We start from the raw sequence: 57671 nt of genomic DNA, 5'->3' as shown, positions 1-57671 counted from the left end.
AATTATGTCATCACATCGCGAACAATTTATTTGGCAAAGAACAGCCAAGTTAGCTGTGAAGTGTTACGAGATTACCAAAAAATTTCCCAAGGAGGAACTGTATGGTCTTACTAATCAGCTTCGTCGAGCTGCGGTTTCTGTACCTGCCAACATTGCTGAAGGCTATGGACGCAATACAACAACTGATTATGTCCGATTTTTACACATAGCTGAAGGCTCATTGCGAGAAGTTGATACCCATGTATGGATAGCCACTGAGCTTGGCTATATCAATCAACAAGATAGTGATGCCCTCTGCCAAGAAATTGACGAGTGCCTTCGCCTTCTTTTGTCTGCTGCTAGAAAATTAGCATCTCGTACTTAAGAAGGGGAGGGGGAAGGGGAAGGGGAAGGAAAGATAAATAAACTGAATACTGATAGCTAATAATCTCCTCTGTTTTTCCTTCCCCTTTCTCAACTCCGAAACTAGCACTAATTAGTAGCAAGTAAAGCTAATAATAACCTGGTTTTTCCTTCCTCCTCCCCTGTTTTCCCTCCCCTCTCTCCCTCTCCTTCCCCTTTCCCTTCCCCCTCCCCTTCTCTTAACCTTCCCCTTCCCCTTCCCCTTCCCCTTCCAAGAAAACTATGAAATTTCCACAATCACAACCCTTACTCCCTGAATCTAAAAACACCTTAGCCTTGTGCTTTGTTCTACTAACAAGCTTTGTTTTCCTCCTGACAATTGCTGTTTTAGTGAATACAGTCAGTTTGAGAGCCTTATCTCAAAGAAAAGTTACCTTTGTCCAGTTAAAAGACGGAACCGCAGCACGAATTGCAGAACAAGATGAACTGTACAGAGAGCCGAAAATTATCCAAAATTTTGTATCCAGTTGGGTAAATTTAACCTGGGCTTGGTCAGGCAAAATTCCCGGCACAAATGACCCAGACCCCGGCATTAAAGTTAAAGGCAGTGCCAAAGTTCCTACAACTGCTTGGATGGGCTCATTGATGATGGAATCAGAGTTTGGTAAAGCTTCTCTTGTTGAACTTGCCAAACTCGTTCCCAACACCATCTATTCAGGAAAAACCCGCTCAGGAGTTTATATCTCTCACATCTCAGAACCTAGAGAAATAAAAAGAGGAGTTTGGGAAATAGATGTAATTGCTACTCGCGTCGTGCTGGAACAAGGCATTGGAGAAAGCCGAGAACAGTTTAATCGAACCTTCACCGTCAAAGCCGTAGAAATTCCCAAATCCCCTCTCAAAGAAAACGCTAATGAATTAGAGAAGACTATTCACTCTTTGAGAGCAGCCGGATTAGAAATTTCCCGAATTGTCGAATTCAAACCTTAGAGGGGGAGGGGGAAGGGGAAGGGGAAGGAAAAACAGGGAAGGGGAAAGGAGTACCGCCCCTACAGAAACCGATTTGTTTGTACTTCACTTACCTGAAAAGTGCTGTATATGAACTTCAAGCGGTTGTATTTTAACAACAAAGAGGTCCTAATTTTATGCTCTGTCCCACTCACATACAAGCCAATCATTTGTTAATTAACCATCGTAATAAGCAACAAGAGAGTAGCCATGAGTAACAGACAAGAATCTTCAAACAATTCTCATCAAACAAAGTTGACAACCGCAGAAAGTGAGCCAAATAATTCACTCCCTCTTGATAGCGAAAGTATCCTTAATAACGATAGTAGCAAGATGTCAGAAGACAACTTTTTCCCTTCCCCTCCCCCTTCCCCTTCCCCTTCCCCCTCCCCCTCGAAAGATGATGATATTGATGAAAACTTCATTGCTAATTTCGACCCCAATGCACCCCTAACACTTGAAACTCAATATCAACTCGCTCAAGATGAGGAAAGACCACTGCCCCCACCTGTTTCCGAAAGAGGCGTTCCTAGAGCAGTGACAATACTGCTGTTGACTGGTGGAATACTATTGCTAGGACTGCTGATTTGGCAATTTATCAAACCTAAATCACCTCGCGAACCTATCGCACAATCAACACCAAAAGAAAGCTCTTCTGGCACCATTAAAGATGAAAAACCGGAGTTACTGGCTAAATTAGCTTACCAAGACCAACAAAAACTGTTAGCCGAAAAACCGCAAAAAACCGCAAAACCCAAAACAGAACCGTCGCCCAAACCGTCAAGAACCCCACGAACTCCGCGAACTCCGCGTCTAGTCGCTACCCGGAGCGCTGCACCGCCACCTACTCCTCTACGCGAACCCCTACCCGCACCCCGAACAGTAGTGCGGACGGTAACAGTACCCGCACCCATACCTCAAAGAGTACCCTCAAGAACACCCGCACCGGCCCCCATACTCAAACCGTTAGTACCCCCACCTTTAATTCCAACTCCAACCGAAGAAAAAATCGACCCGTTTGAGCGGTGGAACCAACTCGCCCAACTCGGACAAATTAGGGGAAATTTTGACCCTAACCGAATAGCGAATGCCGTGAGTGCAACACCAAGCACTCCAGCGGCAACAAGCGCTACCGCCGCCGCTCTGACAAAGCCAGCTCCAACAACTGAATTCCTAACAGTCAATATCGGCAACCAAAAGTCGCAACCCTCATACGTTTCTTTCGAGCAAATCCCAGAAAAACTATATAGCCACCCAAATAACGCCAGCGGGGAAAGGCTACACCCGGAGTTTCCTTATGGAGAGGACAGCCTCGAAACCACCGACAACTCCCAAAACCCGACTAACCAATTAACTCCGACTGCCCTTTCCCCCCAAACAAGTTCCGATTCTACCGATAACCCAATCGAGACGGAGGCTCGACTCAGTGCTAGCCGAACGTCCTTGCCCGATACAGAATTTCAAACCCTTTCCCCAGAAACTGCTCCAGAGGCTTCTGCCTTAACAAATTCTCCAACCCTGGAACAAGTAAACTCCCCAGGGGCAAAAGGCATTCTCAACCGCACGCCCCAAACAGCTCAAGTTCCCCTTGGAACCACCGCCAACGGCGTAGTTTCGGTTCCCCTGCTGTGGGATGAAGGCTCAGGCAAACAGCTTTACGACAAATTTGCCGTCACCCTCACAGCCGACTTCACGGCAACTGACGGCTCTATTGCTTTTCCTGCGGGTACGGTTGTCATTGCCAAAGCCAGCACCGTCAGCAAAACCAATCGCATGGTACAAGCTACTGCTGTGGCGCTCGTCTACTCAGATAGAAACGGTCAGATTAAACAGCAGCCCATTCCAGAAGGCGCAATTTTGATTGCAGGAGAGGGCGGACAGCCACTGATTGCTTCAGGCTACTTCGACCCAGGGAACGATATTGCCGGACAGGATATCCTCACCGCAGTGCTGTCGGGAGTTGGACGAGTCGGTCAAGTGTTCGCAGAGCCTAAAGTCAGAAGCTCTAGCAGTATTAGCGGTAGGTTTGGGAGTAGTACAACCACCGTTGAAAGTCGAGACCCGCAAATTTGGTCAGCCGTCCTCGATGGCTTCTTCAGCCCCCTAGCAAAACGGATGGAAAGCCGCTCAGATAGAGCCACTGAAGAACTTTTAAACCGCCCTAATGTAGCTGTGGTTAATAAAGGAACCCCGGTTTCTATTACTGTCAACAGCTTTCTCAACATTTACCGATAACCGAGCCGTCGGTAAACTGTTCAGTCGCCCCAACGCGACTGCGATTAGTAAAGAAAATCCCCGTTTCTACTGTCAACAATTTTCTCAACATCAACCGATAACTACCATGACGAATCGCATCCAATCTCCCAGAATGCTTTCCCTCGGAGGGCTTTTATTCACAGCAGTGTTCGCCGCTGCAAGCTACCCCGACTGTGCTTTTGCTCAATCCCCAGTCACAGGCTATCAAACTGTGGGTCGAGACATTGCTGTCAATAGTGCGATCGATATTTTAGTCTATCCCGGTCGCGCGAGTGCGATCGACTTCAGCTCAACCGATGAAGCTGTCGCCTACGTTTTAATTGCCGACCCCTCAAAAGTAGTTTTCAGCACCGACGCACAGTTGGCAAGCGGCCAAGCCAAAACTGTTTTCTTGCGTCCCATTCAAGCGCTCAATTTTCCGGGAGCTACCACAACTACCATCACTAACCTTTCAATCAAAACTGTAGATTCAAAAGGGAAACAGCGACTTTACAACTTCAACATCGTTCCTACCAACAAAGAACCAGAACACTTAGGAATTCGCATCGCCCCCCTCACCCCAAGAATGTCGCCGACAGAAAACGTTGATAGAAATCGCACCCCCTCCGCATCAGATGTTGAAAAAGGATTGCTAATTGCCATTCAAAAAGGCTATACAGCAGCCAACGACCCGGTAGTCTACAGCGTGCGGCAATTTTTAGCTCTAGTAAGAAACCACAATCTATCGGCGACTGATGCTGCTGCACGAGCCGGAGTAAACTTGTCTGTGATTGTCGAGCTGAGCCTCATTGCACGAGAAGAATTGGGCGTTGCTGAATACAGGTAGGAATTCAGATTTCCCAATTGCTATAAGACCCGGGAGGGTGAGTTTTGTAACATCAAGCGAAAAGTTGATTCATACCGTAAATCAGCAACACCAATAATTGAACTACCCTGGAACAAGATTGCAACAGCGACAACCGCCAACAGCCCGAACTACTCGGCTTCTTAAAAGTCGCTCTGCTTTTTGATTCGAGCCGGAGCTGCGGGAATAGGTAACGGGAATGGGGAATAGGGAATGGGGAAGAATTTGACTAAGTGTCTCTTAACTCCAAATTCCGCCTAATAAAAATTGTTGGGGAAAAGGTAATTGGGAAAAAGGTAGTTAACTCATAACTCATAACCGAAGAGTGCGCGCTTGGGGCGAGGCTCTCAGCAATCTCATAACTCCCTATTACCCCTTACCCATCCGATTATCGAAAAGTTGAGTGCAAATCATCTCCTTAATACTGCCCGCGCTGAGTCAGGCGGGAGCCTGTGTCGCTAACGGCTCGCTCTGAGAACTTATGGCTTTTGGCTGATTCAGATTGGTTTGAAGCTGCGCTAATAATAGCAATTAGTCAAACAGCATAACGAGACCGAGCGGGGATGGTAAGGAGGAATAGCAGAATTCTTCTACTTCTTGCTCAACGCGAAGCTGAGTTATGAGCTGTGAATTGACCTTTCAAATATTTGTTTGTGGAACAATTCAGCAGTAATACTTTCTCGGAAGAACGTTTTTTTCCTCATTCTCCACTCCCTTGTTCAATCAATGTTCAGCCCAAAAAGCTCTCTTCAAAAAAAGTCTGCCCTCCCGCTGCGCGTTGTGCTTACAGTCCCCAACGCTCTCCTAATTTCAACGTTACTATGTCTGACGGGATGGCTTTCTTTTCAAACAGGGCGGCAGACAATGAATGACTTAGTTGCACACCTATTGGGAGAAGCAACGAGCCGCATCTGGGAACGCCTTGATAACTACTTAAAAGAAGGGGTTGGGAAAGGAGAAGGGACTTACAATCAAATTCCAACTGGTTCGGTAAACCAACTTTCCCCAAGTCAAACAGCCGGAGTCACAATCAAACCAAATGGGAAAAGAAATGGGTCAGACTCTCCAAAAACAATATTTCGTCAACAAAAAACAAATTCTGCTTTTTCTACCCCAACCTCAAAATTCAACTTGCACGATTTCCTCATTAGCCCTAACTGTCAAGCCTTTATCTTAGACCGTTCGGGACGTTTAGTGGCTTGGAACGAGGTACCTGAACCAAAACCGTCTATTTCTGTTGACGGACGGCAGCGAGAAAGCGCCCAAGCTCTGCAACAAAAAGTAATCCAGCTTTCAATAGAGTATCTGCTTAAACATTATGGCAGCCTCGCTGCTATTAACAGCAGCCAAAATCTTAACTTTACTGCCAGCAACTCACTATACTTGCTGCAAGTCAGACCTTTTAAAAACTCGAAAGGCTTAAATTGGCTGATTGTGGCAGTTGTACCCTCCACCGACTTCACGAGCAAAGTTCAGGCCAACACCCGCAACACTATTTTGCTCGTGCTGCTGGCTTTGGTTCTTTCTATCTGCCTTTTGCTGTCCATTTCCCTAAGAATAGAACAGCGGCTGCAGCGGTTAATTTCGGCAACAGAGGCGATAGCTGGTGGCGACTTCGACTCAACATTTTTAGGTAGCGGTATTGCCGAACTCGAAGCCCTAGCCTGTGCTTTCGAGCGCATGAATTCCCAGTTAAAAGCATCTCGCAAGCGGTTAGAAGAATATTCTGGCGATTTAAAACGGCAAGTTGCACAGAAAACAAAGGAACTAAAACAAGCTAAAATTGCAGCCGAAAGTGCCAATCGCGCTAAAAGTACCTTTCTGGCCAATATGAGCCACGAATTGAGAACGCCTCTGAATGCGATTATCGGCTTTGCCCATCTCCTTGTGAACTCTAAAAAAACTGCACCGGAACAGCAGTCGAGTTTAGATATTATCAATCGCAGTGGTGAGCATTTGTTGAAACTAATCAACGATATTTTGTCGCTGTCTAAGATTGAAGCTGGTCAAATTACCCTCGAATCAAATGCTTTTGACCTTTACAGTTTGCTCTCGGACATAGAACGGATGTTCCAACTCAAAACTCAGTCTAAAGGAGTGCAGCTTGTTTTTGAACTCCGGAAAGATGTACCGCAATACGTCCGAACTGATGAAAGCAAGCTGCGCCAAGTTTTGATTAATCTGTTGGGCAATGCTGTTAAATTTACTGAGACGGGTAGGGTGAAGCTGACTGTAAAATGCCTTCAGTCTATGACCAAAAAACCGCTATCCAAATTCTTTCTCCAGTTCTCAGTGAAGGATACAGGCCCTGGTATTGCCCCTGAAGAGATTAGCCGTTTGTTCAAGCCGTTCGTGCAAACTGAAACTGGTAGGAAATCGCAAACGGGAACGGGCTTGGGATTGCCAATCAGTAGCTCTTTCGTGAAGCTGATGGGTGGCGAGATTAAGGTCAAAAGTTCTGTGGGGAAAGGAACGGTTTTTAGTTTTTACATTAAAGTCAGTCATGCAACACAGAGCGAAATTTATGACAGACTGCCACAAAAACGAGTGAAGGGGTTGGCATCCAACCAACAAATATATCGCATTCTGGTAGCGGACGATGAGTCGGCAAATCGGTTGCTGCTAACTCAGATATTGAAGTCGGCTGGCTTTCTTGTGTGGTTCGCGGATAACGGAACCCTGGCTGTTAAATTGTGGCGAAAGTACAAGCCGCATTTAATTTGGATGGATTTGAGGATGCCTGTTCTAGACGGCTTTCAAGCTGCTCAAAAAATTCGAGCACGGCCTAACGGTTCTAACACTAAGATTATTGCTTTGAGCGCTAATGCTTTTGTTAAAACCCAGGAACTCGCCATGTCGAACGGCTTCGATGACTTTGTTGCCAAACCGTTCCGAGAGGCAGTAATTTTTGAGAAGATGGCGCTTCATTTGGGTGTTCGCTATATCTATGAAGAGGAGTCGCCGAGAAAGTCCGAACAGGATGAGCCTGTTATGCAACTGACTCCTGAGTCGCTATCTGTGTTGCCGAGGGAGTCGATTGAGAAGCTTTATAAAGCAGCCGCTTGTGGAGACGAGCAAGCGGTTAGGCTGTTGATTGAGCGAATGGATCTGTCGCAGAAGCCTCTTGCTGTGGCTCTGACTAAATTAGTTGATAATATGAGCTTAGATATTATCAGCGATTTGACTCAGAAGTGCATTTCGACCGATTGTACGATCGCCAAATCACAAGACAGTTCTCAAAGTTAACTCCCTGTTTAGAACCCGTACCTCAGATATCGATATATGAAGTTCGTTAGTCCATGATCGCGCGTATCAGAGTAGCGCGCTACTAAGCTAAGATACTACTGTCACTAACCCACATCTACAGAATTAAGCCATCCACTGAGCAAATCGCCATTATGGAAACTTGGTTAGAGATGCTGCGCCGACATTTTAACTACGCACTTGGTCAAAGGCTTGACTGGTTGGGTAGAACCGACTGTCAAATTGATAGATGTGGGTTAGTTTCAGAACTGATCGATCGAACGTTTGAATAGTGCTGCACTGACCAGCACGTTAGAGTCAATCACGAATCCGAGCTCACTCATTGAGAATAGACTGTAAAATTTCTGGAGTTTATAGACACGGAAGGGTGGGGCGAGTCAACTGAACAATTTGCATTAAAATACCTAGAATGAGTTGAATATTTTCAATAAAATGCTCTGTTGTTTCAATATAAACCGTACTTTTTTCGAGTTTCATAAACTTCCAAATACTGCCGGTTGTAACGCCACCATAAACACAAGAAATACTGTTGTTTTTTTGAACATTAAACATCTGGGCTGCCAACATTTCAGCAATGCACTGGCCAATTCCCGATTTGATATTGTCATTCTTGGCTTCGACAAGTGTAAACACAGGGGCGTTTAAAGATAATTGTTCTGGTGAATGGCTAATCATAAAGTCACAGACACCGTTGAGTCCTTTGACTCGATCGATATTGAATTCCGTACCGGAAAAGAGGCTGATTTGACGATCGCAGCGCCTGCGGAGTTCAATCAATACCGGAGCGACAATCATCTCAGAGCGCGCTTTTTCCGTGTCGATTCCCAAGGCTAAGGGAATATTTTCTGCTAAAGTTTCCTTTAAAAGCTGACTGGGTTCTATCGGTTCTACAGCCGTAATAACTTCAGAGACTTCTCGAATTGTCAACCCGAGTTTATTTTTAATATCATCTAGGGAAAATTCGCTATAAGACATAGTTGCACCCTTTCACTCCGTCGTTCTAACTTTATACTTAGATTTAGATAAACACATTGACATTTACCTGAATTTTCTCAGTCAGTGCTTTAACCTAAGAGCGTTTTTTAGGAGTGCAAGCATCCTGCTCGCTTGCCTTTCTATCTCGCGAAAGAGAACTCCGGCTCGCACTCCTGTTTTTACTAAATTGGGATAATCCTAACAGATACAACAATAATAACCTTTGTTCCCCCTCCCAGTTCGCTCGGAATCTCCAACTGAGCGCCAATCTACTCTGCCCGCTGCCACATTCCACCCAAACTAAATCCCCTACGGAAGCTGCTGCGGATCGAAGCAGCTTCCGTAGCGCACAGAGAGTCGTAAAGATGCAGACTTGAAAAATCCAGCTTTAGCTGTTGGATGATATCGAAGAAGTTTTCTAGAATATTAATCAGATCGCAACCCGCTCCTTCCCCAAGAATTTGCAAAGTGGTATTGACCGCTTCATCGAAGTTTTCCAAAGTTAGTGAGGCGTTGACAGCTTTTGCCGTAGCTTCTTGTTCGGCGATCGCGATTCTCCAATAAACGGTTTTGCGCTTCTTGTTCGGCGACTCGTTCTTTTTAGACACTCCCGGATTGCTGCTTGGGTACGATCGCGTTCAATAACACTACCAATACAAACAGTCGCCGTTTTCACGCATCGCCAGTTCAGCCAAACCTTGATGCTTTGCTTTCCGGCAGTCGTCAAAAGCCACCATCCCCCAAAATTGACCTTCGACAAAAATAGGAACAGCGTGTAAAGCTTTCAAACCAATTGCTGCTTGCCCACTGCGAAACGGTTCTGGCATCTGCTAGCATCTCTTCCCAGAAAGTTGGATCGCGCTCGCTTAGCTCAGATATTGATATATGAAGTTTGATTGCATTTCGGTAGATTGTACGATAATCATCCCAAGATGGTTTTCAAAGTTAACTCGGCGGTTATAACGTAGCTCAGATATTGATATATGAAGTTCGGTTTCAATCGAGCGAGCGAACAAACATCCTTTTAAACTGTTTTGTCTCGTACTAAACTTGACGAGATTCTGCTCGACCGACTAAATATTAACTTGCTGTTTCAACGTGGGACCCAACAGTGGTTTACCGTGATCCTCTCATATATCGATATCTGATGCCGACTCTCGATATATCATACTTAAATCATCTACTTAATTCAAAACCATGCAAATTCGACTAGCAGTCATCAGCAATGCTGGCGGCACTGGCAAAACCACACTTTCAGTTCACCTCGCCTACGAACTGGGGTTAAGGGGTTTGAAAGTAGCCATTATGGATCTCGACCCCCAAGGCTCCCTGACCCTTTTTTGCGGTCTAAATCCGCCAGAGCCAGAACACACACTATCCGCCATAATGCGAGAAAGCTTCAATGGCTCTTGGCCTCTTACTCCTAGCTGGAGTCCCCACACCAATAATGTAACCGTTTGTCAAGGCGGAATGACGCTGACGCAAACAGCAGACGAGTTAGTTCTGCACAAGCGTGGCGCTTATCTTTTAGGCGATTGCCTGAGCGACTATCCTTTGGAACACGACCTAATTATCTTCGACTGCCCCGCTACCCTCGGCCCCTTGCCCTTGATGGCACTAACTGCTTGCACTCATATAATAGTGCCCGTACAGCTCGAACCAAAATCAATTCAAGGAGCAGCTCACCTGCTGGAGTGGTACTACCACCATTGCAAACAATTACGCCTCAAGCCGCAACCAGAAATCTTAGGGTTTGTACCCAACCAATACGATACTAAACGAGCCGTCCACCGACAACTTTTAGAGTCCTTGCCAGCCCAGCTAGAGCAGATGAATATCCGCGTTTTTCCACCTATTCGGGACAGTGCAGAATTTGTCAATGCCAGCGGTCAAGGGTTGCCATTACACCTTTATCGCCCGCTTCACCCAGCTTTAGGCGACTTCAAAGAAATTGTTAAGCACCTGGCTACTTTAATGGGAAATGGAGTTGCTCCGGCTATTGCCAAAAAAGGAAAAAAAAAGAAATAGTGTTTGATTCACAGTCACAACTTGCGCCGGCGAAAACGAATCCTTCGTTTTTGGCTTATAGCCATGAACTGACTTCTTCCAATCCCCAATTTAAAATCTAAAATCGCTATGGCCACCCGTAAAGCTCCCGACTTGGGAAATTATTTTTCATCCGCCAAGCAGTCAATGCACCTCTCTGAAGCTGAATCCGAGATTCAGGAACTCAAAGCAGAAATTGAAGAACTGCGAAAATCGGGTTCAACGGAATTGGAATCTCAATTGACTGCCCTGCGAGAACAACTAGAATCCGCCAGCGGTATCCTCTCCATTTCACTAGACCAAATTCAGCCTAATCCTGAACAACCCAGACAGACATTTTTGCCGGAAAGTATCGAGTCCATGTCCCGCTCCCTCGCTAGTGACGGACAACTGCAACCCATTATCTTGATTCAACGGGGAGAACTCGTGATATTCGACGGAGAGCGACGCTGGCGCAGCGCTAAAACTATGGGCTGGCAAACTTTGCAAGCTGTCATCATTCCAGAGCCTGCATCTTTGCACCGCAAAGCGCTGTTGACCTCCCTGCACCGTGAAGACCTCAATCCTCTCGACAAGGCGGAGGCTATTGTGCGGGAGTTGTCCAGCAATACGGGTTTGGAAGCTGTAACTATCCCTCGCACTCTCTCTACAGCCGTGCGACGGTTGAACGCGCAAAAGCGCATGAACTCAGTTTCTGAGTTGGTGATGGCGATGCCTGACAAGCAGCAGCAGGGTTTAACCGTTTTAGGTTTAGATGAAAAAGAGCTGGCGGTGTTCGAGAGATTGTTGGATTTGCAGCTCAATCCGGCTTCCATTGATGCCAACATTTTCCCGATGCTGTCTTTAGCTGCTGACCTTAAGACTGCTATTAGGAAATTAGGACTTAAAGGGGTTCATGCAACGGCTCTTTCTAAACTCTCTGCTAAAAATTTGGGATTGTCTGAGGAAGAGGCGCAGTCCATTAGAGTTAACGCAACTACCCAAGTTATCGCCGAGAAATTGTCGGTGGCTCAAACTCGTAAATTGGTGCAGGAAATTATCAGTTCTACTCTCGCTAATTCCCCAGGGGCAGTCCGCCAATTCAAGCAGGTCAAGCTAGCAACTGGGAACTTGAAAAAGCTGTCGCCAGAAATGTTGGAGCAAGCTGAAGTTGACCAACTGGTGGAATTGCAGGACGTTTTGCGCCAAAAGCTAGCGTTCATTGAGGCGGTATTGAAACAAAATGCTCACGGATGATCGGAAACTATCACGTTCGGTTCAGAAGCGTAGTCGGGTGGGCGACCACCCGGCTTAGGTTAACGGAGTATCAAAGAGAAAGTGTAGCGCTGCTTGTAAAAATCTACGCACATAAGGGCAATAGTCAGTAAATATGGGTAGATGAAACGATTCGGTTTATGTTTTGCTTAGAGAATCGATTTGAGCTCTTAGCAGTCGATCGACTGCTAAGAGCGATCGCTAAAATATCTCAAATGGGTTCTCTACTGGACTTTTTTCTTTTTGGTGCAAAGATTCGGCTTCTTCACGAAGTTGGGCAAGCGCTTCTTCGGATAAGTTTTCTACCAAAGAATTTAGCTGCTTTTTATTACCATTTTGGGGGCGGCTGGTGGCGAGAGATTGTGTCGGCATCAAGCGAGGATTCGCGCTGTAAACGGAACTTCCCCGCTTTGGGGGCGTTCGGGAGGCTGTATTTCTTTTGGGATATAGGTTTGGGCGATTTGAGCGTTAGACGCCTGCTGTCATGTATTTAAGATTTTCTTAATCTTTGCCTACTACCTCTTGTGAGATAGTGGAATGGAGAAAAAACCCCGCTACTTAAGGGTTTCCAAAACTTGTAGTCATGTAAAAGATTTTCCCAAACCGGGAAAGTCTGACCCCGTATTAGTTTGAACCGGAACGATAGCGAGCAGGCGGGGGAAGTTCCGTGTAAAAAATCTTCAAATGGCTCAAAAAATGTATCAAGCGCTTGGGATTCATCTTCTGAATAAAAAAGGATAATTCGCGCCCAAGACTGGGTAGATGGCTGGTTAAATTGTTTTTCAATCCAGTCTTGAAATTCTGCAAATTCTTGTTCCTGTTCAGTAACAGGAATTCCGAGTTGGCGACAGGCTAAAGTGTAACCATCTAAAAAAGCTTGCAAACTAAAGATAGAACGCTTGCCGAGATAAAGGGCGGTTCTAGTTTTGATTTTATCTAAAAGCAGATCGTAAGGATTCAGGTCATGTGAAAAGCAGTAAAACCTATACGGTGTAACCATTTGATTGAATAATCATCAAATATCCATTCTTATTAAGAAACCATGAAAGCTTTTATTTTCGTACCTATTGAGAATGAAGCTGTTGATTTAGCGAAGGCTTAAATTCTACAAGTCCTTCTGTGACTACGTTTCAGATACCTGAATCCTTACAGCCGATCAAAATTGTTGTCTGCTGTAATTGGGGGTGTAGCTTGAGGATTTTTCCAGGCATATTCTTTGAGGGATGGCAGAGTGGATTAATTGTCGAAAAAATAAACTAAGCTGATTGGGCTATTTGTTGATGCTACGTGAAGGATTTAACTGGTTGATCTCGGTTAGAAAAACCGAAAAGCAACTCAATGATATTTTCAAGTTGGTTAGCCATCAATCTTAAAGCTTGACGAAGAGTATTCGTACCACTCATCCGAGCTCTCTTATACTAAAAGTGGAATAATAGTGAGGAAGGCGTTAAGAGATATGGAATATTGAGCGAATCACAATCCGCCTCCATTAGTTTGACAAGCTCGAAGGCGGTCATGCAATCAAACGAGTATAATAAACTTAACAGATCGCTACTCCCTACCCCACAAAACTTCTAATTAAGCTACCTCCATTAAAAAATAACCTATGACATACACCCCATCCAAACTACTTAGCTTTGAGGAGTTTATCGCCCAATATGGAGATAATACACGATATGAACTCATTGATGGAGAACTCAGAGACATGGAACCTACTGGTCCTCACGAAGCGGTTGCAGGTAGTATTGCTGGTAGAATTTACGTAGAAATTTTTCGTGGTAATTTCAATTGGTTGGTTCCAAAAACTTGTTTAATAAAACCCCTATACGCTGAGGCCACAGCGCTGCGTCCTGATGTAGTTGTTTTAGATAAAGCAGAACTTAGTAGTGAACCCCTTTGGCAAAAAGAACCAGTGATTTGTAAAGATAGTACAATTAAGCTTGTTGCCGAAGTTGTCAGCACTAATTGGCAAGATGATTATGCAAGAAAAGTGGAAGAATACGCTTTTTTGAAGATTGCAGAATATTGGATTGTGGACTTTCGAGGCTTGGGGGGTTTACAATTTATCGGCAATCCCAAGCAACCTACTTTCACGGTCTGCCAGTTGGTTGATGGAGTTTACCAGCAGCAACAATATCGCTTGGGAGAGCCGATTTATTCTTACCTATTTCCCAATTTACAATTGCAACTTGACGACATTATGCCGACTTAAAATTCTCGAATTTATTAAAAATTAAGTGATTAAAATACTAGGTTCTAACTATTGACTAAAACTATGAGTGACAGCACCAGCTCAGAAAGTCTGGCTGAAGTTAGAGATACCCCACACAAACCCATTACAGAACCTCGTCTTTACCATAATAGACCGATCGCCCCTGTCGCGACACCCCCTCCTATGGTATCCAGTCTCCACGCACAACTGAGAACAGACTTGTGGCAGCAATACCCTTCAGGTGTCGGCTACTTCCAACACCGAGCCAAGGGCAACCCCAACAACATCATCGAGCACTACATCGCCAACCCCGGCGACATCACGCTGCTGCCCTTAGACGAGGCCATGCAAATTATTGACAAGTTTGGGCTGACCGCTGCCAAGTTACACCTGATTTTTGCCGCTCATATTATGAGACAAGAAGAGCCGTGGGAAAGCTTATTCACTCTCGAAGGCAGTGACTTAATCAAGGAAATGGGCTGGGACAAACGCACAGACTTGCCCGCGTCTAAAAAACTGAATGAACTAGCTAAAACAGCGTATGCTCTAGGTTGCCTAGCAATCAAAGCCACATGGGTTGAAGGCAAACACAAAAAAGGTGGAATTAGAGCCAGCGTTGACACCTCGCGAATGTGGAATATTCAAATTCAGTTAACAGGTCAGCAGAATCTAGAGGGCAAAATAGAGCAGCCTGATGAAGTCTACATCACAGTCCAACCGGGACTCTGGACTCATGCCTTCTTGAACAAAGCAGGTTACTTCGCCAAACAAGCCTTGTATCAGTTTGGCTATTTAGCTCAGGAGATTCTCAAAATCGATGCCTACCATGATGAACTGGCTTTGCGCTTAGCACTTCATCTGACGATGGAAAGCCGATTTCACACCAGTGGCAGTTACAAAGTGGAAACCCTTCTAAAAGCGCTCCTATCCCAAACGGTAATCGATATAGCCCGGTCTGACCGTAGAAAAGCTTACACGCTGATGAATAGCTGGAATCACACCCTGGAAGTGCTGTTAAAACTCCAGCGAGCGTTTCAAATCGAGTTTGACCAAGAGACCTACCCAGAATGGCTGAGACCCGGTAGCAAGTATCGAAAAAAACGAGGATACTTTGACACGCTATTGGCAGCCAAAATTACCATCCATCCGCCAGCACCTATCCCCCAACTCCTGGCAAGCAAAGCTGAACTCAAACAGGTTCAACCCCGCCTGAAAGAAGCTCCCAAACCTAAACTGACAAGCAATGAGATAAAAGAAGCAAGAACAGCCAAAGGTTGGACTCAAGCACAATTGGCTGGTTGGCTAGGGGTGTCGCAGCGTTATGTATCCATGTTGGAACGTGGGGAGCGAATCCCAGCACCAGAACTGGAATCCCAAATCTGGCATCTGTTAAGCATTCCAGATTGACAGGACTTACGCACAGCCTCAATATACGGTGTGAAAGTAGAGGCAACCCCCCCCGTGGTTGCCCCTATCTGTAGCCGAGTTAGGGATGCCACTCTCTAACTTAGGCATCCACCTATCCATAGGATGCTTGGTCTTAGTCCTAATACTGTAACCTTCGTCCTATTGCGACCTTTAAGATAGTTCTGGACGCATCAAAACCTTTCGCCTTAGTTTTTTGCCCGGTTCAAGGGCTGTAACGAAGTATTCTCGTCCATCAAACTAAGGTGATGACCACCCGTGTGTCCAGGACATAACTCTCACCAAAGCGACGCTAAAAACCAACCTTTCCCGGCTGGTTTTTTTTTCAACAAAGGATGCTCCGACTGTTCTGAAACTTGTTCTAAGAAAAATAGGTATTTAAAATCGCTCTCAAATCCATACCCCATATAAGTTTGACCGTTAGAACAAAACCTCTAGAATGCCGCGACAAAACCTCTAGAATGCCGCGACAAAACCTCTAGAATGCCGCGACAAGTCATTTTTGAAACTCTTACCACGTAAAGTTTTCAGCCTTTAGAACAACTCTGATCAGTCTTATTAGACTGATTCGCCACCAAATCCCGTATCGGCTGGTCTGGCAGGATTGAAAAAATAGTCGCGCACCCTTTCTCATCTTTTAGCGGGGCGGTCAGTCTCAACACTGCTGGACTTAGGACAACTGCATCGCTACAAAAAAGCGATCGCAAAAGTACAAGACCTTAAAACCGCTTCGCTAAAGTTTGCCGAGAGTTCAAGCGACGGCGCTATGAATCGGGTTCCGGCGCAACTACCACACCTGGTTGTTGAAGCCAACCCGAAATCCTGTTGAGTGCAGCGAGCGCTGCATTCGCGCTCAATAGCCCGCGGTCAAATTCACAACAACCGCTCTGGCAAACCTTGCGGCTGTCACAGTCGCATGAAGGGACATTTACGCTCATTTTTACCTCGGAACAAAAAATGGTTGCAGATACAACTACCTGGCACAAACCGCCATTCGCCCGACACGCCGCAGTTTACGAAGCCCTAGCCGACATACTAGAAGGCGCTACCCCCAGCGCCCTCAAACTCGCCCTTTACCTGTACAGAACCTGCATCGGTGGCAAACCAGAGGAAATCGACATCAATTGCATCCCCTTGGGCGAAAAACGAACCACAAGAGTCCGAAACGGCAAGCCCTACAGCCCCAACACCAGGCGGGCAGCCCTCAGACAGCTCGAAAAACTCGGCTTGGTCAAAATTCTCAAAAACTACGGGTGCGGCATTTTCCGCATAGCAGTGCAGCACCTGGGCGACGTTCGCCCCTTCACTCACACCAATTCAAAATTCCAAAAACTGAGCAAGCAGTCAAAAAATCGACTGAACCAGCCAAAAATTGAGCAAACAGGGGGTTCAAACCCTGATGGTGCCGTACTCTTTACAGAGGATAAAAAAGAACAGCAAAGCACTGAAAATGTTGCTGCTGTTTTTTTAAATTTTTTTCAAGAGGAAGAAAATTTAACATCACCAGATAAAAAACCACAGCTTGTAACTGGGATCAAATCTAAAAGCACTGAATTAAATAAAAATTTAGAACAAGAACTAAAAACCCCTAGTGAAAATAAATGTTCCGCCCCAACCGCTGAATGTCTGAGAATTAATTCAGATAACAGTCAGGCAGTCGATGTGGCAATGCCTTGCACTTCAGAACAAATAGGTTTGACCTCTAAACCCCCGCAAAAACTGCTGACAGAACTCAACAGCCTCGACAATCCAACAATCTCTGCCGCCAAATCACCAATACCTACCAATAAAGCTGTTCCGTTAAGTCCTGAAATATCTTCGCCCGTTACTCCCCAAGTTCCTGAAATTGTCGAAGCGGTTGCAATTGCTAACCCCGATGCCACTGAGATTGTCAAAGCCGTTCCAATTACTAATCCTGATGCGACTGAGATTGTCAAAGCCGTTCCAATTGCCAATTCCGAGACCACTGAAATTGTCGAAGCTGTTTCAATTGCCAATTCCGAGACCACTGAAATTATCGAAGCGGTTGCAATTGCCAATCCCAATGCAACTGAAATTGTCGAAGCCGTTACGCGAGCCACAGGAGGCATGAATTCCGAATTAAAAATTTGTGTGCTCCAGCACAACTTAAACGAAATCCAAGCCGCCATAAACTTGCTGCAAATCCGAAGCCAAACAAAGCAAATATCCAACCCTTCCGGGTGGGTCGTTGATTGTTTGCGCGGTCGCTGGTGGGAAAAAACTAACGGTTTTCAAAACTCGCACCCAACAAATGTTGTTTCGTCTCCAGCTTCAACAGGCTCTTCTCCAACTCCAAAAGATTCTTCTTCTGCACAGACAACAAGAATAACTGAGGATTATGTTGACCCTCATTATATGCCATTAGAAACTCATCGAACGTTATGCGAACAGTTCCAGCAACTAGGCAAAGAAGCTTTTGCAGCGCTAGGTATTCAGCAGCAAATTTACTTGCAGTGGATGCATCGATTTCCTCAGCAACTCAAACAAATTTTGAACAAATTGTCTACTACTTAGCTATGAGGCCTAACTGTGAAAACACTGATTATTTAATTCCTGTAGACAGCTTCAATCCTGTAGGCCACTAACAACACAGTTCAAGTAACAACAATTCCAAAGGAGAGTACCAGATATGGGAGTCAGTTTCGTTGACAAAATTATGCCGACTAACATTGATGCAGAGGAAGCAATTTTAGGCGGAATTTTGATCGATCCAATCGCCATTAACCGAGTCGCAAATATTCTGCGTCCCGAAGCGTTAGCAATTACAGTCCACCAACACATTTATCGGGCCGCTTTAGCGTTGCACTCTAAAGACCAGCCCACAGACTTGATGAACGTCACCACTTTTCTCGACGACCACAACCTGCTGGAAGTAGTAGGGGGTCAAACCAAACTGGTAATGCTGGTAGACCGAACTGTTTCAGCCGTCAACATCGACCAATATGCCTTGCTAGTCGTGGACAAGTTTGTCCGGCGCGAACTCATCAAAATTGGTAATGACCTCGTGCAGCTTGGCTACGAAACTTCCACCGAATTGGATGCCATACTAAATGAAGCCGAGCAAAAGATTTTTGTCCTCAATAAGTACAAAGAAGAGCGACAGAAAGCTATTCGGCCTCTTTCGGAATACTGCCACGAACTTTGGCGATATCTAGATGAAATTGAGGAACAGCGCTTGGAGACTGCTAACTACTGTCCTGGAATCAGCACGGGGTTTTACGACCTCGACGACCTCTTGGGAGGGGGATTTTACCGAGGCGAATTGATTGTCATAGGAGGTCGCCCCGGCAGCGGCAAAACAGCTTTGGCTTGCGCGCTTGGGTACAACATTGCTTCCCTCCCCAGGAACGGTCGGGTTTTGATGTTTTCGATGGAAATGCCGGGTCGGGACTTGGCAGCGCGGTTAATGGCACTTGAGAGTGGGGTGTCGGTGAAAGATATCAGGCAAGTTAACCTAGCTGGTAAGTACGAAGTGCTAGCTTCGGCTTTGGGGAAAGTTAGCGATGCTGATTTTTGGATAGACGAAAGTTTGGAACCATCTCCCCTAGAGATTCGTTCGAGAGTTAGGGAGTTTGTTTGCGAGCGCGGCCCGTTGGGTTTGGTAATTGTTGATTACCTGCAATTGATGGTGAATTCAGCGGATGAAAATTTTGTCAATAAAATCAGCGAAATTACGCGGCAGATGAAGATTTTGGCTCGCGAGGTTGACACGCCAGTTGTGCTGCTTTCCCAGCTCAATCGGGGGGTAGAGACTCGCACAAATAAACGTCCGAGTTTATCAGATTTGCGTGGCTCTGGTGGAATTGAACAGGATGCGGATGTTGTGCTTGGAGTTTACAGGGACGATTATTACAATCCTGATTCTCCTGATAGGGGAATCGCTGAAATTATTGGATTGAAAGGACGGAATAGCGGAACGGGAACGGTTAAGTTGCTGTTTGATGCTGAATGCTGTCGGTTTCGGAATATCTATAAACTGCCGTAATATTAAAGGACAGGAAAATATTGAGCTCGGTCGCCTTACTTCAAGATCCCTATCGCCTTGACAAGCTGTTCCGGCTGTACCTCCAAATAGCGCTGGAGACTCGACAAATTTTTGTGTCCCGAAATCTCCATAATCACCCGGAGCGGCACCCCCGCATTGCTCAAATTAGTCAGCGCCGTCCGCCGCATCGAATGTGTTGAAGCCCCCTTAATTCTTACCCGCTTGCAAGCTTCTTTAAAAATCACATCCGCCTGAGCGCGAGTCAAAGGCTTCGTATTGTCTCGCCCCGGAAACAAAAAACCCACATCTGGATTGTAAGCCTTTAAATACTTAGCCAGCATAGGATGGAGCGGCAGCGTTCGCGTTGCTGATTTCCCCTTTGTCGTCGCTTTTCGCAACGTGACTGACCCCCCAACAATGTCGTGAGTTGTTAAAGCTAACGCCTCTGAAATGCGGCAGGCGCAGTAAAAAGTTACAGCAAACAAAAGCCTGTCCCTTGCTGTAATAAAACCCCGGTCAAACAGTCGGTCAATTTCTGCGGGCGTCAAAATCTTAGCGCGCCCATTCCCTTGAACCTTCACGGCGCATCCTTGACGGGTAAATTCCTTCATTATTGGACGAAAGGGACATTACGTCAAGTAGGCTAACTGGCTTCTATTCTTTGATGGCCAACCAAATCCGGCTTAATCGCTTTCTGGGCAATCGGAGGCGCTTGTTGCAACTCACTTCCCGCTTATTGCTATTCAACTGACTCGAATTCTCGGGAAAGTTGATAATCGGCAATGTGGCGATCGCGTCGATGAGGTCTCTGAAGGTAACAGGTTTTTGGGCGTTCATAACACCGCGCCACCAAGAAAATTATTAGTAACTAATCTAATTATACTATTGTTTGATTCTACCTGCAACCTTTTTTGCTGGCTGGTTATATTCTGAAGAACAAGTCCTCAATATTCTCCAATAGTTCTTCTACTTCCGGGTGTGGTTCGATTTGGAGACGTTTGTCGATCATCGCACCTCACTGACGAAAGCAACTACACCTTTACTATACAAGTCTGCTGCAACCGGATTTGATATCAACGCGATTGGGCGGGATTTCAAAAAATTGATAACCTAGCCAGAGTTTAAATTGGGAAATAGTCGGTCAAATATAGATTCCAATTGATTGATTTAAGGAAATATCGCGCTGCAATTTCTTTATCAAGAAATTGGCATAAAAACCTATCAAAACAAATCTGTTGCAGTCGATGCACAGTTAAAAACTCATGTCAATCTCAAAAGGAAAGCGAGATTTGATTTCGGCCCTGCCACTAAAACATTTGAATGATATACCACCTTCAATTGAGTTGCCTGCAAGTTTTGCCAAAATTCATCCCCCGCGCTTTGAGTGTGGCGAGATGGTGCGCTGGGCAGATGTTGGTGAAGAATGTGACTGGGGAATAGTTATTGGCAATTTTTACAACTACGAACCGCGCCGTTGCTGCTGGATGTGGTGCTACGTAATTTGGCTGGCTCCTAATTCCAAGAGTACAGCTTGGTGTCAATTTGACACGGCGTGGGAAGAAGATTTAGAGAGGTATGAGGATGAAAAAGCCGCCTACTTTGACAGATAGAGAACGCAATTTGATTGCAGTTTACAGCCAATGCCAATTGGGAATGACGCCGAAACAGTTTTATGTCAAGTGGGGGGTAAGTTACGAGCAAATTGCCTCCATTTGTTCCCGCTCTGATTCGACAGTACAGGGTTGGTTTAAGCGGGGGAAAAATCGAAGATTTCCTACTGCTGTTGATTTGCGCCATTTGGCAGTAATGGATTTTCTGCTGGAACACTTTGAGGAGATTCCCGACGTACTGGCGAACTTGCTGTGTCCGCATTCCGAAGATAAGAAGGTGCGTTAGAAGAGAATTTGAGCAGTTTAAAGCACAAACCTAATTAATTGTCAAGGTCAGCGTGACCTGTCTTGAAGAATATTCTCTCAACTAGCGTAATGGCAAGCAAGGAAAAAAGAACGCAACCTATTACTGTCGCTGGTGAGGTTAAAATGACTTATTTTGAGAGATTGCATCCGTGGTGCATCATTAAGCTGCTTCCTAATTGTCAGCGTATTGTTGTGGCGCGATTTCGCAGGAGGAGGGATGCAGACGATCATTTTCGGGTTTTGCAGCGGTTTGTCAAAGAATTCACATTTGTGATTGTTTTTGACATCCCACCCAAGCCTACTTTGCCTAAAGAATAACGACGCAGCTCTATGTGAAATCGAATTAATCGATATAGCTGTGTTAGATTAATATATCCGCTTTCGGGCGAATTACCCCAGCTACAGCTCCTACTGATAGCTGGGGTAATTTTTTATCTACTGGGGGCTGTTAACTGGAGTGATAGATGCTCAAAACCGGGTTTGTTAAACTCTACTAACTAGAGCTTGTTATTAGAGTTTTAATTGACGCTCCAGAGCCATCGCATTTTGTATCGATTTCTCTAATTATATGAGTAATAATCCTAAAGTTGATAGCTGTACGCTCCTAGGGCTGGCTGATACCAGTATAGTTGGCGATTGCAACAGAGTCCCCCCTCTAACAACAGCTAAGTCATTTCCGGCAATGCAAGAAGCAAGAACCATTGCTTGAGAAACGCTCTAAGTTAAAAGCTACCCCCTAGCGGGAGAAGTTAAGAGCTCACCACTTCTTATGGTTATGAATGCTAACAACTCTAATATCAACCCCCACAAAACCTTTCCTGAATCAGTAAGCCAGCACTCCCCTCAAATTAAAGAAGTGATTGCAGTAATTTTTCCTTTTCTCGCGGATGTACCTGCTGAAGAACATCCCTTCAAATTAAACGATATCGTAAAAACAGGCAACCAATACGGTATTGTTACTTCTCTCAACAAAACTGAAAAACCTGTGACAATTACTTGGGACGCAAGTTCGGGCGAAAAGGCATTTTCTTGGACTTATAGCCTTGATGAAATTCGCGCCCTTAAAATCTCCATCCTGCCTCAGTTTATCCCTCAAAATACTGCGGGAGAACTTCCAGCTTGCACAACTATCGTACTCGCTAATTCCGAACAGATACAATTTAGTAACGCAACTCGTTTCAAAGTAGAATCGCTCACTGAACAGCACATTCTCATCTCTGTTCTCGACCAATTGTATCACTTTCCCATCAACTTTTTTCCCGGCTACCCGACAATTTGTACCATAGATATCCCGACACCCCAGCACTTAAAAGCCGCCAGCTATTTATCTGTTACCGATCTCAGAATCAGAGCTAAAACGCATTTAGCTCTCGAAGTACCCGACAACTTTTTAGAATTCGCTATGCCAATCTACAAACAGCAGTTAAAAGAAAAACTGGCTCAACAATTGAGCGAAGAAAATTACCAACTTCTCGACTTTGACATAGCTTGGGAAGAAGCCTGGAAGCAGCAGTTAGAAAACTTAACAAAGAAACAAGGATTCTACGGATTTAGAGAGGGAGATGGCATTTTACAGCACCGAGAAGGAGTTCAACAAATGGGGACAGTCCAACGCTTGAACGTTGAAGAGCCACGTCCATTTCAAATTCAGTGGAACAGCGGAGAACTCCAAAGTTACAGCTTGACAGAACTCAAAGGTTTGGGTATTGCCCGCATCGAACCTATTGTTAAATTATCGCCCAATGTGGCTTATCAAATTAGCGAAGACGGCTCCTACTTTACAGCTTGGATTGGGTTCCGTACTAAAGCACTAGCTAAAGCGTGGCTAATACCTGTTAAAAAGCTAGTCGGACACCTGAGCAACTTAATTGATTGCCAAATTTCTGAACTCCAACATACAGGTTATAAATACGAGTACGCTGTAGAATGTCCCCGACATAAAACATTAAACAAGCGTTTAGAAGCTCTCGCCAAAGTTGCTGAACTTGATTTAGAAAGGACGCCATTTACGAGATGAGTGGGAAGTAGCAAGCACTTCGTAGGGTGTGGACGGTACTTTTTTGCCTGGACAAAACAAAGAAAAATTTCCTATTTGTCTTAAAATTTTTATTAACACGACTTACAATTGTAAGGGCAAGATAAGGGTTTGGGATTTGGAGTTTACTTGCAGAGTCCTGGACGCATAAATACCAAAGAAACTGGGTTTTTCACTCCAGTTAAAGACTAAAATGCAGTATTTTCATAAAAAAAAACTGGTTTTCGCGTAACGTAAGTCCTATTGCAGAACGCAGTGAAAGGCAACACTTGTGAATGACAAAAAATCATTCTCGCTGCGTAAATTATGAGCGATTAAAACGGATTATCGGACTACTTAATAAGCGTCCATTCCCCCTCTCCCCTCAAGGGTAGGTTTTTTACAATTCAGAAATTGAGGGCAAGCAAGAGGCAAGTTTTAAAGGCATAACAAGGCGAAATCCGGGCTTTATCGCTTATCCCTCTCTCCCTCTCTCCCTCTCTCCCTCTCTCCCTCTCTCTCCCTCTCTCCCTCTCTTCCTTGCCAGGAATCTAAAAAACCTACTCTTGAAAGACTTCTCCGTCAAGCTAACGCTTAATCAGAGGTTGATAAAATTAGTAATGGACGCTAACTAATGATTCAAACCTTACTCGAACAACCCCAGAAACTTACACAATTTCCCTTCACGCTCAAACCGCAACAGCAGCAAGCCATCGACAAATTGAGAACCTTTCTAACCACTACCGAGTCATTCTTCTTGCTGTGCGGCTACGCAGGAACTGGAAAATCCACAATAGTCTTCCAAATTATCCAAGAACTCTTGAGTCAAAGCAAACGCATTGCCCTCACAGCACCTACTAACAAAGCAGTCGGCATCCTCAGAAAAATGGCAGCGTCTCAAGGCATTTTCGGAGTAGATTTTCTGACGATACACCAACTTTTAGGATTGGGCATGGTCAGAAAAGAACAAGAAAAAGCCTTGTCACAGACAAGTTCCAGCAGCCTTCACCTCTACGATATCATCTTCCTCGACGAATGTTCGATGGTTGGAAGCGAATTGTGGAAATGGATAGAACGCAATTTTGAACGCACATTCTTCAATCACCGCAAGCTAATTTTAATGGGCGACCCTGCTCAGCTCAATCCTGTAGGAGAAAAAAAGTCGCCTGCTTTCAGCATTACCAATAAAGCTGTACTGACCCAAGTTGTCCGGCAAGCAGGGGAAAGCCCTGTGCTCGATTTCATAACAGAATGCCGCTCTTTTGTTAATAAAAAAACCGACATATTTTTGCCGCATTCCAAATACAAAAAAGGAGACAAGTCAAACGGTGCATTCAAAGTTAAATCAGAAACGCTGCTACAATATGCTGTCACAACGATCGAGCTAGAATTTGGTCAAAATCCCGATTGCTTCAGAATTCTGTGCTGGACTAACAAACGAGTCAACTACTACAATCAGCTTATCAGGGAACAAGTCTACGGTCAAGCTGCATCCAGATTTGTACCGGGAGAAAGGCTAATTACCAAAAAACCCGTCATGGCACCTGACGGCAAAACCGTAATTTTGCCGACTTCAACGGAATTTACCGTCAAGGAAGTTGAGATTAACCAGCACTCCGGCTATCGAGTTTGGCTGCTAAAAATTGTGACTGATGACGGTTTATTTCGGCAAATTTTTGTCCTGCACGAGTCCGAAAATAAGCGCTACCAGGCTGAACTTAAAGAAAAGCTCAAGAGCGCTAAACGCAATGGATTTCTTTGGAGGAAATATTACTGGTTCAAAGATGACTTGTTTGCTGAAATTGACAATTGCTTTGCTCTGACTATTCACAATTCGCAAGGCAGCACTTTTGATGAAGTTGGTATTGACGGAAGCGACCTTTTCAGCAGATTGTTAATCGGTCAAGATTTGAGCAGGCAACAGAAACTTAAAGAGTACCATCGACTTTATTATGTCGGTGCAAGCCGCTGCCGATATCGGATATTATTTGTTGCCCCCAATGACTCGTACTCAAACAATAAAATTCTCAAGTACAATGTAAACTTCTCAACCAAGAGGTAAAGTCTTCAACCAAGAGGCACATACGTTTGTAGAAAACAGTCAGTAACACTCAACTTTCAAAAAGCTTCTCCATCGGGACTTACGCTGCATGAATCAATCTTTACACTATCTGTAGTAGTACGTGTGCCATCAGCACCCTACAAGTACAGGACTTATGTAACTGGCACAATTAGTAAGGTGCGCTACTATCCCAAACCCTCGATAATCGCCTTATAACGAAAGTCTGACGCATCCTACAAATCGATCGGAGTCTGCCAGTTGCGTAAGTCCTAATATCAAATAAAACATGGGCTGCTGTTTAAAGACTCAATAAAATTTTACTCAAAACAGAAAACTGTCTATCGACCGCTACTAATTTTTATCTGTTAACAGATTTAAGTTTCCCTAATGCAATGTTTTCTATAACTGTAAACGCAGAGCGACCATTTTTTGCCTAAATCTATCCCTCGTTACGAGCGGAAAAATTTACCCACGGCTGATGAGGTTTATCTCTGAGAAACTCACCTTGCCAAGCATACTGAGGCTGTTCTTCTAAAAATTGTTTAGCCTTGAATGTTGAGCCGTCCGGATGTCCGTAGCGACCCAAGAAACTCATTTGTTTAGCCATCGTACTATCCGTTACTTTACCATCATTAGCTCCATAAGGATAGTAAGGCCCGAATTCTAGAGGATTAAAGGCAGCAGGATCGCGATCGAACCTAGCACAGATGGTGCGGTTTGATGAATTGTGTTGTTTGAGGTAAACATCGTAATCATCGGAAATCATTGCCATTGCAGATTCAATGTTAATTTTCCCGCAATACTCAGCCAGGAGTTGCTCCCAACGCACCCGACGCCCACCACTTTGGAGTAGGTTGGAATACCCTACGTTATCGCATTCTTGATTGCGAATTCTCGGATCTTCAACGACATTACATCCCCAGAAATATCCTTCTTGCTTGCGGGTTATACCGACATATTTTAATCCCAATTCCAGCCGCGCAATCTCTCCTGTGCGGATATCTCCAATTAACCAGCTATTGGCATAGCCCCCATTATTATTAACCTGCATTATTTCCATCCATTCATCAAGACTTTGGGCATATTGCATGGCTTTTCTGACTCGATAAAATTCAGGAGCTTTCTTTTCATCATATCCAGAAAATCCAGCAATGCTGGTTTCGGCACCAATAATTCCAATACCTGTTAAAAAGAAGTCAGTACCGCTGTGCAAAAAACCGGGCGCACTCTGCATTAAAATGCTATTTCCCCGATCTGGATGAATATCCATGACGATATTGGCGGAGTTACTGTTGATGTATGTATCCCAAGTATTGTGAGCTAGAACAATTCCACCGTCTGCGGTTGTTTTGTCACCCGTAGCGATGAAGGAATTGCAGTGATGACCTCGCAGGAATTCTCCGGGTTGTGTATTTTTATGTTGGGGCCACCAATTACCCAACAGTTCTATATTAGCGTTCCAAGCTAAAATCTCTGGATAGGAAATTTCTACACCCGCCTTCAAAGCTCCAGCTACAATTCCCTCAAGCTCAGTTTTAAATTCCCCATCTAACTCGTCCTTGTTTAACCAATGATCGTATAGATCCATTGCTGCTTTCCCCAAGGACTCAAATGTATCTCCTGTATCCCAGTTACTGGTAAATTTAATCGTTTTTAAGGCTTCGTCTAGCTCTTTGGCAAGTAAATAGCCGTGCTGAAACCCTCGTTCAAATGGAGCACCTTCAATATGTAAAAATATCCAACCTGCTCTTTCAAAGCGATAGGCTTTTGATAAGTAGTTTTGTTCGGTTTGATTGAGATGAGCACGAGTGAAAGTCATTGTTTTTCCTTTTAATAATAGATAAGTTAGGGGCAAAACGGGACGAGAATATGTTGAGACCAAAACCATTGCAGCAATTGCCAACAACTCGGCAAAGTTTGCTGTTTTGACCATTTCTGCATCAATTCCAAGACAGTTTGTCCGGCAACCAATTCTTCGAGGAAGCTGGCGATCACAACGTTTCCTAAATAAGCTACAGGTCGATCTAATCCCGGATGGTGCAAGGCTTTAACTTTTTCAATTAAATTCCCTTGGATGACAGGTGCAAGCATCAGTTTTGCCGCGGGCGACAACTGGATGCGAGTGTTGAGGTTAAAGAGAGAAGTATTCAATTGCCATTCAGTTAGGTTTTGGATCGGGGGCTTATGGGCGCGACTTTGCCAAAAAGAAGTAGCAGGATAAATATCTTGTTCGGCATAAAATTGGGCCGCTGTTTTTTGATTGCGAACGATCGTTTCTCTCTGTCTGTCGCGATAAAAAGCGATCGCGGCATCGGTGCTATCTGGCTGGGTTAAAATTGTGTGTACTGCAATGCTGCCAGTAAAAGCAGACATCATTGCCACTTGTACGCCTTGGGAAGATAACGGATCGATAGAAAGTGCCGCTTCACCAACTCGGATAAAATCTAGCCCTATCGGATTTGTGGTAAAATAAGACGAGGCATCGCAAATCTGCACCGGAGTTTCTAACTTGCCCTGCAAACAGTCTGGGAATAAAGTAGTTTTTGCTAGTATATCTTCATAGAATTTTTGCCGATCGCCTCCTATTTGGGCATACCGCTGCTTATCCAGAAAAACCGCTGCATTGAAAGTACCATTTGGTAAATATGCGCCCCAGAACCATTCATTTGCACCTGCTTCCACGCGACTTTCTGCACCATGAAAACTGGTGTTTTTCCAATAACCGTATAATGCCAATGTCGCCGCAGAATAACGCTGTTTTTTCCCAGATAGGGGGCTGTGTTTTCCCGTCGCATCAACCAGAAACCGTGTTTTGATGGTGTAGTGGCGATCGCCCGAACGAACGGGAACCAACCATTGATATTGTCCTTGCCGTTGGGGACGAGAGACACGTGCCGGTTGCAAAACACCTACCCCGACTTCTTTGGCTGCTTCTAATAATAACTGGTCAAATCGACCGCGATCGACCTGAAACCCAGATTCTCCCGGGTGCGACTGCCAACTATTGTCGGTACTTGACCAACGAACTCGCGCGCGATGGCTTCTCAAAAAACCCGCTGCTTCGATTAGCGATCGCACCCCCAACAATTCAAACACCTGTATAATAGACGGCGGCAAAGACTCCCCGATGTGGGGGCGAGGAAACGTCGCTTGTTCGATCAAACAAACATTGTGACCTAAAAGTGCCAGCCTGCGAGCAATACTAGAACCAGCAGGCCCACCGCCCACCACACAAACTTCGGTTTCAATCGGGAAATTAGCAGTCATTCGATTTGAGATTTGAGAGTTGGGATTTTAGCTTAAAAATTGTCTCAATAAATCCGCTTTCTTTGCCTCTGCGTTAGGAACCTAGAAACTTAGTTTCTGCATAAATATCTAATTCCCAAGCGAAGATTTTTCATAGAAGCCCGGTTTTTTTGCCTAAGTCCTGTTAATTCAAATAGGAATGCGATCGCCCATAAAATAAGCCGGACATTTTTCTAATAGATTGACGTAAGTTTGCAAGCAAAAATGCAACCAGCCCCGAATATAATCGCAAGCAGGTCTACCGCGATGAATCACCTCATAATGGCATCCACCGCTGCACAAATAACGCGCCCAACAGCTATTGCAAGGTTCTTGACGATCGACTTGTCTTTCTGCCAACCACCGATCTTGTTTTTCTCGATCGATCCCGTTTTTCAGACTGCCCATAAAACCAGCCTCATCATCGACAAAGCGATGACAAGCAGAGAGATTTCCCTCCGCAGATACCCCCATATATCCTGCACCTGCACCGCAAGGGTAGGGTCTATGAGTGCCTCGATGAATTTGTTGTATTGCTGAAGTTATATTGGCAAAGGGATAGCGGTTTCCTGCAATTGTTTGCCGCTCGAACTCTTGCCCGCAGTCAATCATTTGTGCGAGCATCACTTGGAGACCTTCTGTTTCCATTTGCTCGCGTCCTGTTGGCGAACTCAGCATGGGAGAAAAGCCGATACTGTGAAATCCCAAACCGATAAAATGCTCCAAGGTTTCTCGCAGGTACAAATTTTTAGGTGTTACCGTAACGCGGGCGGAAACTTGCATTTGTCGTTGCTGGGATAGTAACGGTTTAATATTAGCCATGACTCGCTCGTAACTGCCTTTGCCACTTTTGAACGAACGGGTGCGATCGTGAACTTCCCCCACACCATCCAAACTTACTGTTACGGCAAATCCATACCGCTCAAAAAAGTCTGCATCCTCTGGTTCAAGCAAAGTACCATTCGTTGTAATTGAAAAGCCAATTTTCACACCTTTTTTCTGCGATAAACCGAAAGCTAACTGAGTGGCAGCCTGAATTAATTGACGATTTACTAAAGGTTCTCCTCCCAAAAAAGAGAGATTCACGCGCTCTTCGGGTTGCGCTTCCTCAAATAATCGCTCCACAGCGGCTTTTGCCACTTCCCAAGACATATTTTTGGCAAACCCCCCGAAACTGCCTTCTTGGGCGTAACAATAAGTGCATCCTAGGTTACATTTCTGGGCAACAGCGAGGGACAGTGCTTTTAATGGCGGTTGTGACAACGGTTGACCGTCTATAAAGGTTTTGGCAGTCAATCCGTATTGTTGGAGAAGGATCTCGACGGTATCGGTATTTTGTTTGGCTGCTGCCTCTATTTCTTGTTGTAATTCTGGCTCTATTCCATAAACTTGAGAGCCATCGGCAATCAGCATATGTAAGCCATATTCTGTGTCAAAAAAATGAAATTTTGACACTACTTCCGAACCATCACTCAAGTAATTAACGCGCATAAAGATTTTAAAAGAAGTAGAAAACCCAACCTAAAATTAGTCTTCCCAGAAGGGAATACCAATTCCCTGACGTGCCAGTTCATCGGCAATTTGATTCAGCTTAGTCATCGCCTCCCTAGCAAAATGAGTCTGTTTGCCACCTGTGTGGAAGTCTTTGTCAGAGAAACTAGAGTAGGCGTTGTAAAGTTGAGGAAGGATAATGTCGTTATACAATTTGAGGGCTTCATTAGCCTCATTATGCCTTCCTACTCGAACCTTGCGAAGGTAAAGATCGGGTCTATCTTTCGGGTAGGATTTTAGAGCCGTCTTAATATCGCGAAAGTGGCTGAAATGCTGCACGCCGTCGGTGTCAATCCGAATCGCCAGTTCGTATAAATGATTCAGATGTTGATATTCCGGTTGGCGCAAAGTGGCAACAACCCGCGCGTAAGCTCCTTCAATATATCCGCTCGGTTTTTCGACTTTAATAAAGTCCTCTAGCGTTTCTAGAGTGAGCGGACGGAGTTGTCTGGGGCGCGGCTCGTTATGACGACCTATCGGGATTTCGGTAGCTGGGCTCAAAATTGGTTGGTAATACTCAATTAATCCAGCTTGGTAAAGTCCCCAAAGCAATTGGTTTACCCAGCGCAGGTGAGTCATTTCACCTGCTGCTACCATCATCAGAAAATGCCGCATGAAAGTGACATCTGACTTGAGAGTAGGCCAGACTTCGCCTTCAATTTCTTCAGGTGTTTTAATCGAATAACGAGCATACAAATATTCCAAAGCCAGAGCCATTTCTAAGGGAGCTAATTTCTCTCGCAGTTCGGCTGCCAATTCTGCAGGAGAACTAAATGGTTCGGGGTCAGCTTCGCGGGGTTGAGGTTGGTAAGTTTCTCCTATTTCATGACCCTGCAAGACAATATTTAACTCTTCCCAGCGTTGGTTAATTTGGAAATGGTCGAACTGGAAAGGGCGATTTTTGTCGATCGTATTCATCGCCGCTACTGTACCAGAGGGCGATCGATCTTCGCGCAACCAGTCAATGGGAGTATTGGCTTTAATGGGATTAGCTGACTCGCCATCGGGCAGGATTTCTTCATCGGGAGCGATCGCACCATACACGACATCGGGATGATTAGAAGCCCAATAATGACAAGCACAATCACGAAAATCATGCGTCCAAGGAGAACACAAACTCTGTCCCAATTCACCGGGAGAGTAGGCAAGGTCGATAACTCCCGTTTTCGGATCAACGTAACGCCGCCGCCAACCTGTCAATTCGATTTCTGATAAAGGAAAATTGGTATCCCGCTGGATCAATTTAATCTTTAAAGCCGCAGGTTCAGGTTTCAGACTGCTGACTAAACGCCAGACGACTAAACCTTGCAAGGGAGTGCGACTACCATCTTTGCTATATTCGTACATAAAAATTTCTTTCCCGTCCTGCTTGATCGAGTGCAGGTACCAGGTTCCCGCAGCCAAATTTGCTCCCTTATCTCCAGACAGTTCTCGGTAAAGTTCGGTAACTTTGGGGTTGCTGCGATCTATTTGTGGATCGGTTAGATCGACATAAATTAGCTTTGCTCCTCGCCGCCCGGGTTCGGTATAAGGAGGTGAATTATCAGCCAAGTCTACAAAGGTAAACAGCAGCCCTGGAAAAAATCGGCGATCGAGGGCAGGAACGTGCATTTCCAACCCCGGATAACAGTTACCTACCCCAGATTCCAAGCGGGTAGTGACAGGATTGCCCGCTACTTGATAGGCAGCCCTCGCAGTTAAATTGCGAGGAAAAATTTTCTTTGCTGTGTTATTTTCTTCAGCCATGACAACTCCCTTCTTGGTTCGATTTAAAACCGCTATTTTGCTTGCGGTTCGTTCAACAGTTTCACCAATGCCATCAATTCCTCATACTGCCGTCGAGTCAGAGATAGAGGATTTTCATCTGAGTCGCGCATATAGGGCGGCATCCGCATATCGTAGAGTTTGTCGCGTAAAATGCGAGGGTCGCGGAAATCTGGGTTGGGTTCAGAATTCGGTGGCGGATTATCTGTTAGTTGGTGGAAATGACCGAAGGGAGGACGGATCAGCCGCTCGATGTGCCTTTGGTGACTGCGGAAAAAATGGATTAGGGTATCAATATCGGTGAGGGGCGTGTGAACGAAATGAGCGACATCTTTATAGGGCAAGCGATCGCGTTTAACGCTAATGCTCTCTTCTTGAGGGGCTGAAGAAATCAGCAAATCTGGGCTTTTATCGACATAAGGAACATCTTCCCCCGACAAACTGCGTTTGTCGATTTGGGGCATACCCGGAAAGTTAGGCTTTTGGTCGTCTGAATCATTTTCCCGAATCGAACGGGTGCGTGCTGAATCCAGACTCATCAAGCTTACGGTTTCATAGATGCGGTGGAATAAATCTTGAATTTCTTCTGCCGTTACTTGCTCAGTGTCTTTATTTACCTGTACTGAATCCAGATCCCGGTCGGCGAGGTCATCAGCGATCGAGTAAAAAGGACGGCGATCCGGAGCAAAATCCGGTGGGCCGACCAAGACCCGCGCCGTAGCAACGTAGCGCTCGGAGGCGATCGCTAGGTAAGCTTCAATAACGGCATCGCAACTATCATCCACCACTCCCCAGGAACGGTTATCCCCCACATTCGCGCCGTCATAACTATCGGAGGGTAAAGCATCGTCGTATTCTCGTCCCAAAATATACTTTGACCACACTGTATTTTCGTTGAGGATGCGATTTTCTGGCGGTACAATTTCATAAACGCGACCCGCTTCTGAAAGAGGCGCTGCTGCTTCACCGGGGGGTAACCCAGAAGCTGGACCTGCGATCGCGCTTGGCGGGCCGTAGACTTTTCCTTTAGCAGGAGTGAAGCGAACGCGCAATTGACTCAAGTCTACCCCCAACTTGGTTTCGGGAGTCGGACGCATGACTTGGAAGTGACCCAGAGGAATGGGATGGTCTTTCAAAACTAGAGGTTCTTGACCCGCAGTGTGACGGCTGTATGCTAGCAGGGGGTAACGCTGGCAATCCTGGCCAGCCACTTCTACCATTGCAGTGTAGGAACAAGCGGGATCGCCCGTGCGGAAGGAAGCTTTCCGGTTTCCTGCTGTTATCCGATACCGAATGTTTTCAGTGGAAGCGCCCAACTCGGCTAGTAAATTTAAGGTCAGGGGCACTTCCTTAATCGTGCCATCCTTGCCTGACTGAACCGTTACCCACAACTCAAAAAAGGGAGCAACTGGTCGCAAGGACTTGCCATCCCGAAAGCGAATCGACTGAGGTAGGTCAGGACACAGAGAGCCATCTTCTCTGACTTCTAAGCTGACTTGGGGGGTTATAATAGTCATATCGCCCCCAAAGACGCTGGGATCTTCTGTCCAAGTGAAACTTTCCATTGGTGTATCGCTGCTACCTAAACGCGCGATCGCCATCGGTGGTAGAAAGAACACTTCTAAAATTGTATCCATTAACAACTCCCCGAAGATACCCGTTCAGTTTGAGCCTTGTACTGACTTTTAAATCTTACCCATTAATTTATCTGCGTGCCAACAATATTACTCATACAAGTTATTAGTCCCCTCGATCGAGCAATAAAATTTATGAATAGTTAATATATGATAATAAATCCTAACAAGACTTAATATTGGGATTCTAGATTTTGTTTGTAAGTTTACTAAATAAAGGATAACGTTAATGTAATTTTGTAAGGTCCAAGATTCATTCTTCTATCTAGGCTAAAAATTAGCCAATATACAATGAATGACTTATACAGCCCTAAAGTCGATGTTATGATGTATATCGATAAGCCAAGAATTAATAATTGTAAATTACCAATATCGAGTGAAAATGACAACTCTAAAAATTCCTGGCTATTACATCACCGAACAAATTTACAATGGTAACAGAACCCAAGTTTACCTAGGAATTAAAGAGTTAGACAGTCAACCAGTTGCAATCAAACTGCTTCAGTCTGAGTATCCAGCATTCACCGAACTGGTACAGTTCCGCAATCAATACACAATTGCCAAAAATCTCGACTTTCCGGGAATTGTCAAACATTTAAGCTTGGAAAACTATCGAAATGGTTTTGCCCTAATAATGGAGAATTATGGTGGCATTTCCCTGGCTAACTACCTGACTTCCCCGGTTTTGTCAAAAACCGGAAAAATTACCGATAACCTCGCTGATTTTTTTGACATAGCTCTTCAAATTGTCACGACGCTAGAAGGACTTTATCGCTGCCGAATTATTCATAAAGATATTAAACCCCAGAATATTTTAATTAACCCTAAAACTAAACAAGTCAAACTGATTGACTTCAGTATTTCCTCGCTTTTACCCAGAGAAAGCCAAGAAATTCAAAACCCCAATCAGTTAGAAGGCACCCTCGCTTATATCTCCCCGGAACAAACGGGACGCATGAATCGGGGCATTGACTATCGTACTGACTTTTACTCCTTGGGCGTAACTTTTTACGAACTGCTAGCGGGTCAGTTGCCTTTTCTATCGACAGACCCGATGGAATTAGTTCACTGTCATATTGCCCGTCAAGCCATTCCCCCTATTGCAGTAAATCCCGCCATCCCCCAAATTTTAAATGACATCGTAATGAAATTGATCGCAAAAACTGCTGAAGACCGCTATCAAACAGCTTTTGGGATTAAATACGATTTAGAAAAGTGTTTAGAACAGTACGCAGCTAGCGGTAAGATTGCACCCTTTGAATTAGGAAAAAGGGACATTTCCGAACGCTTCGTTATCCCAGAAAAACTTTACGGCAGAGAAATTGAAGTAGAAACGCTTTTAGCAGCATTTGAACGCATCAGTTCTGGAAATTCAGAAATCATGCTAGTAGCAGGATTTTCCGGCATTGGTAAAACTGCCGTTGTCAATGAAGTTCACAAACCCATTGTCCGCCAACGCGGTTATTTTATTAAAGGAAAATTCGACCAATTTAATCGCAACATTCCCTTTTGGGCATGGGTACAAGCTCTGCAAAATTTAATGCGACAACTGCTGACTGAAACTGCGGCTGTTGTGCAGAAATGGAAAGCAAAAATCTTAGCCGCTTTGGGAGAAAACGGCCAAGTCATTATTGAGGTCATCCCCGAACTAGAACTGCTGATTGGCAAGCAACCACCCGCCCCCGAACTAGAAGGAAGTGCGGCTCAAAATCGCTTCAATTTGCTGTTTCAAAAGTTTATCCGAGTCTTCGCGACTCAAGAACATCCTTTAGTGATTTTCTTAGATGATTTACAGTGGGCAGATTCAGCTTCTTTGAAGTTGATGCAATTGCTTTTAAGCGATGGGGATACCCGTTGTCTGTTGCTAATAGGAGCTTATCGAGACAACGAAGTTTCTCCCGCACATCCGCTGATGCTGACGTTAGATGAAATTAAGGAAACTAATGCGACGGTCAATCAAATTACCTTAGCACCTTTAGACCAACCTTCCTTAAACTGCCTGATTGCCGATACTCTGAGTTGTCCGCCAGAGCGAGCAATTTCTTTAACCGAACTGGTACTGGCAAAAACCAAAGGCAATCCTTTCTTTACGAATCAATTCCTCAAATCGCTTTACGAAGATGGATTAATATCGTTTGACTTTAGCTGCAACTATTGGCAGTGCAATATTGCACAAGTTAAGACAATTTCCGTCAGCGATGATGTTGTCGAGTTTATGGCAACTCAGTTGCAAAAGCTACCGGAAAATACTCAAATCGTATTGAAATTAGCAGCTTGCATAGGCAACACTTTTGACCTCGCTACCCTAGCAATTGTCCGTGAAAAATCGCAAGCCGAGACGGCGGCAGACTTGTGGAAAGCTTTGCAAGAAGGTTTAGTTATTCCGATTAGCGAAGTTTACAAATTCTTCCAATATGAGTCTTCGGTCACAAGTCAAGAGAATGTAGAACTGACAGTTCCTTACAAATTTCTCCACGATCGAGTGCAGCAAGCGGCTTATTTTCTAATTCCAGAAGACCAAAAACAATCAACTCATCTGAAAATTGGACGGTTGCTGTTGGCAAATACCCCCGAAACGGAACGGGAAGAGAAAATTTTTGATATTGTCAACCAGTTGAATATTGCCGTCGATTTAATTGACAGTCAAACAGAACAAGACGAACTGGTGCAGTTAAATTTACTTGCGGGACGTAAAGCCAAAGCTTCTACAGCCTATGCGGCCGCGATCGGTTATTTATCTGTAGGCATGAAACTGCTAACAGCAGATAGCTGGCAAACGAATTACGATCGAACGCTGGCACTGTATGAATTAGCCGCTGAGTCAGCCTATCTGGGGGGTAACTTCGAGCAGATGGAGGCGTGGTCAGCACTTGTTTTGAACGAAGCTAAAACTTTGCTGGATAAAGTGAAAGTCTATGAAGTCAAAATTCAAGCCTACATGGCGCAAACCCGAGGTTTAGACGCGGTGAGAACGGGGCTACAAGTGCTGAAGCTTTTGGGGATAGATTTTCCAGAAAATACCCAACCATCAGATATTCAGCAAGCAATGGTGGAAACGAGAGAAAATTTGGGTTCTCGCCCAATCGAGGACTTGATTAACTTGCCAGCGATGACGGACCCAGAAAAATTGGCAGCGATGCAAATTCTTTCGAGTTTATCCTCTGCCACCTATATTTCTGCGCCTCAGATGTATCCGCTGACGGTGTGCCATCGGGTGAATTTATCCCTGCAATATGGCAATGCTGCTTGGTCGGCTTTTGCTTATGCCACCTATGGGTTAATTATGTGCGGCGTCGTGGGAGATATTGAATTGGGTTATCAATTTGGTCTCTTAGCTTTAACAGTGGCTTCGGAGTTCAACGTTAAGGAAATTAAACCAAAAACATTCTTTATTTTTGGTGGTATGGTCGCCCATTGGAAAGAACCAGTCCGCAAAACATTAAAACCTTTGCTAGAGAGTTACCAAATTGGCTTGGAAACTGGAGATTTAGAATTTGCGGCTTACAGTGCCTGTTACGCCTGTAACCATTTATATTTTGCTGGGGCCGAACTAACTGGATTAGAACGGGAAATGGCGTCTTACAGTCATGCGCTCAAACAACTAAAACAAATTGCCTCGTTTAATTATAATGAAATTTTTCGGCAGGCAGTGCTTAACTTATTAGGTGAGTCGGAAAATCGCTGCCTTTTAGTGGGTGAAGCTTATGACGAAGTAGAATTACTGTCGCAACATTTAGAAGGCAACGACAGAAACGGATTGCACTATTTGTATTTAAACAAGCTGATTCTCTGTTATCTGTTTGAGGAATTGCCACAAGCGATCGCAAATACTGCCAAGGCAGAGGAATATATTGATAGCGCGATCGCTCTTCTGTGTGTACCCCTATTCCATTTCTACGACTCCCTGGTACAGCTAGCGATTTTGACCGATTCATCCACCAGCGATCGCGAGCGAATTTTAGAAAAAGTAGCACACAATCAGCAAAAACTCAAGACCTGGGCTGAACACGCGCCGATGAATCACTCGCATAAATTTTATCTGGTGGAAGCAGAACGGCATCGGGTTCTGGGTGAAAATGTAGAAGCAATGGATAATTACGATCGGGCTATTGCGATCGCCAAAGAAAACGAGTACGTCAATGAAGAAGCAATCGCCAACGAACTTGCTGCCAAATTTTACTTAGCTTGGGGCAAAGAAACCATTGCTCAAACCTACATTATAGCAGCTTATTACGCTTACTCTCGCTGGGGAGCCAAAGCAAAAATTGAAGATTTAGAAAAACGCTATCCTCAATTACTCGCCCCTATTTTTATTAGAAATCCCGGCGCGCAATTGGGCGATACAGTAACTCGGATGACTCATGAAATCGCCGCGCTCAAAGTTACAAGTAGCACTGGTAGAGGTATTTCATCAGCTCTAGATTTAACAACTGTCATCGAAGCCTCTCAAGTCATATCTGGAGAAATTAATCTCGATAAGTTAATTTCAGCTTTAATGAAAGTCGTGATGGAGAATGCAGGAGCAACAGGCAGCGCTCTAATTTTAGAACAAGCGGGTGAATTATTTATTACCGCTCAATCGCTTGGTAGCGAGTGCCACTTGCAATCTATCTTAGTTGACAGCAGCCAAGAGATTCCGGTATCAATCGTCAATTATGTTTGGCGCACGGCTGAAACTCTAGTAATTAATGATGCAACCAAGGAAGCTACTTGGGCTGCAGAGCCTTATATTATCCAGCGTCATCCTAAATCGTTACTGTGTCTCCCTATTCAACATCAAGGAATTTGCCTCGGTATTCTTTATTTAGAAAATAATTTAACCGAGGCTGCATTTACCGCCGACAGATTGGAACTTTTAAAAGTATTATCTGTTCAAGCTGCTATTTCCATTGAAAATGCTCGCCTCTATCACAGTTTAGAAGAAAAAGTGCAACAGCGCACGGCTCAACTAGCTGGTTCCAACCGCCAACTCGCCCTTGCTTATGAAGAAATTACTGCGCTCAACTCACGCTTGAAAAAAGAGAACATCCGCTTAAGTGCCGAATTAGATGTAGCGAGACAACTGCAACAAATGGTGCTGCCAAATCCCTCAGAAATTGAGGCAATTGAAGACTTGGAAATTGCTGTTTTTATGGAACCTGCAGATGAAGTGGGTGGCGACTACTACGACGTGCTATCTAAGAATGGCAAAGTCTATTTCAGCATCGGCGATGTTACGGGACACGGGTTAGAAAGTGGCGTGATAATGATTATGGCGCAAACCGCTGTCCGAACGCTTCAAGAAAGTAATGAAACAGATCCGGTGAGGTTTATGGATGTGCTCAATCGAACCCTTTACGGCAATCTCCAGCGGATGAATTCTGGAAAAAATATGACCTTGGCATTATTAGAGTATCAAGATAGTATCCTCAATATCAGCGGTCAACATGAAGAGATAATAGTGGTGCGTACTGATAGCAGCGTCGAGCGGATAGATACAATATCTCTGGGTTTCCCCATTGGTTTGGATGTGGAGATTGCTGATTTTGTTGCCCAAACTCAAGTGTTGCTGAATCCGGGAGATGTAGTGGTGCTTTATACCGATGGGATTACTGAAGCTAAAGATATTAATCGAAAACTTTACGGTTTGGAGAGACTGTGCGAAGTCATATCCAGAAATCACCACCTAGGGGTAGAGGAAATTCGGCAAGTCGTAATTGAAGATGTGCGGCGGCATATTGGCGAGCAAAAAGTTTTTGATGATATTGCCTTGGTGGTGTTGAAACAAAAGTAGGGGAGATTGTTTTTCAGGGGGAATTAGAGCTTGCTGAATAAATGGGAAAAAATCACTCGTAGCAATTGATTGGTTTTTCAAGCTCTGTCAAACATAATTTTTTATTGTCTATAGCTTACCCCATCATAGCTTTTGATAATGTCGCTCCTTCAATCCTATGTCTTTAAGCGTGGGTTCCTTCCCCTTCTCCTTTTCCTTCTCTTTCTCCTTCTCCTTCCCACTCCTCTTTCTCAACAACCTGAATAAGTGCTGCTACCGCAGCGGCTAATCGCACCCTGACACCAGACTAATTATGGCAAAATCTCGACTAACAGGAACACCGCCTCAAGAGGAAAATTTGGAGAGAAGAGTTAAGAAAAAACGCTCGACTGCCACAGCACATAATTCTGCCAAAACTGTGAAGAAATCAGTCAAACCAACAACGGAAACTGACTCGGTTTGCGAACCCTTAACAATCTCTCCACAAAAAGTAGAAACCTCGCCAACTTACACAAATTTTGCAGCACTGCCATCTGTCGATGCTCCTTCTCTAGAAATATTGTCAAATGAGGCGATATTGCCTTCTTCTTATCCTCTCTCATCAGCTATTGAAGTTGCCTGCGACTCAAGAGAATTCAACGATTATGTACAGGCTCTGAAAGGCATCATTCCCAGCAATAGCAGCCATCCCATTTTGTCCAATATTTTGATTGAAGCTGATGCTGAAACTCAACATTTGCACCTGACTGCTTACAATTTAGAATTTGGAATGCAAGTGAGCTTTGGTGCGAATGTCAATCAATCTGGAAAGCTTACCCTCCCCGCACCCATACTTGCTGACATTCTGGGAAAATTTCCTAACGGCAGCCTTACCTTAAAGAGTTCTTCTGAAATTATTAAAGGAAGCGACGTTCCATCAGTCAGTGCCACTCTGAGTGCGTCAAGAAGCAAGCACGCCATTCGCGGGCTAGCTGCGGACGAATTTCCGGCTATCCCCAGCGTTCAACAGAAACTTGTAACGCTTCCTGCTAGCGTGTTAATTTCTGTCCTAAAAGCTAGCTTATTTGCTGTAAGTTCTGAGGAAAACAAACGCATTTTAACAGGAGGTAATTTTCAACTCAGTCACGACGCAGACAGAGGACTCGATCAACTGAGAGTTTGGACGACAGATGGGCATCGGGTAGCAATGGTTTTAGGATTGAACGAAAGCAGCAATTCCTATCTTTTGAGCGGTCAAGTAGTTAATTTTACTGTCCCTGCTAAGGTACTCCGGTTATTGGAGCGTTCTTTGAATTCTGCTGACAAAGTTACGATTTACTATGAAGGTTTGCCAGAGCAACCTAGTAATTTTGTCGCATTCGAGTGGAATAATTGGCGGTTGACCACGAAGTTGCTAGAAGGGCAATATCCGGTTTGTGACCAAATTATCGCTCCCTATCGACCTGAATTCAGCCATCAAGTGGTGGTTGAGAGGCTGAGCTTTTTAAAAGCGTTAGAGAGGTTAGCTTCTCACAGCGACAAATCTCACCTAACAGCTATTTTAGAATTCGATTTAGATGCCCAACAAGTGCGAGCATCACTCAACAATACTCTCAGTTCAGGAACTGAGACAGTTGATGCTAAACTCTGGGGCTGTGAGTTTCGTCTCAAGTGCGACATCCGCTATTTGATTGATACAGTCAAAGCGATTTCCAGCTCTGATTTGCGGGTGTTAATGGCAACTCCTACCGCTCCCCTACTGATTGCACCGTTTGGAACGCCTGCGTCGGGTACAGAGGCTTTAGAGTGCGAATATATTGTCGCTCCGCAAGAATAGTCGTGCATGTGGGAGTGGCATCTAAATTTGATGCCCTCTCCTGCAAAAAATATGAGTTTAATTTCAGGCACGGCTCACGCCTCCCCTATCGGGGAATAGTTACCAGAAGTATTCTAACGACTCAAAATGTACCAACCACTGCACCTCAAATACCGCCCCAAAAACCTACAAGAATTAGTGGGTCAAGACACCATCAAAACAACCTTGATTAATGCCATCACCTCCGACAAAATTGCTCAAGCTTACCTGTTTACTGGCCCCAGAGGAACAGGCAAAACCTCAACCGCTCGCATCCTTGCTAAATCCCTCAATTGTTTGAATAGCAAAAAGCCAACCGCCACTCCTTGCGGGGAATGTTCAAGCTGCAAAACTATTGACTCCTGTTCAAGCTTAGACGTAACTGAAATCGATGCTGCCTCTCACAATGGCGTGGATGATGCCAGAGAATTAATACAACACAGCAACTTTGCGCCAGCGATGAGCCGTTACCGCATCTGGATTTTAGATGAGTGCCACCAACTCAGTACCAGCGCTCAAAATGCTCTCCTCAAATGCCTTGAAGAACCTCCGGCTCATGTGGTATTTATTCTCTGTACGACTGAAGCACATAAAGTCCTGCCGACAATTATCTCCCGCTGCCAAACCTTTAACTTCCGAGCCTTGTCAGTTGATGCTATTGTCGGACAATTGCACAAAATTAGCTCCGCTGAATCTATTGAGATCGCAAGTGAGGCCATGCGGGATCTCGCTCGTACCTGCGACGGGGGGTTAAGAGATGCCCTGCAATTACTTTCTCAGCTTTCACTGCTAAACTCAGAGATTACCCTAACTCAAGTTGCAGAAGTATCTGGCAGCATCAGCGAGCAAGACTTGATCGCCCTTCTCAAAGCCATTCATTCTGGCGATACCTTAAGCGTACTGCTATCTTCGAGAACGCTCATTGACAGCGGCAAAACCCCCAAACTGATTCTCAGCAGCTTGCTAGCAGCAATGAGAGATTTGCTCATTGTCAAATCAACGCGCCACTGCCAGAATTTAATTGCAGGGCCAGTAGGCTATTCACAACTGCGCTCGCTCGCTCTTCATCTCGATTTTGAAACAATTGATGCGGCTTGTACACAATTGCAAAAATCAGAATTTCAATTGAGAACTAGCACCAATGCTGCTACTTGGTTAGAAGTCTGTCTGCTGAACTTGATGCTGTCAAGCAAACCCGCTGCCCCCGAAACGCGATTGCCGGCAACTTCCCCATCTAATCAGCCTGACAAATTTGATAAAACCCCTCAAAAAATAGAGGCAGATTCTCCTGACTTTGAGACAACTTGGGCGCAAGTAGTAGCAGCAGCGAAACCAGGCAATCGTAGCCTCTTAAACCGCGCTCAAATTGCCGAACTTTCTGCTGATTCATGTGTGTTAGCAGTAGAAAGAAAATACGCGAATAAGTTTCAGAGTCACCTTGAATCCGTGCAGCGGATCGTTACTAAAGCTTTAGGCCGCTCTATTACTGTAACTGTCAAACAACAGGAAGAGTTAGCAGCATGATTAGCATCCTAATTGGGAATGATACCTACGCAATTGAACGAGAAGTTGAAAATTTTAAGACTCAAACTCATCCTCTCTGGCGAGATTTCAACATCCACCGCTTCGATGCTTCTTTCCTGGATGCAGCCCTCTCTGCTGCTGCTTCAGTTCCTTTCGGCGGAGGAAACAAACTTATTGTCGTTGAAAATTGCGATTTCAAGCAATTTGGAGAAATGGGGCTAGAATTGCTGCAAATTTTGCCCCAATTACCTGTTACAACGCACTTAGTCTTCACTGCTGCTGTTATCGACAAACGGCTCAAGGTAGTCAAGCATTTATTGCTGTTTGGTAAACTTAAGGAGTTTACTCTCATTCCTCCTTGGCGTACTGATTTGATTGAAAGTGCGATCGCTGCTACTGCTAAACAAAAGAATCTTTCAATTGCCAGAGATGCTGTCAGTTATCTAGCGGTAGCGATTGGCAACGATTCTGCTAGAAGAGTCAGTGAATTAGAGAAATTAGCCATTTATGCAGCAGGCGCTCGCATTACGAAAGAAGCTGCTAAAATCCTCGTTCCAGCTACCACAGCCAACTGTTTTCAACTTGCCGAAGCTCTTTTAAAAGGTCAAGCAGTGGCGGCAATTAAGGTGCTTGATGAATTGCTATCTCGGGCAGAGTTTCCTTTAGCAATTATTGCCACTCTCCAAACTCAGTTTAAAACTTGGCTGTGGGTAAAAGCTACTATCAATTCCGACCAACAACGTTCTGATAGCGAAATTGCTAGTATGTGCGGAATTAGTAACCCCAAACGGCTGTATTTCCTTAAGCAGGAGGTTAAGGAAGTATCTACGAACTTCTTAAGTCGATCGCTCTCCATTTTGTTTGATTTAGAAATTGCTCTCAAAACAGGAGATAAGCCTGACTCAATGTTGCCTGCTTTGCTCACCATCACTCAACTCACTCACCTTAAATAACAGGAAAGCGCTGCCGAGTTAATTCGGCAGCCTTTCATTAACAGTTCTGAACACAAAAACTGCTTTGCAACACTATTGGTAGCAGTAAGGTGCGCGGCGGCATACCCTACAGATAGAGTTTATGCGTAAGTCTTAATTAACTGTAGTGATAAAGAAGTTGTTTTTATCATTAATTTATCAAAGAAGTTTTGGAGTTTATTTATCGCACTAGGTCGCTATTTCTGTTTAAGAGCAGCTCATCTTTCCTGCATCATCCAAACCAGAAAGCCCAAGATTTGCTCAACCGGAGGTAGTGGATAATCTGTAAGATCAATGGACGCGCATTGCTCTTCTAGTTTAAGAAACCGCCAGACAGTACCGCTAGTTACCGTTCCGTAAATCGTCGATATCGGCTGTTGCTTTTGTTGGTTAAAGCGTTGAGCTGCAACCATTTCTGCAAGGCATTGCCCAAGAGCCGATTTAAGGTCTTCTTTTTTGGCTGACACCAATACAACCGCAGGGGCTTTAATGTATAGTTGTTCCGGGGAACGACTCAGGAGAAAGTCAACATAGCCTGTGAGTTCAGCCTCCGGTTCTACATTGAATTCTTCGCCTGAAAAAACGCTAATCTGTCCTTGAAGTTGGCGTTTTACTTCTAGTAACACAGGATTGATAATCCCCTCCGAACGAGCTTTTTCGCTACTCACCGAGATCGCCCAGGGAATCGTTTCTTTAAGAGTATCTTGTAGTAAAAGACTAGGAGTCACTGGGAGGATTTCTGGTAAAAAACGCGAGCCTTCAATGATTGTGAGATGAAAATCTTCTACAGCTTTGCTGAGAGTGAATTTACTGTAAGGCATAGGTTTATTATTCTTAATCGGATACTATAACACTTCTGGGTTAAATGAGGTAAGTCTGGTAATTGGTAATTGGTAAGCTGTCGCGTCTTTAAATTATATACTTAAATCCTTGTAGAAAAAGCGTAAAAATTTCTCCCTCTCTCCTCTTCTCCCTTTCTCCCCCTCTCCCTCTCTTCTTTGCTACATTCCAACCTTCAACTCCGAACTGCACTCTCTCCCCTTCTCCCTTTCTCCCCCTCTCCCTCTCTTCCCCTCTCCTTCTCTTCCCCTCATTCCCAACATACACTTTAGATGCGTAGCAGCTTAGGCAGTTGACACCTCACTTGCTTGAGAACCGCTATATACATAGCAAGTGTACTGTGTTAATGCTAGCGTCTCACGGGGCAGGGTAATCGCGCAGTGAGCCAGAGACCTACCGTTTCCCTAGTTCCTGAACCCAAACCCATAATTGCCACCAAATTCAGTCCGACTCCCAGTTGGTTTTTTTGGAATTTCTTCTCTCGTTCTTTTTCCTACCTATCGGTAGTAAGAGAGAAAAGATTCATTCTTAGAGTGACCAATGCCTCCCAATTATATCAACCTTCTTTCCCAGCTAATAGCCAGACAGGATTTTCACCAAAATAACTTTCCAGAAGCAAGCCACTTGCAGCCAACTGCAACAGCCGATTTGTGTGAGTTTTTAGGCGAAGAGGTTATTTATCAGACAATCGCGACTGCTACAACTCCTAAGCTCTACAAAATTCCTCAAGACTTGCCGCCTTCAATAATTTCTGCTTTGCACAGCCAAGGCATTCAACAGCTTTATTCGCACCAAATTAAAACACTCAAAGCCGTGCGCCAGGGCAAAGATGTCATCCTCAGCACAGCAACAGCTTCTGGCAAATCTTTAAGTGCGTACTTGCCTATTTTAGAGGGCATTCTCCAACATCAATTTACTGCACTCTCTATTTATGGCTTGAAAGCTTTAACAGCCGACCAAAGTCAAAAACTTGCCGATTTGCTCCAACTGATTCCTGAGCCTGCGCGCCCGCGCCTTGCCCTTCTAACTGGAGATACTCCTCCCAAAACCCGAGAACAATTATTAGATGCAAATCCCAGCATAATCAGCGCCACACCAGAGTTAATTCACTATGCGCTGAAAGGCGTTCACTGGAGTCAGCCTTGGCAGCATTTTTTAAGTCGCCTCCGCTATATTGTCCTAGATGAAGCTCACACTTTTAACGGAGTTTACGGAGCTAACATGGCTAGCTTAATTCGCCGATTAAAATTGGCAGTAGACGAGCGCGGAGGTTCTTCTCAAAAACTGCAATTCCTGATATTGAGTGCTACCGTTGGCAATCCAGTTAAATTAGCGAAGTTACTATCTGGTAGAAGTCGAAAGCGAAATATCAATAAACCCGAGCGGTTAGTTTGGATTAACTCTAGCGGAGCTGCTGTCCCAGAACGGCAATTAATTGTTACTAAACCGACTCATGATGCTAATTCAGATGTTGCTCGCATCATTATGTTTTTGTTGCAGCAAGGGCAAAGCGGAATTTGCTTCGGTAACGGCAGACAAGCAATTAAGAACTTGTGGGCAACTTTTAAGCAAGAAGCTGTAACTCAAACTAACTCGGGAATTGAGTCGCAAGTAGCAATTTTCTACGGCAGTTTAACAAGCGAGCGCCGCATGGAAATTATTAACTCTTTGCAGTCAGGAACAGTTAAGTGTATCCTCAGCACTAGCGCTCTCGAAGCAGGAATTGATTTGCCTCAACTTGACTTTGCTATTATTAGGGGATGGCCGGGAAGCTTGCAAGCTTTTAGGCAGAGGGCTGGCAGGGCTGGTCGCACAAACTCCGGTTTAATTGTCTTCATTCCTATTGCACAATCACCTTTGGATAACTATTTTGCCGAGCGCCCTGAATTGTTGGTGTCAGCCGAATCTGAATTGGTGAGCTTTAATGCGAATTATCCCATAGATATTGCCAAACATTTGATGTGCGCGGCTGTCGAAACAGGCATTCCTGCCAATAAGCTCAAGCACTACTTTGGCAAGAGCGCTCCTCAAATTGCAACGGCTTTAATTGAGCAAGGTGTTCTTCACAAAAGCCGGGATAAATTATGGGCTAAAGGCTTTCCGCATAAAGATGTAAACTTTCGAGGGGGAACGGGTGCTAGCACGATACAACTGGTGGATGCGGATACTCAAGAAGAGATTGAAGTCCTCAGTGCGGAGATTGCTTATCGAGAGGTATTTCCTGGTGCTATTTACCGCACGCAAAACTCAGACGGCTGTTTGGTGACTTATACTTCGCGCTCGCTCTTGAATGGCAAAGCTATTTTGCAAAACACCCCTGAAACTCGCCTGTTTACTGTAGCAATTAGCCACACTGATACCAGCCTCAAGCAGAATTTGAGTTTGCCTCAACAAATCCCGTTGGTCATTCCAGAAGTTGAAGGAAATGTTCAAACCAATTCAACGGATAGTAAGGCAATTCCAGCTCAAGCTATTTTGGAACTGGTTTGGGGAGAAATTAGCCAACTCGTCACGGGTTATCAATTATTGACTCGCAATTACGAGTTAACTTGTCTCAATAGAAAGTGTGTCAATTACAGAGAGCCTTTACCAAAATGTACTGCCTGTCCTGTTTGTGGCAAGAGAACTCGCTCGGCTGAGCTAACATCGGTTCTTAATGAGGTAAACTTTGAGCAACCTTACGAAATCAAATTTGCGACTCCTGTACTGCAAATTAGTTTGAATTCCCCGGTTGAATGTTACCTGCAACACATAGTAACAGCTACTCGCCAGGAATTGCTTCAGTCTCAACAGCCGATTCCTCCCGGATATCAGCAGTTGTGGGAGTACCCCGCGAATTTGTTGGCTATTCACAGTTTCGGTCATCAAATTTTAGCAGCTTTACCTCTGACTATTTTGGCTTCAGCTAATGATGTGAATTTTCTGGTAGAGAAGAGAGGTGCAAATGACTATGCAGGACTCTTTTACGATTTAGCAGAAGGGGGTTCGGGAACCTCGGAAGCTATTTTTCGTTCTCTTCCTCAATTAGCTCATGCGGCTGCTGAGTTAGCCCGCAGTTGTTCTTGCAGTTCTGGCTGTCCTAAATGTTTGATTCAGTCGGGATGCCCTGATGGCAATAAAGCTTTACTCAAGCAGGTGGGGCTGCTGCTGTGCGAAGCATTTTAAGAATGGGGGAATGGGAGTGGGGGGGAATCTGGAATTATTGACCTCCACTCCCATTCCAATGCAAGCGGAAACGAGCTCACTTCATAAAAGTTATCAAACAAATAGGCAATTGTTCAACATTGCTTCCAGAGCGATTCTAATTAGAAAAAGCTACTCCCCACTCTCTCTTCCGGGAGCATCTCATATTTGTAAAAACACTTCTTCTGGCTCCTTCCTTCTTCCTCTTTCGTTCTTCCTCCTGCCTTCTGCCTCAAAACTTAGATTTCTAGCTTGCTTGGCTGCTTTCATTGAGATGCTCCCGTCTCTTCCCCACGGACCACTCCCCATTCCCCATTCTTAAAATGTGTGAACCGCTACTGCGGTTTTTAGGGGCACATTTTTCAGACTTGTACTCGTCAGGAACCTCAGCCTAAAGGCATGAGGCTTGCCGGAGAAATCCAGTAAGCCATTCTGACCAGCCACAGTCTTAACTGACTACATTTCGAGAGTCACGACACCCTTAGATGCGTGCTAGTCTTCTGCTCTGTCGCTAACAATTAAACAGTTTTACGGTCACTGAAACAGTGTTGTTAGCTTAACAAGCTCTTGAAATATTGGCGAAGCAAACATTACCCCGCAAGGGAGAATTTCATGCAAAACTATACCTTTGTACTGGACCCAAATAAACAACCACTACATCCCGTTCATCCTGCCGTGGCTAGAAGATTACTCTCGAATGGCGAAGCTGCGGTCTTCCGTAGATACCCATTTACCATCATTCTTAAACGTGCTGTCAATACAACTGAACAGTCGATGGCGTTCCGCCCCGCAAGCTACGAGATCAAACTCGATCCCGGTAGTAAAACTACGGGAATTGCGCTACTAAAAGGTGAAAATATCATCTTCGTAGGTGAGCTAAATCACAGAGGACAAGCAATTAAAGCTAGCTTGGATTCTCGTCGTGCTATCCGTAGAAGTCGTCGAGCTAGACATACCCGCTACCGTCAAGCGCGTTTCCTAAATCGCATTCGTCCGAAAGGTTGGCTAGCTCCTAGCTTAAAACATCGAGTAGATACTACGCTGACCTGGGTCAACAAATTCATCAAATTTGCACCCGTAAATAGTATTGCGATGGAGTTAGTTCGATTCGATCTTCAACAACTAGAGAAACCTGAAATTTATGGGGTCGAATATCAGCAAGGCGAATTACTTGGGTACGAAATCAGAGAATATCTGCTCAACAAATGGGAGAGAAAATGTACTTACTGCAAGGTAGAAAATATTCCTTTGCAGGTAGAGCACATTCATCCCAAGGCAAAAGGAGGTAGCAATCGAATCTCTAATCTGTGTCTAGCTTGCGAAAAATGTAATCTCAAGAAAGGTACTCAAGATATTAACGACTTCCTTTTAAAGAAGCCAGATTTGCTCAAGCAAATTATGGCACAAGTCAAACAACCACTCAAAGATGCTACCGCCGTCAACTCAACCCGCTGGGCATTGTTTAATCAACTCAAGCTAACGGGATTACCTGTTACGACGGGTTCCGGCGGGCAGACAAAATACAATCGCACTCGATTAGAGTTGCCCAAAACTCATTATTTTGACGCTGCTTGTGTTGGCAAGGTTGATAAATTAATTGTGTTAACCACTCAACCATTGTTAATCAAGGCCAACGGTCACGGCACTCGACAAATGTGCCGCACTGATAAATTTGGTTTTCCATCTCGTTATGTACCTCGTGACAAATTTGTCAAAGGTTTTCAAACTGGCGACATTGTTAAAGCAGTAGTAACCAGGGGAAAGAAAGTTGGTCAAAATATTGGTCGAGTGGCTGTTCGCAGCAGTGGCTCTTTCAATATTTCGGCAAAAGAATTGGTACAAGGTATTAGCCACAAATACTGTCAGACTATTCAGAGGAAAGATGGATATTCATACCAATTTTACCTCAAGTAAAGCCGTCTTTTAAGACGGGGTTTCTACCCATTATTTTGATGAAAAACAAGCTTGTCTTGCCAATCATTGACTCCAAAATTAGAGAGTCAACGCTGCTACATTTCAGAAATCAACCCTATAAACAAAAGAAAAAGCAAGCTTTAATCCCCAACCTCAAACGAGATTTAAAGCCGGGCTGGCTTTTAACAATTCTCGCACAAATAGACCGATGTTTATGGGGAAGGTGGGATTATTGGGCTTTGTGTCAAGCTGTCCCCGCTCATGCCTGGATGCGGTGGAAGATGGAGCCAATGCTAGCCATTCTGGAGAACAGAAAACCAGAAATTTTACCCAAATTTGTAATTGAGGAAACTTTGCCAGCAGAACCGATTCCCCAAATCGAATGGCAGCATTCTCCTACCGCAGAAGCCATGTTAGATAATAGCCTCAATTGCATTCCTCAACATGGAGAATGGAAAACTTGGTCAGCTTGGGACTATTTGGAGTTTTTCTTGGACTGGGTTTTGTTCGCATTCGGACATCCAGCTTACAAGATTTTACCCAAAGAACCCGCCGGCTGTGAAGGTGCATCAATGCGTCTCTATCAGATGTTTGACCTGTCAATTCTCATGCTATATCCTGAAGATTATATGGGCAGACTGCTACCCCAAATTTGCGGAAAGACTGCTCAAAAAAGTTCAGGGTTTTATCCGACACCCTTAGCTTTGGGTCAATTCATGTCTAAGTTAGTCAGTGGTAATAAGACAGAGCGAACTTCCAACTTCAATGAACCTGCGTGCGGTACGGGTGCTTTAATGTTAACACAGTCAAATTACTGTCTGAGCGGTATCGGTCAAGATATAGACCCTACTCTGTTAAAATGCGCTTTGTTTCAGTTTTATCTGTTTTCACCTTGGCTGGCTGTTCCGATTTGGTGGTTGGGTCAAACTGATTTGCTCCTTGGCAATACTTTAAGTAGCGATAGACCTCAATCAATAAACGCTGCTTACTGGTATAATGAGTGGTTTGATCCTGTCGAATCTCAGGCTAAAAATGATACTGATTATCCAGTCGAACATGAAATAAGTTCAGGAGAAAGCTCAGAAGTTATTGACTTGAATAAGAAGACATCAATTCACTCAAATCCAGTAGTTCAAGAAGTTGTTAAGGGCAAACGCCGACCCAGAAATACGACAACATCTCCTCACCAATTTACGCTGTTTAATTTGGATGATTTCTAGCCCAATACGTACCTAATTCTCACTTGTGGCGGCGGGCGTAATGTTATGAGTAGGCTGGACTTCTGAAGCGAAACTGATTGTAGAAACTGCTGCTTTGAGGAGTTGTTCCGCCCAATCTGCTACAGCCAGCCCTTGAGTTTTAGCCGCATCTTGCATCTGGGCTTGCAGGTGTATCGGGAGCTGTAGAGTTAAGGTAAAAGTATCTCGTTGGGCTCGTCTTGCCTTTTTGACTAACTCTGGCTCGATCCATCGATCGAGCCACAATTTACATTTAGATCCTCGTTCGTTACCATCTTTCTCAATAAAGCTTAGTTTGCCTAGCTTTTGACAATAAAAACTGTGAGGGTCGTCTTGAACAGGCTCAAAACTGCAATGATAGCAATTCCAGCAGCTTCGGCATTGAGTTTCTGTCTGACTGGATGTTGCTCCCAATCCCTCAGCATTCTCTTGAGTGGCTGCTGAAATCTCACGGTTTGACGATGGATGATTGGCCCAAAGAGTTCGTTGGTTTTTGGAACTGTTCTCGTTGTTAGACTTATTCCTCGAATTTTTTTTCTGGTGTTCTTCAACAACTCGGGCAACGTGAAAAGCCGTAAGTTTGCCGTTAGGAGCAGTAGAAACGGCTTGGGCCCAAGCCCTAGGCTGCTCTTGGGAGGGTAGTGCTGTTAGAGGGCGAACTTGGCGCTCATTGGCGGGAAGGATTTGTGCGCCATGGCGCACATTTTCATAGACGGTTGCCGCTTCAATCAGTTGGTAGGCCCAGCGACGAGACATTTCCCACCGATTAGTGCAATAGTCTTCAAAAGTCGAGAAGTCTTGTCGGTAGAGGCGGCGATCCCGGATCTGGCGCAAAGCTTGCCCTATTTCCCAGAAAGCTTTCAAGCTCCGTTCGACTGTAGCTTCCAAGCTGCTTAATTCTAATGCTTCAGCATCAGTGAGCGTACTGCTGTGGGCAGACAAATCTTTAGCGTCGGCTTTGTTTAGGTGGCAGTCCTGTGCAACTCTCGCAGTGAGTTCAGCGCTGGGAACAACAGAGAAGTTATGTGCATCAGAACCGCGAACTGTGTTGGAGGATGACATTGATGTTCCGTCCGTCTTGCGCGGTGCAAGATTAAGTATTGCATAATGCAATGGTAGTTGCGTAATCGATTAAGGCTGTGATTGCTCAAATTTTGTAGAAAGGGCGTAAAATAGCGAAAAAGTATCGGCTTCAACGCAGCAGAAAGTAAAATAGTGTACGGTAAAAGCGTTAGTTGACATCCTCCGGGTGCGTTCGCGCGCGGGGATTCCCAAGACCACTCTTTGGGCTTCCTCTTTCCACTACTCGGCTTACACTCGGAGGAGTCTCCTCAGCCAAACTCTTGTCGGTGTCTCGCAAGGGCGTTAGTTCCCGTGTGCCCCAGGACTTTAAACCTAAATTTTCGGTAAGCAATTGTGACTGTTAGCTCTGTATCTTCTCTTATACTCGATCGCCAAAAGCGGCTGACTCAGTTGATCGAGCTGCTGCTGAAAGAAGGCTGGACTCAAAGCGCTTTAGCGTCCGCTATCGGAGTAGATTTTTCAACCGTATATCGGTGGTTAAAAGGGAAAACGATACCCGAATCCGATTCTAAGAACTTTCGGCAACTGGCAAAGTTAAGCGGTGGCAGTACCAAGACTCTGCAACTTTATTTGGATGGAGAAATATCCTTATCAGTTTATCAACGCGGTTTGGATGAGGTGGCGATCGGTCAAGTGAGTGGCAGCAAGAGGATAGGCTCTGAAAAAATTAAAAAAGAAGTTTTAGCAAAGATTTATTCCCTCGATCCAGATGATATTGCCGATATCATTTCTTCATCAGTAGCATTTTTAGCCAAACTTGTATAATTAGGTAACAAGCAGCCTACACCCTCACGGTTTTCGGTTGAGAAGCCGGAAAAGTCAGCGTCTCATTCTCCATTCCCCCCTGACTTCTGGCGATCGCCGCTATTGCTCAGTCTTTTATGCTCTGAGCAATGTACCTCCTTACTCTATCAGACCTCAATCAAACTATTCATACTAGCCCAGTACAAGAGCCGCCTCTTGTTCCTTCCTATCTGCAAGAACGCTTGCAACTGCTTGTCAAGCAAATTTTAATGGGATTACCTGTCGAGCCAATTCTCAACAGTCACCCCCAGTTCCAGCAGTGGGTTTTTCAGCTCAAAGAACTATCGCCATCACTATTTTTACCGCAGCGAAAACTGTTTGTTGACATTCCACTTCAAACAAAACTAGACCGAACAAAAAGGGGAGTGACAGAAGAAAATTCTTCCCCTTCTCCTCCATTTAAAGTGATACAAGTCCGTACAAATGTGGGTTTAGTCAAAGGAACACCCAGACTATTTGAGTGGGCGATTCGCCATCCTGTACTGACTTGGCAAGACCGAGTTAAGTTATGGGTAGCTGCCGAATTCTTCGAGATCGAGCCTCACAAGCTACAACTGATTATTTTGGCACTGCACCCGACTCAACCAGCAGAAAAAGTTCTGTTTGCCTGGGACAGCAAGCAACACCGACACACTCAAAATTGGCTTTTGACTACCATTGAACGAGAGAGAAAACAAACAGTTATCAAGCTCAATGGTCATCTAACACCTCAACCGAAGGAAGTAGCAACAGCTATCAATTTGGATGAAGTCAATTTGGATGAAATCAATTTGGATGAAGTCAACGAAGTGTCGATATAATCTGTTCAGACTGTGTATAGCTCTTCTGGATTTGTGGTGGGAACGGTAGTGTGAGCCTCTCGCGCGGGCTTTTCGGGCCGCATCACTAGAATTTTTCTGATCACCTAAAACTCGGGAGAATCGACTTTATTACCATCCTCCTATCGAGAGACATCCACCTTCCGACGAAATTGCCCAAAAATCAATACTTTTCTTCTCTCCATAGGAGGATGACACTCTTTAATATGAGGAAAAACAATAGACTATGGATAAAATGTAGTAGGAATCTTAGCCGTGACTGCAACTACCGCCACCCAACCAAAAACAAGCCAACTAAAAACCATCCTGATAGTTGAAGATGACCCGATGATGCAGCTCGGTCTACAGCATATCCTCAATAACCAACCCCATTTAACAGTTGTCGCACAAGCTGTTAACGGCAACGAAGCCGTCAGTGCTGCACTGCAACACCAACCAGACATCGCGCTGATGGACATTGACTTACCCGGACTCGACGGTATTGCAGCCGCCCAGCAAATCAGAGCCGCACTGCCGCATACTCGCATCCTGATGCTCACCCACCACAGCAATCCAACTCAGGTAATGGCGGCTTTGTCAAGCGGCGCTCACGGCTACTGCGTTAAAGGCACTAACGCAGAACAACTTCTAGCAGCGATTACGACTGTGCAAGAAGGTGGCAGTTACCTAGACCCTAAGATTGCCGACTGCGTGCTGCAAAATCTCAAAACGCCACTGCCCGAAAGCTATGCGAATGACGACATCAAGCTGACAGAACGGGAAATGCAGGTTTTGCAGCAGCTAGTTGAGGGTAAAAGCAATAAACAAATCGCTGCTCAACTAGGAATGAGCGTCCACACCGCCAAAGGTCATGTAGAGATGATTATAGCTAAATTTGAAGCGAGCGATCGCACCCAGGCTGCCGTTAAAGCACTGCGTTTGGGGCTGGTTTAGCCGTTAGAATGCAGCTTCTAATTGTTCTAAAAAAAGTGGTTTTTGAGGCGTAGCTATTGCGTAACAAATTATGACATCTTGTCAATTTTCAAACTTTGGCAATGTCAACCAAAACCTCGCTCCTTTTCCCAATTCGCTATCAACGCCAATCTCTCCGCCGTGAGCCTCAACAATTTGCCTGCAAATGTAAAGTCCCAATCCCAACCCTTGCCTTAAACTAACTCCAACTCCCCTCGTATAAGGCTCGAATAATCTTGCACATTGCTGAGGAGAAATTCCTGCCCCATTGTCTGCAACCGTACAGCAAACCATCTCACCTTCCCGTTTAGCTTCTACAGTCAAAATAAACCCAGACTGATTGTATTTAACAGCATTGTCGATCAGATTGCCAAACACCCGCCAAAGCTGCTGGGCATCAGCATTGACTAAAGGCAAATCTGCTGCAAAACGCTGTTTAACCTTGACTCGATGCTGGTTGAGAATTGGTAATCTTTCAATAAGAATATTTTGGACTAAAGCGGGCAGCGACAGCGGCTTCATGGCTAAAGAAGCACTTTTCACATCAAACTGTTGTGTTGCTGTTAGTGACTCAATCAACTGGAGTTGGCGCGAACAACTTTGCACCATAACCTCCACAGTCCGCCTATCCATAACAATGTTGCTGGCAGCATCATTGAGGCGACTTCGCAGCAGTAGCGACATTCCTGATAGAGGCGATCGCAAATCGTGCGAAACAGCGTGCAACAGCATTCTTAAATTGGCTTCTGCTTGCTGTCTTTCTTGAATTTCCTGGCTGAGCTGAACATTTTGTGTAGCCAATTGCACGTTAGCGCAGCGAAGTTGCTGCTGTAAACGCTGCATTTTAAGTTGGGCCGATACCCGCGCTAACACTTCAACAGGCTCAAAAGGTTTTATAATGTAGTCAGCACCGCCCGCCTCAAACCCTTTTACTTTGTCAAATACGTCATCTAAAGCGCTGATGAAAATTATAGGGATATCACAAGTAGCTTCAGATGCTTTAAGTTGGCGGCAGACTTCATAGCCATCCATACCGGGCATTTTTATGTCTAGCAAAATCAAGTCGGGTGCTTGCAATTCTACTGCTTTTAAAGCTCGCTCTCCACTAATCAGCTTCCTGACTTTGTAACCGTTTTCAATTAGCAGTTGAGACAGCAGTTGAATGTTGGCTGGAATATCGTCAACAATCAAAATGTCAGCCAAAAATTGTTTAGTTTGCTCCATTATCGATCGCCACCAAATGACAGATTTTTAAGTTTTGTCCGAATATTGCCAACCGCTATTTTCCCAGCCGCGCTGTTCGCACCAGCAGCATTAACAGGCGACTTAACATCAGCCACAGTCACGGGTTCTTCTGGATCGTTGGGATGTGGCAGCAATTGGTAAGCGAATCGAATCCGCTTGTCGAGTTCTTCATCTATATTGAGCAGTTTACCCGTCTGCTGCTCGACTGACAAAGCTTTTGCCCGCTTTTCAAGTTGCGGTCTGATGCTGCTGTCCCACAGTTCTTCAGACTCTTTAGCTCGTTTTATGTCGCCGGGCCGCACCGGAATCTTGAGAGGGTAGGGAAATAAAGCTTCTGTCCCCGTTGCGTAGGCCGGTGAAGTGATGACGCACTTGCCTTGAGGAAACCTCAGAATTTCGTCAGGACTAATCAGCGGTTTCTTTTGCAACTGTTCGCTCCAGTTGACAGAACGGCTCGTTTGCTGCCCCGTCGAGCTGCCGGTCGATCGATTTTTTACCAGCACTTCTACTTCCCCGTACCGCTTAGAATATTTCTCGGCTGTCTCAAAATCGCCGGGGTTGAAGAGGACATGAGTTGACAAAGCACTGGCGATCGCAGCCCCTTTTTTATCCCCATAGAGATTATAGAGTTGATTGAGGGATTGAATGCCAACAATCGGCACGCCGCCAGCAGAACGATATTCGTTAGCCCACTGATCCATTCTGTCGAACTTGAGAGACGGAAACTCGTCTAAGCAGTACAAAAATGGGTCAGAACGTACCCGACTCAAATTAGACACCACACATAAGTGAATAGCAGCAGCTAACAGCGGTCCCACTACAGTGCGCCTTTGGTCATCTAATTTGAAAATAATGCACTTTTTGCCTTCTAAAGCAATCGGAATGGTGCTGCGACCAATAAATGCCCGCAACAAATCTTTTTGAATGAAACTGGAGTAGGTAGCCTCTGCGGTGGCCTTGATGCCCGCCACTGTTTTTTCAGCATCTTTTGAACTTAATAACTGCGAAAAACTAGAGGCAATCCACCTGTCCATTTTGAGGGGATGACCGTCGGGCCGATGAACGGCGTGGTCGATGCGCTTGACCAAATCTGGGAGTTGAATAATTGCGTACACAAAAGCTAAATCCGGGTAAGGACTGCTTTTTGCCAACTGCACTAAACCCTTCGCCATCAACTCGCCTGCTTTCTCAAAAAACTCATTGCCTTTGCTCTCCCCCGGACTAGCATTTCGAGCAATAACTTGTCCAATTTCTGCTGCCATTACTGCATCTTGTGCATCTCTCATAAAATCCAGAGGATTGATAGTGCCGCTGTAAGCTTCCCCTGGCGCAAACACTTGCACATCGTAGCCGTAGCGCACTGCAAGGGGTGCAAGGAGTTTCATTTGGTCTCCTTTTTTGTCGTAAATAATGGCAGGAAACCCTTGCTGGAATGCACTTTCAACCATGCGGTCAATGACGCTGAATGTTTTGCCAGAACCCGGAGCACCAATAACTAAAGTTCCGCGTTCTGCGTGGGGAAACCAAACTGTAGGATTTGCACCTAATAGCGTTTGCAATCGAGCACTCAATCCCTGACCATTACTCACAAGTTAAGCTAAAACCAAAGTTGTCAATGAGTAATTTTACTCATTTTTTACCTGTTGACCCAATTAA

44 protein-coding genes are annotated in these 57671 nt (G+C 44.9%); 27 read left to right on the top strand and 17 right to left on the bottom strand.

Annotated elements, in window-relative coordinates:
* Nucleotides 1–4: 4 nt before the first annotated feature.
* The 6 genes from QUA23_RS22120 to QUA23_RS22095 all read left to right on the top strand — a co-directional run bounded on the left by QUA23_RS22120 (nucleotide 5) and on the right by QUA23_RS22095 (nucleotide 7986).
* Nucleotides 5–364: a four helix bundle protein gene (locus QUA23_RS22120; RefSeq protein ID WP_333078129.1), complete on the top strand. Its 360-nt coding sequence runs from the start codon at nucleotides 5–7 to the stop codon at nucleotides 362–364.
* A 260-nt stretch (nucleotides 365–624) separates the two neighbouring features.
* Nucleotides 625–1332, top strand: a complete 708-nt coding sequence (locus tag QUA23_RS22115; protein ID WP_333078130.1) for a hypothetical protein — start codon at nucleotides 625–627, stop codon at nucleotides 1330–1332.
* Between the two features lie 228 nt (nucleotides 1333–1560).
* Nucleotides 1561–3585 carry a hypothetical protein gene (locus QUA23_RS22110; RefSeq protein WP_333078131.1) on the top strand — a complete coding sequence of 675 codons (2025 nt, stop codon included), beginning with the start codon at nucleotides 1561–1563 and terminating at the stop codon, nucleotides 3583–3585.
* A 106-nt stretch (nucleotides 3586–3691) separates the two neighbouring features.
* Nucleotides 3692–4432 (top strand): hypothetical protein, encoded by a 741-nt coding sequence (locus tag QUA23_RS22105; RefSeq protein ID WP_333078132.1) that lies wholly within the window; start codon nucleotides 3692–3694, stop codon nucleotides 4430–4432.
* A gap of 882 nt (nucleotides 4433–5314) precedes the next feature.
* Nucleotides 5315–7696: an ATP-binding protein gene (locus QUA23_RS22100; protein WP_333078133.1), complete on the top strand. Its 2382-nt coding sequence runs from the start codon at nucleotides 5315–5317 to the stop codon at nucleotides 7694–7696.
* Between the two features lie 92 nt (nucleotides 7697–7788).
* Entirely contained in the window at nucleotides 7789–7986 is a 198-nt protein-coding gene (locus QUA23_RS22095; protein WP_333093922.1) for a helix-turn-helix domain-containing protein, read from the top strand.
* Nucleotides 7987–8065: 79 nt separating this feature from the next.
* Here the strand turns inward: QUA23_RS22095 and QUA23_RS22090 are convergent, their stop codons facing one another.
* The 3 genes from QUA23_RS22090 to QUA23_RS22080 all read right to left on the bottom strand — a co-directional run bounded on the left by QUA23_RS22090 (nucleotide 8066) and on the right by QUA23_RS22080 (nucleotide 9516).
* Entirely contained in the window at nucleotides 8066–8689 is a 624-nt protein-coding gene (locus QUA23_RS22090; protein ID WP_333078134.1) for a hypothetical protein, read from the bottom strand.
* A gap of 269 nt (nucleotides 8690–8958) precedes the next feature.
* Nucleotides 8959–9297 carry a hypothetical protein gene (locus tag QUA23_RS22085; RefSeq protein WP_333078136.1) on the bottom strand — a complete coding sequence of 113 codons (339 nt, stop codon included), beginning with the start codon at nucleotides 9295–9297 and terminating at the stop codon, nucleotides 8959–8961.
* Nucleotides 9298–9336: 39 nt separating this feature from the next.
* Nucleotides 9337–9516 carry a hypothetical protein gene (locus tag QUA23_RS22080; protein ID WP_333078137.1) on the bottom strand — a complete coding sequence of 60 codons (180 nt, stop codon included), beginning with the start codon at nucleotides 9514–9516 and terminating at the stop codon, nucleotides 9337–9339.
* A gap of 370 nt (nucleotides 9517–9886) precedes the next feature.
* Here QUA23_RS22080 and QUA23_RS22075 point away from each other — a divergent pair, with 370 nt between their 5' ends.
* Complete coding sequence (locus tag QUA23_RS22075; protein WP_333078138.1) at nucleotides 9887–10717, top strand: ParA family protein; 831 nt, start codon at nucleotides 9887–9889, stop codon at nucleotides 10715–10717.
* Nucleotides 10718–10825: 108 nt separating this feature from the next.
* Nucleotides 10826–11971, top strand: coding sequence for a ParB/RepB/Spo0J family partition protein (locus QUA23_RS22070; RefSeq protein ID WP_333078139.1), 1146 nt, complete (start codon nucleotides 10826–10828; stop codon nucleotides 11969–11971).
* Nucleotides 11972–12190: 219 nt separating this feature from the next.
* Here QUA23_RS22070 and QUA23_RS22065 read toward each other — a convergent pair whose 3' ends face one another.
* A complete protein-coding gene (locus tag QUA23_RS22065; RefSeq protein WP_333078140.1) occupies nucleotides 12191–12361 on the bottom strand; it encodes a hypothetical protein in 171 nt (56 codons plus the stop codon).
* Nucleotides 12362–12479: 118 nt separating this feature from the next.
* On the bottom strand, nucleotides 12480–12872 hold the full coding sequence (locus tag QUA23_RS22060) for a hypothetical protein (RefSeq protein ID WP_333078141.1): 393 nt from the start codon (nucleotides 12870–12872) through the stop codon (nucleotides 12480–12482).
* 723 nt (nucleotides 12873–13595) lie between these two features.
* Between QUA23_RS22060 and QUA23_RS22055 the strand changes: the two genes are divergently transcribed.
* The 4 genes from QUA23_RS22055 to dnaB all read left to right on the top strand — a co-directional run bounded on the left by QUA23_RS22055 (nucleotide 13596) and on the right by dnaB (nucleotide 19632).
* Nucleotides 13596–14201: a Uma2 family endonuclease gene (locus QUA23_RS22055; protein ID WP_333078142.1), complete on the top strand. Its 606-nt coding sequence runs from the start codon at nucleotides 13596–13598 to the stop codon at nucleotides 14199–14201.
* Nucleotides 14202–14264: 63 nt separating this feature from the next.
* Entirely contained in the window at nucleotides 14265–15608 is a 1344-nt protein-coding gene (locus QUA23_RS22050) for a helix-turn-helix domain-containing protein (protein WP_333078143.1), read from the top strand.
* Nucleotides 15609–16583: 975 nt separating this feature from the next.
* Complete coding sequence (locus QUA23_RS22045; RefSeq protein WP_333093921.1) at nucleotides 16584–18161, top strand: hypothetical protein; 1578 nt, start codon at nucleotides 16584–16586, stop codon at nucleotides 18159–18161.
* A gap of 115 nt (nucleotides 18162–18276) precedes the next feature.
* A complete protein-coding gene (gene dnaB / locus QUA23_RS22040; protein WP_333078145.1) occupies nucleotides 18277–19632 on the top strand; it encodes a replicative DNA helicase in 1356 nt (451 codons plus the stop codon).
* Nucleotides 19633–19667: 35 nt separating this feature from the next.
* On the opposite strand, the gene QUA23_RS22035 is transcribed toward dnaB, so the two are convergent.
* Both QUA23_RS22035 and QUA23_RS22030 read right to left on the bottom strand, forming a co-directional pair.
* Complete coding sequence (locus tag QUA23_RS22035; RefSeq protein WP_333078147.1) at nucleotides 19668–20243, bottom strand: site-specific integrase; 576 nt, start codon at nucleotides 20241–20243, stop codon at nucleotides 19668–19670.
* A gap of 43 nt (nucleotides 20244–20286) precedes the next feature.
* Entirely contained in the window at nucleotides 20287–20469 is a 183-nt protein-coding gene (locus QUA23_RS22030; RefSeq protein ID WP_333078148.1) for a hypothetical protein, read from the bottom strand.
* Nucleotides 20470–20894: 425 nt separating this feature from the next.
* Between QUA23_RS22030 and QUA23_RS22025 the strand changes: the two genes are divergently transcribed.
* The 5 genes from QUA23_RS22025 to QUA23_RS22005 all read left to right on the top strand — a co-directional run bounded on the left by QUA23_RS22025 (nucleotide 20895) and on the right by QUA23_RS22005 (nucleotide 25624).
* Complete coding sequence (locus tag QUA23_RS22025; RefSeq protein ID WP_333078149.1) at nucleotides 20895–21242, top strand: hypothetical protein; 348 nt, start codon at nucleotides 20895–20897, stop codon at nucleotides 21240–21242.
* Nucleotides 21214–21528: a helix-turn-helix domain-containing protein gene (locus tag QUA23_RS22020; RefSeq protein WP_333045410.1), complete on the top strand. Its 315-nt coding sequence runs from the start codon at nucleotides 21214–21216 to the stop codon at nucleotides 21526–21528. The genes QUA23_RS22025 and QUA23_RS22020 overlap by 29 nt, the downstream gene beginning before the upstream one ends.
* Nucleotides 21529–21671: 143 nt before the next feature.
* Nucleotides 21672–21866 carry a hypothetical protein gene (locus tag QUA23_RS22015; RefSeq protein ID WP_041623899.1) on the top strand — a complete coding sequence of 65 codons (195 nt, stop codon included), beginning with the start codon at nucleotides 21672–21674 and terminating at the stop codon, nucleotides 21864–21866.
* A gap of 457 nt (nucleotides 21867–22323) precedes the next feature.
* Nucleotides 22324–23565 (top strand): hypothetical protein, encoded by a 1242-nt coding sequence (locus tag QUA23_RS22010; protein WP_333078150.1) that lies wholly within the window; start codon nucleotides 22324–22326, stop codon nucleotides 23563–23565.
* A gap of 631 nt (nucleotides 23566–24196) precedes the next feature.
* On the top strand, nucleotides 24197–25624 hold the full coding sequence (locus QUA23_RS22005) for a DEAD/DEAH box helicase (RefSeq protein WP_333078151.1): 1428 nt from the start codon (nucleotides 24197–24199) through the stop codon (nucleotides 25622–25624).
* A gap of 439 nt (nucleotides 25625–26063) precedes the next feature.
* On the opposite strand, the gene QUA23_RS22000 is transcribed toward QUA23_RS22005, so the two are convergent.
* The 5 genes from QUA23_RS22000 to QUA23_RS21980 form a co-directional block, all read right to left on the bottom strand.
* The gene (locus QUA23_RS22000; RefSeq protein WP_333078153.1) at nucleotides 26064–27443 is read right to left on the bottom strand and encodes a C45 family peptidase; all 1380 of its coding nucleotides are present in this window, start codon (nucleotides 27441–27443) and stop codon (nucleotides 26064–26066) included.
* Nucleotides 27444–27469: 26 nt separating this feature from the next.
* Nucleotides 27470–28891, bottom strand: a complete 1422-nt coding sequence (gene qhpG, locus QUA23_RS21995; RefSeq protein ID WP_333078154.1) for a flavin-dependent monooxygenase QhpG — start codon at nucleotides 28889–28891, stop codon at nucleotides 27470–27472.
* A gap of 168 nt (nucleotides 28892–29059) precedes the next feature.
* On the bottom strand, nucleotides 29060–30400 hold the full coding sequence (locus QUA23_RS21990) for a radical SAM/SPASM domain-containing protein (RefSeq protein ID WP_333078155.1): 1341 nt from the start codon (nucleotides 30398–30400) through the stop codon (nucleotides 29060–29062).
* Between the two features lie 36 nt (nucleotides 30401–30436).
* Entirely contained in the window at nucleotides 30437–32206 is a 1770-nt protein-coding gene (locus QUA23_RS21985) for a ferritin-like domain-containing protein (protein ID WP_333078156.1), read from the bottom strand.
* A 32-nt stretch (nucleotides 32207–32238) separates the two neighbouring features.
* Nucleotides 32239–33861, bottom strand: coding sequence for a hypothetical protein (locus QUA23_RS21980; protein WP_333078157.1), 1623 nt, complete (start codon nucleotides 33859–33861; stop codon nucleotides 32239–32241).
* Nucleotides 33862–34240: 379 nt separating this feature from the next.
* Between QUA23_RS21980 and QUA23_RS21975 the strand changes: the two genes are divergently transcribed.
* The 4 genes from QUA23_RS21975 to holA all read left to right on the top strand — a co-directional run bounded on the left by QUA23_RS21975 (nucleotide 34241) and on the right by holA (nucleotide 43921).
* The gene (locus QUA23_RS21975; protein ID WP_333078158.1) at nucleotides 34241–39631 is read left to right on the top strand and encodes an AAA family ATPase; all 5391 of its coding nucleotides are present in this window, start codon (nucleotides 34241–34243) and stop codon (nucleotides 39629–39631) included.
* 292 nt (nucleotides 39632–39923) lie between these two features.
* Nucleotides 39924–41426 carry a DNA polymerase III subunit beta gene (gene dnaN, locus QUA23_RS21970; RefSeq protein WP_333078159.1) on the top strand — a complete coding sequence of 501 codons (1503 nt, stop codon included), beginning with the start codon at nucleotides 39924–39926 and terminating at the stop codon, nucleotides 41424–41426.
* A gap of 126 nt (nucleotides 41427–41552) precedes the next feature.
* Nucleotides 41553–42968 carry a DNA polymerase III subunit gamma/tau gene (gene dnaX / locus QUA23_RS21965; protein ID WP_333078160.1) on the top strand — a complete coding sequence of 472 codons (1416 nt, stop codon included), beginning with the start codon at nucleotides 41553–41555 and terminating at the stop codon, nucleotides 42966–42968.
* On the top strand, nucleotides 42965–43921 hold the full coding sequence (gene holA / locus QUA23_RS21960) for a DNA polymerase III subunit delta (protein ID WP_333078162.1): 957 nt from the start codon (nucleotides 42965–42967) through the stop codon (nucleotides 43919–43921). Before dnaX ends, holA begins: the two co-directional genes overlap by 4 nt.
* Before the next feature lie 236 nt (nucleotides 43922–44157).
* Here the strand turns inward: holA and QUA23_RS21955 are convergent, their stop codons facing one another.
* Nucleotides 44158–44760, bottom strand: coding sequence for a hypothetical protein (locus QUA23_RS21955; protein WP_333078163.1), 603 nt, complete (start codon nucleotides 44758–44760; stop codon nucleotides 44158–44160).
* 88 nt (nucleotides 44761–44848) lie between these two features.
* Nucleotides 44849–45046, bottom strand: a complete 198-nt coding sequence (locus QUA23_RS21950; RefSeq protein WP_333078164.1) for a hypothetical protein — start codon at nucleotides 45044–45046, stop codon at nucleotides 44849–44851.
* A gap of 273 nt (nucleotides 45047–45319) precedes the next feature.
* On the opposite strand from QUA23_RS21950, the gene QUA23_RS21945 reads away from it, so the two are divergent.
* The 3 genes from QUA23_RS21945 (at nucleotide 45320) to QUA23_RS21935 (ending at nucleotide 51096) form a co-directional block, all read left to right on the top strand.
* Nucleotides 45320–47944: a DEAD/DEAH box helicase gene (locus QUA23_RS21945; protein ID WP_333078165.1), complete on the top strand. Its 2625-nt coding sequence runs from the start codon at nucleotides 45320–45322 to the stop codon at nucleotides 47942–47944.
* A gap of 630 nt (nucleotides 47945–48574) precedes the next feature.
* Nucleotides 48575–49876, top strand: a complete 1302-nt coding sequence (gene iscB / locus QUA23_RS21940) for an RNA-guided endonuclease IscB (protein ID WP_333078166.1) — start codon at nucleotides 48575–48577, stop codon at nucleotides 49874–49876.
* Nucleotides 49877–49914: 38 nt separating this feature from the next.
* On the top strand, nucleotides 49915–51096 hold the full coding sequence (locus tag QUA23_RS21935; RefSeq protein WP_333078167.1) for a hypothetical protein: 1182 nt from the start codon (nucleotides 49915–49917) through the stop codon (nucleotides 51094–51096).
* Between the two features lie 12 nt (nucleotides 51097–51108).
* On the opposite strand, the gene QUA23_RS21930 is transcribed toward QUA23_RS21935, so the two are convergent.
* Nucleotides 51109–52176: a hypothetical protein gene (locus QUA23_RS21930; protein WP_333078168.1), complete on the bottom strand. Its 1068-nt coding sequence runs from the start codon at nucleotides 52174–52176 to the stop codon at nucleotides 51109–51111.
* Nucleotides 52177–52530: 354 nt separating this feature from the next.
* Between QUA23_RS21930 and QUA23_RS21925 the strand changes: the two genes are divergently transcribed.
* The 3 genes from QUA23_RS21925 to QUA23_RS21915 all read left to right on the top strand — a co-directional run bounded on the left by QUA23_RS21925 (nucleotide 52531) and on the right by QUA23_RS21915 (nucleotide 54752).
* Nucleotides 52531–52962, top strand: a complete 432-nt coding sequence (locus QUA23_RS21925; protein ID WP_193975537.1) for a helix-turn-helix domain-containing protein — start codon at nucleotides 52531–52533, stop codon at nucleotides 52960–52962.
* A gap of 128 nt (nucleotides 52963–53090) precedes the next feature.
* The gene (locus QUA23_RS21920; RefSeq protein ID WP_333078169.1) at nucleotides 53091–53801 is read left to right on the top strand and encodes a hypothetical protein; all 711 of its coding nucleotides are present in this window, start codon (nucleotides 53091–53093) and stop codon (nucleotides 53799–53801) included.
* 273 nt (nucleotides 53802–54074) lie between these two features.
* Complete coding sequence (locus QUA23_RS21915; protein WP_333078170.1) at nucleotides 54075–54752, top strand: response regulator transcription factor; 678 nt, start codon at nucleotides 54075–54077, stop codon at nucleotides 54750–54752.
* Between the two features lie 81 nt (nucleotides 54753–54833).
* Here the strand turns inward: QUA23_RS21915 and QUA23_RS21910 are convergent, their stop codons facing one another.
* Nucleotides 54834–55994 (bottom strand): hybrid sensor histidine kinase/response regulator, encoded by a 1161-nt coding sequence (locus tag QUA23_RS21910; protein WP_333078171.1) that lies wholly within the window; start codon nucleotides 55992–55994, stop codon nucleotides 54834–54836.
* Complete coding sequence (locus QUA23_RS21905; protein ID WP_333078172.1) at nucleotides 55994–57604, bottom strand: type IV secretion system DNA-binding domain-containing protein; 1611 nt, start codon at nucleotides 57602–57604, stop codon at nucleotides 55994–55996. Before QUA23_RS21905 ends, QUA23_RS21910 begins: the two co-directional genes overlap by 1 nt.
* Nucleotides 57605–57671 lie beyond the last annotated feature (67 nt).

Source organism: Microcoleus sp. Pol1C5 (genome assembly GCF_036701115.1).
In the GTDB taxonomy this organism is placed as follows: Bacteria; Cyanobacteriota; Cyanobacteriia; order Cyanobacteriales; family Microcoleaceae; genus Microcoleus.
The sequence above is the reverse complement of the archived record's forward strand: the minus strand, read 5'-3'. Positions and strand labels throughout refer to the sequence as shown.

Bases quoted from the DNA above. Each gene is read 5' to 3' on its own strand.
- QUA23_RS22105 (WP_333078132.1), top strand. From the start codon at position 3,692: ATGACGAATCGCATCCAATCTCCCAGAATGCTTTCCCTCGGAGGGCTT.
- QUA23_RS21930 (WP_333078168.1), bottom strand. From the start codon at position 52,176: ATGTCATCCTCCAACACAGTTCGCGGTTCTGATGCACATAACTTCTCT.
- QUA23_RS22120 (WP_333078129.1), top strand. From the start codon at position 5: ATGTCATCACATCGCGAACAATTTATTTGGCAAAGAACAGCCAAGTTA.
- QUA23_RS22005 (WP_333078151.1), top strand. From the start codon at position 24,197: ATGATTCAAACCTTACTCGAACAACCCCAGAAACTTACACAATTTCCC.
- QUA23_RS21955 (WP_333078163.1), bottom strand. From the start codon at position 44,760: ATGCCTTACAGTAAATTCACTCTCAGCAAAGCTGTAGAAGATTTTCAT.
- QUA23_RS21990 (WP_333078155.1), bottom strand. From the start codon at position 30,400: ATGCGCGTTAATTACTTGAGTGATGGTTCGGAAGTAGTGTCAAAATTT.
- QUA23_RS22050 (WP_333078143.1), top strand. From the start codon at position 14,265: ATGAGTGACAGCACCAGCTCAGAAAGTCTGGCTGAAGTTAGAGATACC.
- QUA23_RS22030 (WP_333078148.1), bottom strand. From the start codon at position 20,469: ATGAACGCCCAAAAACCTGTTACCTTCAGAGACCTCATCGACGCGATC.
- QUA23_RS21910 (WP_333078171.1), bottom strand. From the start codon at position 55,994: ATGGAGCAAACTAAACAATTTTTGGCTGACATTTTGATTGTTGACGAT.
- QUA23_RS22080 (WP_333078137.1), bottom strand. From the start codon at position 9,516: ATGCCAGAACCGTTTCGCAGTGGGCAAGCAGCAATTGGTTTGAAAGCT.
- qhpG (WP_333078154.1), bottom strand. From the start codon at position 28,891: ATGACTGCTAATTTCCCGATTGAAACCGAAGTTTGTGTGGTGGGCGGT.
- QUA23_RS22025 (WP_333078149.1), top strand. From the start codon at position 20,895: ATGTCAATCTCAAAAGGAAAGCGAGATTTGATTTCGGCCCTGCCACTA.
- QUA23_RS22020 (WP_333045410.1), top strand. From the start codon at position 21,214: ATGAAAAAGCCGCCTACTTTGACAGATAGAGAACGCAATTTGATTGCA.
- QUA23_RS22000 (WP_333078153.1), bottom strand. From the start codon at position 27,443: ATGACTTTCACTCGTGCTCATCTCAATCAAACCGAACAAAACTACTTA.
- dnaB (WP_333078145.1), top strand. From the start codon at position 18,277: ATGGGAGTCAGTTTCGTTGACAAAATTATGCCGACTAACATTGATGCA.
- QUA23_RS22015 (WP_041623899.1), top strand. From the start codon at position 21,672: ATGACTTATTTTGAGAGATTGCATCCGTGGTGCATCATTAAGCTGCTT.
- QUA23_RS22110 (WP_333078131.1), top strand. From the start codon at position 1,561: ATGAGTAACAGACAAGAATCTTCAAACAATTCTCATCAAACAAAGTTG.
- QUA23_RS22070 (WP_333078139.1), top strand. From the start codon at position 10,826: ATGGCCACCCGTAAAGCTCCCGACTTGGGAAATTATTTTTCATCCGCC.
- QUA23_RS22055 (WP_333078142.1), top strand. From the start codon at position 13,596: ATGACATACACCCCATCCAAACTACTTAGCTTTGAGGAGTTTATCGCC.
- QUA23_RS22035 (WP_333078147.1), bottom strand. From the start codon at position 20,243: ATGAAGGAATTTACCCGTCAAGGATGCGCCGTGAAGGTTCAAGGGAAT.
- QUA23_RS21935 (WP_333078167.1), top strand. From the start codon at position 49,915: ATGAAAAACAAGCTTGTCTTGCCAATCATTGACTCCAAAATTAGAGAG.
- dnaN (WP_333078159.1), top strand. From the start codon at position 39,924: ATGGCAAAATCTCGACTAACAGGAACACCGCCTCAAGAGGAAAATTTG.
- QUA23_RS22065 (WP_333078140.1), bottom strand. From the start codon at position 12,361: ATGCCGACACAATCTCTCGCCACCAGCCGCCCCCAAAATGGTAATAAA.
- QUA23_RS21920 (WP_333078169.1), top strand. From the start codon at position 53,091: ATGTACCTCCTTACTCTATCAGACCTCAATCAAACTATTCATACTAGC.
- dnaX (WP_333078160.1), top strand. From the start codon at position 41,553: ATGTACCAACCACTGCACCTCAAATACCGCCCCAAAAACCTACAAGAA.
- QUA23_RS22045 (WP_333093921.1), top strand. From the start codon at position 16,584: ATGGTTGCAGATACAACTACCTGGCACAAACCGCCATTCGCCCGACAC.
- QUA23_RS22010 (WP_333078150.1), top strand. From the start codon at position 22,324: ATGAATGCTAACAACTCTAATATCAACCCCCACAAAACCTTTCCTGAA.
- QUA23_RS21985 (WP_333078156.1), bottom strand. From the start codon at position 32,206: ATGGCTGAAGAAAATAACACAGCAAAGAAAATTTTTCCTCGCAATTTA.
- holA (WP_333078162.1), top strand. From the start codon at position 42,965: ATGATTAGCATCCTAATTGGGAATGATACCTACGCAATTGAACGAGAA.
- QUA23_RS21945 (WP_333078165.1), top strand. From the start codon at position 45,320: ATGCCTCCCAATTATATCAACCTTCTTTCCCAGCTAATAGCCAGACAG.
- QUA23_RS22100 (WP_333078133.1), top strand. From the start codon at position 5,315: ATGAATGACTTAGTTGCACACCTATTGGGAGAAGCAACGAGCCGCATC.
- QUA23_RS21980 (WP_333078157.1), bottom strand. From the start codon at position 33,861: ATGGATACAATTTTAGAAGTGTTCTTTCTACCACCGATGGCGATCGCG.
- QUA23_RS22075 (WP_333078138.1), top strand. From the start codon at position 9,887: ATGCAAATTCGACTAGCAGTCATCAGCAATGCTGGCGGCACTGGCAAA.
- QUA23_RS22090 (WP_333078134.1), bottom strand. From the start codon at position 8,689: ATGTCTTATAGCGAATTTTCCCTAGATGATATTAAAAATAAACTCGGG.
- QUA23_RS22115 (WP_333078130.1), top strand. From the start codon at position 625: ATGAAATTTCCACAATCACAACCCTTACTCCCTGAATCTAAAAACACC.
- iscB (WP_333078166.1), top strand. From the start codon at position 48,575: ATGCAAAACTATACCTTTGTACTGGACCCAAATAAACAACCACTACAT.
- QUA23_RS21975 (WP_333078158.1), top strand. From the start codon at position 34,241: ATGACAACTCTAAAAATTCCTGGCTATTACATCACCGAACAAATTTAC.